This window comes from Kitasatospora sp. NPDC008050, assembly GCF_042957465.1.
GTDB lineage: Bacteria > Actinomycetota > Actinomycetes > Streptomycetales > Streptomycetaceae > Kitasatospora.
The window spans coordinates 380,989-438,659 of sequence record NZ_JBIBIJ010000006.1 but is presented as its reverse complement, the minus strand read 5'-3'; the positions used below and the strand labels follow the sequence as shown (position 1 = coordinate 438,659).

Below are 57,671 nucleotides of genomic sequence, written 5' to 3'. Positions count from 1 at the left end.
TCCGGGCCGAGCGTGCGGCCTTGAGCGCCTCGAAGAGCCTGCGCACCGTGGCCCGCGCCGCGGCCTGGGCCCTGGGGTGGTGGTAGGCGTAGACGCCCAGCCGCTGCTCGAACTCCTGGGCCTTGTCGGCGTGCGTGGCGCTGTCGTAGAGCAGCTTCTTGTTGCCGAAGGCGGTCGCGTGCTCGTGCGGCCCGGTGATCGGGAACTCCTCGGTCGGCGCCGGCAGCTGCGGCTCGTCGGGGTGGGGCGCGAGCGGCGCCGCCTGCACCTCGTGCTCGCCCGCGGCCATCGTGAGCCGCTCCCACCCCCCGTCGTCGCCGGGCACGACCCGCACGACGCCGTTGTGGTCGACGCCGACGTTCGCGCTCACCACCAGGCGGCCCTGGTGGTCGCCCGCCGCCGCGTCCTGCGAGTGGAGCACCCAGACCGTCCCCTTGGGCACGTCGGCCTCAAGCGGCAGGTCGGGACGCAGCTTCCGGATCTCGCGCAGGACCTCGGCGGCGAAGGAGCGCGCGGAGTTCGTGCCCGCGTTGCAGGCCACGAACCGCAGCCGGCGACCGTCCCACACGTCCGGGTGGAGCCCCACCAGCGACTGCGCCACCTCCGCCGCGGTCAGCGGACGGCCGCGCCAGGTGGGCGCGCCGTCAGGCCTCGTGCTGTGGTAGGCGACGGTGAAGGCGTTGGGGTCGTCGGGCATGTGCCGGATCCCCTCCGCGGTCGCGTGCCAGCTGGGGCGGGACATCGAGGGCGATTCCAGCCAGTGGATCCCGGTCGGGCCCTGGGCCGTCCGCAGGGCCTCGGTCACCGCCGCGACGGTTCCCTCGGGCTCGGCCACCGGGACCGGCGGCCTCTCGGTCCCGCGGAACTCGATCTCGTGCCCCGCCGACATGGTGAGGAACTCGTCCTCGCCGAAGTACAGCGTCCCGAAGTCCTCGTGCAGTCGGCTCTGCAGGAACGTCCCGAACACCCGCTGAATCGGGACGTCCTGGACCGTCACCCAGTACGGGCCGCCATTGGCATCCTCGTCCGTCGGCTCCTTGAAGGGCGTCAGCAGACTGAACGACTCGGCCGGACCGCGCGGCAGGGTGATCGGCTCGGCGAACGCCGGCTCGCGGGTGTTCGTCTCCGTCCGGACGAACTCCCGGTTCTCCAGGCGCATCAGCCGGAGCGTTCCACTCTCGTGGTCGACGTTGGGCAGCCTGCTCGACGTCAGGAACTCGTAGGTGAAGACGTGTTGGGCGACCAGGCTGCGGATCCTCTGCTTGGTGTAGCCGACGAAGTGGTAGTCGTGCGCGCGGGCATCCACGCTCGTCCAGGTCCGGGCGTCCTTGAGCCGCAGGCTGAGCTCCGCCCGCCAGGAGTACTCGTGCTCCCCTTCCGGCTGGGGGCGTGAGTGGGCGTAGAACAGTTTCGCGATGGCTGAGAACGGCTTCCAGGAGCCGTAGCTCTGGTCCTGGGCCCAGGCACGGATGAATTCGGAGTCACCGCCCAGCGTGTCCAGCCAGTGGTAGAACCGGTTCGACGCACCGTCGGGTCCACGCAGCGTGCCGCCGTCGTACTGGGGCACCTCGACACCGTCGGACCTGGTCTCCGTGGGTGTCTCGTCCTCCACCAGCCGGGCGCCGGCGCCGTTCCCGCCGTCGTCCGCGGGCACCTGCCGGACAGTCAGCTCCCGGGGGAACATCTCGCCCACCGTCGTGCCGCGCAGGCGCATCTGCAGGTGCAGGAACTCCTCGATGTACATCGGTGACCAGTGGTCGCCGCTCAGCACCGCGTGGGTGCGCAGCAGCGTTGCGGCCGCCGTCGCCCCGGGGTTCGCCTCCAGCATCGCGCGGGCACCGGCGACGAGTTCGTCCAGTCGCACCTGTGCGTGCCCGAGGCGCTGCTCGAAGCGGCTGTTGAGGGTCAGCATGACGTCGAACTCGGCGTCACCCCAGGGACCTTCGTGCCGCGGCTCATCCGCCCCGGGCCAGTCGACCAGGATGCCGTTGAAGAGCCCGAACTCGGACAGGAGGCTCCGGTTCTCCGGCCAGAGGGCATCGGCGCCGAGGTCACGGTTCGTCACCGCGAAAGCGTCCTGCGGCCACGGCTCGAACACCGGCGGATCCGCCGGGAGGTGCAGCACGGGCGGCTCCGCCACCGGTGACTGGAGGACCTCCGCCTCCAACTGCTCGGCGGGGTGCTGCGGGGCCTCGTGCGACGGGGCGGGGTGCTGCTCCGACAGGGTGAGCGAGGTCTGCAGCGTATCGAGCACCGGCGGCGTGGGCTGTGTCAGGAGGGGCACCTGCCTCGCCGGCGGGTCCACGTACGTGTCCCAGTCGTCCTCGGAGCTCTCCTCCGAGTCCGAATACGCTTGCGTGCCGAACTTGACGGCGCCCTCCGGGCGCCCGTGCTGGGCCCGGGCCCCCTCCTCGGGCGTCGTGGTGCCGTAGTGGTCCGGCAGCTTCCTCGTACTTCCGTCGGACAGCAGATGGGCGTCCAGCCTCTCGACGACCGGGGGCTGCGAGGCGTCGTCCGGGCGGCTGACCTTCAGCCAGTGGTTGCCGGGGACCATCACGGGACGTCCGTCCGCGGTGAGGGCGATGTCCGCCGTCACCACCAGGTGGCCGGGCCCCTGGGTGTCCGCCTCGCCGTGCTCGGAGTACGACGGGCCGAACCAGACCGGACCGTCACCCACGAACGCCTCGACGGTGATACCGCGCTTGCGCAGCTCCGCGAGCACGGCGTCGACGTAGTCGACCGAGACGCGGCCCAGGTCACAGGCCACGAAGCACAGCGGCTTCTGCTCGTCCCAGTTTTTCCTCGGCACCTGTGCGATCAGGTCGTCGGCGAAGTCACCGGGCTCGATCGGCCTCCCCCCACGGGTCGGCCGGCCGTCGGCCGCGGTGTGCATGGCCACCGGCGTCCAGGCGGCGTCCCGCGGGAACCGGTCGAGCGCGGCCTGGGTCAGCGCGTGCTGGACCGGATCCGGATGCCGGTCGCCGATCCACGGCACCGGCGGCACCAGGTGGGCCGGCTCGGACTGCTCGGAGAGCCACCAGCCCTCGTGGTCGCCGATCGGGGCCGGCCCCTCGTCGTGCGGCTGGAGCAAGTGCTCGACGCTCGGCGGGAGTTCGACCACGGTGGTGGTTCCGTCGTTCTCCAGGCGGGTCCGGGTCACGCCCGTGACCAGCGCGCGCAGGTCCTCGCGCCCGGCCAGGTGGTGCAGCGCGGCATGCCAGACCTGCTCCGGCTGCGGGTGCTGCGCGATCACCTCGTGCACCTGGGTCAGGTGCAGGTCACCGTTGCGGTTGTACAGGTCGCGGACCAGGGTGTGCACCACCCGCTGGGTGAACTCCAGCGTCTCCTGGGCCGACCACTCCCGCGGCACCTCGGTGTGCTCGGGGTGCAGCCAGCTGCCGTCGGACTCCATGGTGATCTTCGTCTGGTCCAGCGCCGGCAGGTCGGAGGCGCTCTTGTAGCCGAGCTTCTTGGCCACCGGCGACACGCTCTCCGGGCCGGTCCGCAGCATCACCGAGTTCCGCCGGACCCTCAGCTCCGGGATCGTGTGGAAGTTCCGGTGCAGGAACTCGGGCACCTCGTGGTACAGCTCGGCCTGCGTCTTGCGGTAGTTCTCCCGGATCTCGTCCCGCAGCCCCAGGAGGTACGGGTGCCCCTTGGGCGCGACGAAGGCGGAGTTGCCGAAGGTGCCCACCTTGCCGCTCTCGCCGGCCTTGGCGTGCACAGCGAAACCGGCCTCGGTGCCCCCGACCTCGTACAGGTCGTCCAGCGAGAGGATCTGGTTGTCGCCGTCGCTGTAGAGACCGCCGAACTCCTCGCCGATCACCACCCGGAAGGCGTCGCTGGCCGCGGCCTTGCCCGGCCCGGTCTGCTTGGCCAGCTCGGTCAGCACCTCACTGTGCAGGCTCATCGGCCGCTCGCTGTGGAACACCTCGAACGGGTTGACCAGACGGATGCCGCGCTCGCCGGCCCACTGGAGCATCTTCCAGGCGTCGGCCAGCTGGGGGTCCTGCGGCGCCTCGGTCAGGTCGCGGACGGCGGCGAACCGCTCACGGGGCACGTCGGTCCACAGGACGAACGCGGCCTCGTCCTTGAAGTACCTCGCCGACTCCCCGTACCCGTTCCAGAAGTTGGCGGAGATCCCCTGCTCGCGGAACGGGCCGAACCAGATCGCGTGCACCACCAAGGGGATCTGCACCCGCGGGGAGTCCAGCTCGGGCGCGTCGGTACTCGGCGCCCACTGGGTGTTCTCCCGCTCGTGGACGGTGCTGAAGGTCCCGGGCTGCTTCTCCCACGTCGGCGCCGTCGGGTCCATCAGTGTGGGGTCGGCGTCATGGCGCATGTCCATCGCGTCCATGAAGTGCCACAGCTGATCCGCCGTCAGATCGTGGTAGTCGTAGGCCCTTCCGGTGGCCGGGTCGGTCATGAACTCCGGCGCCGGACGCGGCTGCAGGATCCCGAACAGGTCGGCACCGAACGGCCCCGGCTGCTGCTCCAGCTCCCGGAGGTCCGCCACCGTGCTGGTGTCGCCGAGGTCCTTCAGCAGTTCGTGCCCGCCCTGGTACGGCGCGGTGCGGTCCCGCTTGTCGCCGAAGACCATCGCGTCGGGGTGCTTGTCGGTGATCGGGTGATTCCTGGTCGCCACCAGCGGCATCGGCTGGTCGGGGTGGGGCGCGAGCGGTGTCACCAGCACGTCGTTGCTGTGCGCGGGGAGCACGATCTTCTGCCAGTGACCGTCGGCTGTGACCCGCATCCTGCCGGACGCGTCGATGCCGACCTTCGAACTCACCACCACGCGGCCCTGGTGGTCACCTGCCAGCGGGTCAGCCGACTTGACCACCCAGACCGGCCCGGTGGGCGCATGGGCCTCAAGCAGCACATCCGGACCGAGCAGCTTGCGCAGCTCCTTCAACACCTCGGCAGCGTAGGAGTCGGTCTTGCCCAGACCCGTCTCACAGGCCACGAACCGCAGCGGGCCGCCGTCCCACACGTGGTCGCGCCGAAGGATGAACAACGTCTGGGCCATCTCGGCGGCGGACAGCGGCCGCCCGTTCCAGGTCGGAGCGCCCTCGACCGCCGAATTGCTGTGGTAGGCGACGGTGAAAGCACCCGGGTCCTCGGGAAGGTGCTTCAGCACCTCCTCGGTCGCCAGCCGACGCGCGTCGTCCATCGAACGATCGGCGAGCAGGTGGACGCCGGTCCGCTCGTGGCTGCTCCGCATCGCCTGGACCAGCTCCGGGGCGAAGTGCGCGGGATCCGCCGACGGGATCGGCGGTGTCACCTTCTCCAGGAACGTGATGTCGCTGCCCGCCGACATGGCGACGAACTCGTCCTCACCGTAGAACAACGTCTCACGGTCGTTCGACTTCCGGGTCTGCAGATGCGTCCCGAACACCCGCTGGATGGGCATCTCCTGGACTGTCACCCAGTACGGGGACTCCTCCGGCGCCTTGGACTTCGGCCTGGCCGGCGCGTTGGCCGACTCCGAGTCGGAGTCCGGGCCTGAATCCGAGTCCGGGTCCGGGTCCGGGTCCTTGAACGGGTCCGGGTCCGGGTCCGGGTCCGGGTCCGTGTCCGGGTCCTTGAACGGATCATTGGCCTTGGCCAGCGCCCGAGCCTCGGCCGCGGCCTTCGCCTCAACCGTGGCCTGAGTCTTGGCCTCCGCCTGAGCCTCGGCCCTGGCCTCGGCCTTGGCCTCGGCCTGCTCGTGGGCCACGATCGGGGCCGGGTCCTTGAACGGGTTCAGCAGACTGAACGACTCCGCCGGACCGCGCGGCAACGTGATGCGCTGCCCGTCAACAGGATCCCGGTTCCCGTTCTCGGCCGTGATGAAGTGCTGGTTCTCCAGGCGCAGCAGCTTGATCGTCCCGTTCTCGGGATCGACGTTCGGCAGCTCGGTCGTCGTCAGGAACTCGTACGTGAACACGTGCTGAGCAACCAGCGAGCGGATCAGCGAGCTGTCGTAGCTGATGAGGTCGAATTCGACAGGGCCATCGTCATCCACGAGCCTTGCGCTTCCGGCCTTCTCCACCGGATTGCCGGACCCGAACCAGGAGTACTCCGTCATCGCCTCCTCGCCGGAACGGACGTGGGAGAAGAACAGCTTCACCCTGACCGAGGACTCGGTCCACGAACCGCCTCCCTGCTCGTCGCCCCAGGTTTCGATCTCCTGGGGATTGCCGTCCAGTGCCGCCAGCCACCTGTAGAAACGGCTCGACGCACCCTCCGGCCCGGCCATCGAGCCGCCCTCGACATCCACGGGCACCGGAACGCCGTCAAGCTGCCTCGGCGCCCAGAGCGTCTCATCGCCCTCCAGCAGGTAGCCGTACTTGTGGCTCTTGCCCACGGGCGTCTCACGCGCGACCAGCTTCCGCGGGAAGCTCTCCGGCACATCGCTGGCCCGCAGGCGCATCTGCAGGTGCAGGAACTCCGTGATGTACGCAGGCGACCACCTGTCCTCGCTCAGCACCCGGTGGGTGTCCAGCAGCTTCTCGGCCGCCTTCGCCCCAGGGTTCGCCACCAGGAACGCCTCGGTGCGTTCGACGAGCTCGGTCAGTCGCTGACCGGCCTGCTCGGCACGCGTGTCGTAGTCCGCACGGAGCCTGCCCAGCACTCCGTAGTCGTCATTGCTCAAGTGCGCGCCCCGCGTGCGGTCGGTCGCATGCCAGTCGAGCAGTGTGCAGGTTCCCATCGCCTGGGCGTCGTTGTGGCGGTTGGCGGCGTCATAGAGGATTCCGAACTCGGAAAGGCTTGACGCGCTGTCCGGCCAGAGCCTGTCGGCGGAGAGGTCACCCTCCACGGCCGTGAAGGCGTCCTCCCGCCACGGTGCGACCGGCAGCGGGTCCGCGTGGGCTTCGAGCGCGTGCAGCGGAGCTTCCTCGTGCTCGAACTCGAGCTCGTGCGGCGGAGTCTCCTCGACCGGCGACTGAGGCTGCTCCTCCTCGGCGGCGTCCACATGCCCCGCCCCCTGCGGCGGGGTGACGGTCGTTACGTGCGTGTTCTGCTGATCGGCCGTGTTCCCTCCGGTATCCCAGTCGTCCTCGTCGTCCACGTGCGTCGCGAACTTGGCGGCACGGTCGGCTCCGTCGTGGCCCGGCCGCTGCTGCGTCAGCTGCTCCTTCTCCGCGTGGCCGTACCCGGCGGGCAGCTCCTGCTTGACCACCCGCGGCTCGTGGGACGGGCCGTCGAACTCCAGCCAGTCACCACCCGGGGTGATCGCCGGCCTGCCGTCCGGACCGAACCCGATCTGGTCCGCCGAGACCAGATGCCCCTCGGCATCCGGCAGCGGCCTGCCCGCCTCGTCCAGCTTCGGCGCGAACCACACCGACTTGGTCGCCGCCCGCGCCTTCGCCTCGATTCCCAACTCCGCGAGCTTCTCCAACACCTTCGGGACATAGCTCCGCGCCTGCGTCAGACCAAGACCACAGGAGACGAACTCGATCCGATCAGTACCGTTCCACTCCTTGGAATCACGCCACTTCTTCAGCAGCCCGGCGAATTCCTCCGCACTGATCGGCCGCCCATCCCGAACCGGCAACCCCGTCCGCGGATCCGTGTGCACCGCAACCGTGAACACACCCTCCCGCACCGGCAGATGCTTCAACGCATGCAGCACCGCCGCATCCGCCGCGTCCGACCCGGTCGAGCTCCTGATCCACCGACCGTGCGCACCACTGCCGACGTCCGACAACGGCACACCCTCATGCGCGGACGCATCCATCCCACCCGGGACGTGCTGCTGCCCCGAGCCCTGGAGATCCGACACCTCGCCGCTGCCACCGTGGTCCGACGCGGCCACCTCCCGCTCCGGCACACCGAAGGAGACAGCCCCCAGAGCGGTCACGGGCATCCCCTTGCCCGCGGGCGACGCGGACGACTCGGCCGCCGCCGCGAGCTCCTTCTCCACCAAGAGGGTGTAGTGCTGCGTGTCGACCTCGCGCGGCCTCACCCCGCGGGCCACGAACCGCAGCGGGCGGCCCACCCAGTAGTCACTGCCATGCAGGCGAAGCAGCGCCGTAGCCGTCTCCGCCGCGGACAACGGCCGCCCGTTCCAGGTCGGAGCACCCTTGATCGCCGAGCTGCTGGAGTAGACGACGGTGAAGGCCTCAGGCTCCTCGGCAAGGCCATCGAGCGCCGTGTCGACAGCGAGTCGGCTCGCGTCGTCCGAGGCAGGATCGGTGAGCCGGTGGACACCTTGCTTCCCCGGGACGGACTGCATGGCATCGGCCACCACCGGGGCCACGCGCGCGGGGTCCACCGACGGGACCGGCGGAACCTTCTTCTCCCAGAACTCGATGTCGTGGCCCGCCGACATGACGAGGAGTTCGTCCTCGCCATGGAATATCGTCCTGCGATCCTCCGTCCACCGGGTCTGCACCCAGGTCCCGAACACCCGCTGGATGGGCAACTCCTGGACCGTCACCCAGTGCTGGTACAGGCGCCCTTCTTCCTTCACCTTCGGGTCCGGGTCCTGGAAGGGGCGGAGCAGGCTGAAGGACTCGGCCGCACCGCGCCGAATCGTGACGTTCTGCCTCGGTTCGGTGAGTTCGAAACGCGTCTCCTCGTTGCCCTTGTGATCCTTGACGATCTGCTGGTCCTCCAGGCGGAACAGCCTGATCGTCCCGTTCTTGGGATCGACGTTCGGCAGCTTGGTCCTGGTCAGGAACTCGTAGGTGAACACGTGCTGAGCGACGAGCGAGCGGATCAGCCGGCTGTCGTAGCGGACGAGGGTGTAGGAGAGCGTGTCGTCCTCATTGAACTTCCAGCCTCCGGCAACCTCTCCCGGAACGCCCTTGTGCCAGGCGTACTCCTTCATCGCCCCTTCCCCACCGGGGCGGAAGTGGGCGTAGAACAGCTTCGCCAGGACCGGAGTACCCGTCCACGAACCGGCTCCCTGGGAGTCGCCCCAGGCTTCGATGAAGTCAGGGCTTCCGCCCAGGTCCTCCAGCCACCGGTAGAACCGGCTCGACGCACCGTCCGGCCCGACCATCGAGCCGCCTTCGATCTCGGGTGCCGGGACAAGGTCCTCCGGCCTCGGGGTCCAGGGCGTCTCGTCGTCCACCAGTCGGCTGCCCCCCTCAGAGCTCACACTCTTGGGCACCTCACGCGCGATCAGCTCCTGTGGGAACTTCTCCGGCACGTTGCTGGCGCCCAGGCGCATCTGCAGGTGCAGGAACTCCTCGATGTACGCGGGCGACCAACCGTCGGTGTGCAGCGCCCTGTGGGTGTCCAGCAGCTTCTGAGCCGCCGCTGCCCCAGGGTGCTCCTGCAGGAACGTCTCGGTGCGCTCGACGAGGGTGGCCAACCGCCGCTCGGCCTGCTCGGCACGCGTTTTGAATGCCTCGCCGAGACTGTCCACAACACCGGAATCGCCCGAGTTCAGGTGACGTCCCTGAATGATGTCGGACGAACGCCAGTCGAGCAGTGTGGCGTTGCTGAAGAACTTCTCGCCGCCCGGCCCGCCGTCCTCTGCCGCGAACAGGTTGTCGTTGAAGATTCCGAACTCGGAGAGGCTCGACTCCCGGTCCGGCCAGAGCTGGTCGGCCGAGAGGTCGCCGTTCGTGCCCTCGAAGGCGCCCACCGGCCACTCTGCCACCGGCTGCGGTTCGGCGTGAACCTCAAGCGCCGGCGGTGCTTCCGCGACCGGCGACTGCGGCTCCTCCTCGTGCTCGTGCCCGTGCTCCGCTTCCTGCTGGTGCTGCTGCTCCTGCTGGTGCACCACCTGCTCGTGCTGCGGCGCGACATGGCTGGTCTGCAGGGAGAGCGAGGTCTGAAGCGTGGAGGTCACCGACAGCGTGTTGTGCGCCGGGGCAGGCGTGGAGCTCTCGGCCGGCTCCTCATCGTCCCAGTTGTCGCTGTCCTCCCCCTCGTCCGAGTCCGAGGCCTGCCTGCGGCGGATCGCGGCCAGAGCCCCCTCGTCCATGAACTTGGCGGCACCCTCGGGCAGTTCCGTCGAACCGTCGGCGAGCCGCCGCTTGGCCAGCTCCTCCTCACTCGCATGCCCGTACCCCTCAGGCAGCTTCTGCGCGACCACCCGCGGCTCGTGGGACGGACCGTCGAACTCCAGCCACTCACCACCCTCAGTGATCGCCGGCCTGCCGTCCGGACCGAACCCGATCTGGTCCGCCGAGACCAGATGCCCCTCGGCATCCGGCAGCGGCCGCCCCTCCTCGTCCAGCTTCGGCGCGAACCAGACCGACTTGGTCGCCGCCCGCGCCTTCGCCTCGATCCCCAACTCCGCGAGCTTCTCCAACACCTTCGGGACATAGCTCCGCGCCTGCGTCAGACCAAGACCACAGGAGACGAACTCGATCCGATCAGTACCGTTCCACTCCTTGGAATCCCGCCACTTCTTCAGCAGCCCGGCGAATTCCTCCGCACTGATCGGCCGCCCATCCCGAACCGGCAACCCCGTCCGCGGATCCGTGTGCACCGCAACCGTGAACACACCCTCCCGCACCGGCAGATGCTTCAACGCATGCAGCACCGCCGCATCCGCCGCGTCCGACCCGGTCGAGCTCCTGATCCACCGACCGTGCGCACCACCGCCGAAGTCCGACAACGGCACACCCTCATGCGCGGGAACCGGCGCGGTCGGGAGGTCCGCCGTCAGAAAGTGGTCGGCCGTCAGGGGGTGGTCGCGCAGCGGGGCGCCGTCCTCGCTGAGCGTTTCGATATCGGCCAGGTAGCGGTGCGGAACGGCCTGGGTGACGGGGTTGATGACATCCGCCATCAGCCCGGTCCTGTGGGACTTCGCCTCCGTGTTGCGGAACAGCGAATCCTCGTTCTCCTTCTCGTCCGTCAGACCCGCGTAGTGCAGCAGCTCGTGCAGCACCACCGCGTTCTTGTGCTGCAGATCCAGCTGCCACTGATCGGCACGCTCCAGACCGGTGCGCCTCGACACCGGAGTGTCGGTCAGCTTGATCGCCTCCGGATCCGCCGGATCGTGGCGGAAGTTCACCTCGAAGTGCAGCTGGTCCTTCGAACGCGGCAGCACATGCCCGACATTCAGGTACCGGTCGAGCAAGCCGGTGGCCCGCTGCTGGAAACCTTCCAACTGCCCGTGCGACATGCCCGTTCCGTACTTCACCGGCAGATCGAACGAGATCACCCGCACCCAACGACCGTCATTCGCCTGGATCCGACGCACCGAGTTACGGACATACACCATCCGACCCTTCATGGCGGGAGGAACCCTCCCACCATGCACAGGGTGCGGCTCGAACTCCTTGAGATCCTTGGCATCCGGCGCGAAACGCTCCGTACGACGCTCCACCCACGGCGCGGAATCACGACGCGCCCGCCACTGATCCACCGTGACCGGATTCTCCACCGGATGCGCCCATTCGGAACCCCGATGAGCCGCGACGATGTCGTGCAACGTACCCGACACCTTCTCCGGAAGGTACAGACCCTCGCTGTGCTCGGGCGCCTGCGCCGGCGGGTGCTCGCCCTGGACGGGCTCCGGGGTGGCGGTGACCTGAAGGAAGGGCAACCCGGTGGTGCGGGCTCTGGCGACCTCCCGCGTGGGCCCGGTGTCCTGGAGGGCACTGTCGGGCCCGTACACCGCGGAGGCGAGAGTATCAACGCCGGAACGGAAGTGGGTCACCCTCGCGGTGGCGTGCGACGGCAGCTCTTCGCCGGGCCGGCCGTGGATGGCGATGTCGACGCTCTCCGGTATCAGGAGCTCGCCGCGCTCGTTGAAGAGCGTCAGGGCCGTGGTGACCGAGCGCAGGGGATCACCGTGCTGGTCGAGGATCGTGAAGGTGGTCTGAGCCGTCGGGTAGAAAGGCTCGCCCTGAGTGGTCCAGAGCTTGGCCAGGTAAGGCGGATCCTGCATGGTGACCCCGGCGAGGGCCTCCTGCACGGTCCTGCCGTTCCTGCTGGACAGCTCGGACGGTTCTGCCGCATGGCTGTAGAGCGAGAGCACGCTGGCAGCCGGCCTGTACGGATCACCGACACGCTCGTACAGCGTGGTCGTGGTGCTGACCAACCGCAGGGGGCGGCCCAGGTGGTCGAGGAGCACGGGGGTGCTGTGCTCCCCCGGCACGGCGGTGGCCGCCAGCAGCGTCCTCCTGACCCGGGCCTCCTCCGCGTGCTGCAGCGTCTCCGTATAGAACTTCCTCCACTCATCCCGGAGTGTGACGAGTGGGATCGGCTTGTCATCATCGCCGAACGCCGGCTTCTGGTAGACGTGGCTCTCGGTGGTGCAGACGACCGCCTTCCCCATGGGATACCCGTTGACGGTGTTCCCCAGCTGCTCCACGTACCGGTGGCGCAGATTCTGGAGCGCCTCGTCGTACGACTCGCCGATCCGGTCCCACGTCTTGACGCCCGTGGAGTCCACCTTGACGCCCATGGAGTCCAACCAGGTTTCCGTGGGCACGGGACCTTCGGGATGCATCGACGGATCGAAGACCATCTCCGTGGTGGTCTCCTGGCCGTGGTCCTGCACGTGGACGACCACCGCGACGTGGTGCGTCCATACGAGCTCGCGAGGCTGCCCCGGAAGTGCGCCACGGGCGTTGCCGGACTCCACCTTGAGGAGCGGCATCCCGAAGTAGCCGACGCGGGTGACCCAGATCTTCTTGTTCGCGACGCCCTGGCCGTCCAGGTGCTGAGCCATCTGGTCGGCCCGGTTGTAACAGCCGTCCTCGACGAACTCGAACGGGATCGTCCACTGCGACCGGTCGATGGTGGCGATGTTGGCCCTGGTGAGCTCGGTGAACCTGCGATCCGTGATCTGCCGGAACAGCTCCCCGGCTCGTTCCGTCGTCACGGACTCCAGCGGGTGCTGGTCGTGCGAGGTGTCCGCCGGAAGCTGGTGCGGGGCCGCCGGGGCCTGCTCGTGTGGGGCGGCTGCGGGCTGGTCGGGCGCGTTCGCGAACTTGGCCTGGCCAGGCAGGCTCTTGGTCAGCTTCTCCTCCGTCGCATGCCCGTACCCCTCAGGCAGCTTCTGCGCGACCACCCGCGGCTCGTGGGACGGGCCGTCGAACTCCAGCCAGTCACCGCCCTCAGTGATCGCCGGCCTGCCGTCCGAACCGAACCCGATCCGCTCCGCCGAGACCAGATGCCCCTCCGCGTGCGGCAGCGGCCGCCCCTCCGCGTCCAACTTCGGCGCGAACCACACCGACTTGGTCGCCGCCCGCGCCTTCGCCTGGATCCCGTACTCCGCGAGCTTCTCCAGCACCTTCGGCACGTAACTGCGCGCCTGGGTCAGACCAAGCCCACAGGAGACGAACTCGATCCGGTCAGTCCCGTTCCACTCCTTGGAATCACGCCACTTCTTCAGCAGCCCCGCGAAGTCCTCCGCACTGATCGGCCGCCCATCCCGAACCGGCAACCCCGTCCGCGGATCCGTGTGCACCGCAACCGTGAACACACCCTCCCGCACCGGCAGATGCGCCAACGCACGAAGCACCGCCGCATCCGCCACGGCCGACCCGGTCGAGCTCCTGATCCACCGACCGTGCGCACCACTGCCGACATCCGACAACGGCACACCGTCATGCTCGGGAAGCGGCACGGTCGGGAGCAGCTGCTCCTCGCTGACCGTCAGCGGGTGGTCGCGCAGCGGGGCGCCGTCCTCGCTGAGCGACTCGATCTCGTGCAGGTAGCGGTGCGGGATGGCCCGGGTGACCGGACTGAGGACGTCCGCCATCAGACCGGTCTTCCACGACTTCGCCGCCGTGTCGCGGAACAGCGACTCGCTGCTCTTCTTCTCGTCGGTCAGGCCCGCGTAGTGCAGGAGCTCGTGCAGCACCACCGCGTTGTTGTGCTTGAGGTCCAGGTGGAGCTGGTCGGCACGCGCCGGACCGGCTCCCGCCGACACCTCCGTGTCGGTCAGCTCGATCGCCTCCGGATCCGCGGGATCGTGGCGGAAGTTCACCTCGAAGTGGACCTGGTCACGCGAACGCGGCAGCACATGCCCGACGTTCAGGTGGCGATCGAGCAGGTCACGCGTCCGCTGCTCGAAGCCCGGCAGCCGGTCGTGGGACATACCCGTGCCGTACCGCACCGGCAGATCGAACGAGATCACCCGCACCCAGCGCCCGTCATCCGCCTGGATCCGACGCACCGAATTGCGGACGTGGACCGTCCAACCCTCCAGCCGGTTCGGCGGAAACGCCTTGTACTCCTTGGCCTCGGGCACGAAACGCTCGGTCCGCCGCTCCACAACCGGCGCGAGGGCACGCCTGGCCTGCCACTGGTCCACGGTGACCGGACGCTCCACCGGATGCGCCCACTCGGTGGGCCGGTAGGCCGCCACGAGGTCGTGCAACGTGCCCGACGACTTGGCCGGAACGATCAGGTCCCCGGAGTGGTCGGGCGCCTGCACGGGACGGTACGGGGTCCCACCCACCGGGACGGGGTGCCGGGAGGTGAGGACTCCCACGTTTGTCCGCGCACTGTCGCTACTGGTGGTGATGATCGGCCACATGGTCTTGCGCCCGGCCTGAGCGTTCACCTCCTCAGTTGCTGTCAGCCGGAGTCGGCCACCGTCCTCGTACACCGCGGTGGCGACCGGCTTGACCGGCTGGCTGCCGTGGTGGTGCACGTCCGCGGTGGCGTGCGACGGCAGAGCGCCGTCGGGCCACTTGTGCACGTGGGTGCCGACGAAGCCCGCCGGCCGGATCGGCTCGCCGCGGTCGTTGAAGAGCGTCAAGGCCGTGGTGAGCGTGCTCAGGCGCTGACCGCGATGGTCGAAGAGCGTGCTGGTGGTGAGGGTCGTCGCGTGGAAGGGCTGGCCGTCGGTACGCCAGAGCCTGGACATGGCGGAAGGCACCTGCTGGCCGGGGACGCTGGAACTACTGCCGCTGGCGGCTTCCGGCAGCGGTGCCCCGTTGCTGTCGTGCAGCCCCTGGAACGGTTGCGCACCGTGGTCGTAGAGCGCGAGCACGCTGGCGGCCGGCCAGCTGGGGTCGGTCGGCCGCTTGGGATCGGTGTCGTAGCGCTGGTACAGCGCGGTCGTGGTGGTGAACGGCCGCAGAGGGCGGTGCAGGTGGTCGAAGAGCGGGAGGTGGCTGTTCGGCCCCGGCACGGCGATGGCGGATCGCAGCCTCCTTCGGGTCCTGGCCTCGGCCGTCTGCTGATCGAGCTCCTCGTTGTAGAGATCCCGGTCACGCTGGGCGTTGGGCTCGTGGAGCTTGACCGGTGGGTTCGGCCGGCCGTGAGTATCGAGGGTCGGCCTGAAGTAGACGTCGAGCTCGGTGCTGCAGACCACCGCCCTGTTGTGGGGGTACCCGAAGCTGGTGATGCCATCCGGGTGGTAGCGGTAGCGGAGCTGGAGATTCTGAATCGCCTGGTCGTAGGACTCGCCGATCCGGTCGTAGTCGTTCGCACCCACGCCCATGGCCCCGAGCCACTCGTCCGTGCGTACGGGGCCTCCGGGGAACATCGACGGGTCGAAGACCATCTCCGTGGTGCGTGCCACGCTTGGGTCCCACACGTGGACGACCACCGCGACGTGGTATCCCCAGTCGACCGCGCCGGGCCGTCCCGGCAGTGCCGCCCGGGCGTTGTCGGACTGCACTGCGAGACCCGCACGCCCGCCGGCGATATGCGTGACCCAGATCTTCTTGCTCTCGATCCCTTCGTTCTGGAGGTGCGCGGCCATCTGGTTCGCCCGGTTGTAACAGCCGTCCTCGGGGTGGTCGAACGGGATCGTCTCGCCCAGGGTGATCTTGCGGGCCGCGATCCGATCGAACACGACACGGGCGGTGTCCCATGACACAGATGCCAGCGGATCCTGGTCGTGCCAGGTGTCCACCTGATGCGGGGGGACCGCGGGCTGCCCGTGCGGTCCGGCGCCGGGCGCGTACATGAACTTGGCCCGGCCCGGGAGGTCGGTCAGCTCCTGCGCCTCCTCCTCCGTCGCGTACCGGTACCCCGCCGGCAGCTCCTGCGCGACCTCGGTCGGCGGCTTCGACGGGTCACCGTCGAACTCCAGCCAGTGCCCGTCCGCGGTGATCGCCGGCTTGCCGTCCGGCCCGAAACCGACCTTGCCCACCAGCCCGGCGGACACCAGATGCCCCTCGGCATCGAGCAGCGGCCTGCCCGCCTCGTCCACCTTCGGCGCGAACCAGGCCGGCTTGTTCGCCGCCCGCACCTTGACGTTGATCCCGTGCTCGGCCAACACCGCCCGCATGCGCGGCACATACTTCCGCGCATCGGCCAGACCGAGACCACACGCCACCAGGTCCAGCTCGCCCTTGCCGCTCCACACCCGGTCGTCCCGCAGCTTGACCAGGAACCTGGCGAACGCCTCGGGCTCCATCGGCTGCCCGTCGTGCACCGGGAAACCCGTCTTCGGGTCGGTGTGCGCCGCGACCGTGAACACGCCCTTGCGCACCGGCATATGCGCCAGCGCGTGACTCACCGCCGCATCGGCCTCCCGCGACCCGGTGGAGCTGCGGATCCACCACCCGTGCACCTCGCCACCGGCATCCGACAACGCGTGCCCCGCGTACACCGGCTCGGCCGAGCCACCGGACTCGTGCTGCTGGTGCCCGTTCAGAGACTCCGTCACATGCGTCGACGCCGGGGTCGGACGGGCCTCCAGGTGCTGGGTGCCGTCCTCGTGCGTGATCTCGTGGTCCGCGTGGGACAGCTCGTTCTCGGTGTGGGACGACTCGTTGTCGGTGTGGGACGACTCGTTGTCCTCGTGCGACGACTGCGTCTGCACCGGCTGGACGTGCTCGGTCTGCGTGACGGTGCCCGGCTCCGGGTCGAGGTGCGTCTCGGCCTCCGGCGCCGGCTCCGGCTTCGCCGCCCAGTAGTACACGTGCCCGACCGTCTCGCTGGTCTCGCCGTACTGGCCGTTCTCGTCGCCCCTGCGCAGGGTGATCCTGACCGGCTGGCGGAGCAGCGACTGCGGGCCCGTGAGCGTGGCCTTGCCCGGCTCGACCTTGACCCTGCCCGGCTCGTCGACCGTCTTGCCGTGCGGAACCACGCCGACCGGGATCTCCCGGCTGGGGCTCCCCGGGGCGCGGGTGACCGGGGACTTGCTGTCGAGCGTCCGGGTTCCACCGAACCGGACGGTGTTGGCCGGGACGGTCACGATCGGATCGCCCGTGGTGCCGGTGAAGTCCAGCGGCGCCACGCTCCAGGTCCGGGTGCTGCTGGACGACGTGTCCAGCTCGCTCTCGGTCGAGCCGGTGAGCTCGTCCTCGCCGTTCTCGCGGACCCCGACCTCGGTGGCCTCGCCCATGGGCTCCATGCCCACGTGCAGCAGGGTCCTGCCGTCCGGGCCGAGCGGCACCGTCTGGTACTTCGTCTCCGAGAGCTGGTCGTTCGTCTCCGGAACCTTGAGACGGTGGAAGACCGCCTGCAGCGTCTGCGGCGAGAGGGCCTGGCGCAGCGCGATCTGCGAACCGAGCGGGAGCTGGTGCTCGGCCTGCAGCGCGGGGTCGCTGTTCAACCGGGAGTCGGCCAGGAACGAACCGACGGTCTCCTCGGCCATCCGCCGGACCGAGGCCGGGATGGTGGCCTCCACGATGCTGCGCGCGGTGCTGCTGACCAGACCGTGGAGCGGCTCGAAGACCTTGGAGGCACCCGCGCCCAGCTTGCCGAACACGCCGTCCCCCCACGGGCGGGGGGAGTTCAGCAACGCCACCGCGTGGTCCAGCAGGCCGTTCATCTGGTCGAAGCCGACCAGGTCGTGCCCCGAGGCGAGCGACTGCGCCCACTGCTCCCGCTCGGCGCTGCTCGGGGCGGGGAGCTGCGTCTGCTGCTCGGTGCCGTCGTGGACGACGATCTCCTGCAGCTCGTACTCGTCTGCTGCCGGGGTGACCGGGTTGTGCGCGGACTCGGTCGGCGGAGCCGGCGTGATCTGCTCCTGCTGCTGCCCGGTCGGTGCCTCGTGATCCGCCGTCTCGGTCATCGACTCGGGGACCCAGGCCTTGACCTGCCACGCCGGTGTGACGTCCACCGGGTCGGCCAGCTTCGTGTACCGCCCGCGCTCCTCCCGGGTGACCGTCACCTCGAACCGCATCCGGGAGGTGAAGGCGCGGCTGGTGCCGAACTTCGACGTCTTGTGGCCGACCTTGGTGGTGACCCCCGACTCGCTGCCGGTGCTGCCGCCGAGCTCGCCGCCCGCCGTGGCGGCGAAGGTCGCGGTGCCGAAGTGCTCGGCGGCCCGGGGCGCCCCGTAGGAGGGCTTGACGTTGCCGTCGAGTCCGCCGGTCCAGCTCTTGCCGGAGTTGCCCTTGACGGTCTGCGCCGCTCCCGTCTTGCGCGTGATCTCCATCGCGGACTGCTGCTGCTCGTCGTGCCAGCCGCCCTCCGGGATGCCGCGCACCAGGACCTTGGTGACGATCCGGGTCGTCGGGGTCTCCTGCACGTGGTAGTCGAGGATGCCCTTGTTGATCAGGTCGTCGAAGTTCGCCGACAGGTTGTGGGGGGAGAAGGTCTCCGCGAACGGCAGGGCCTCGGTGGGCGCCTCGTTCGCCCGCTCGGTGCCCCGGAGCTGGCGGTCGATCTCCCGCAGGATGTGGTCCGAGTCGTGGAACTCGGCGACGGCGCCGGCGGCGATCCCCGCTTCGAGCAGGTTGGCCCGCCGAGGCTCGGGCTGCGGCGGCGCGACCGGGGCGGCCGTCTCGATCGGAGCGGTCTCCGTGGAGGCCGTCTCGATGGAAGCCGTCTCCGTGAAAGCCGACTCCCTGAGCGCCCTCACATCGGCGTCGGAGAGCAGGACCAGCACGCTGTGCCCCTGGCTCTCCTGCGTCGCCCCGTAGCTGACCTTGCCATTGGAGTCGGTGACCCGGCCCTTGACAGTGATCGTCGCCTCGGCCTCGTAGACGTGCCAGCGTCCCTTCTGGGCCACCTTCCGGGTGGTGGACACCTTCTCCTTGACGGAGTCGCTGGTGTCACCCCCGTAGGAGCCCTTGCCCTTCACGCCGCCGCGGATCTGGTAGGTCGACGTGTTCAGGCCCTCGGGGGTCTGGGGGAACCTGCCGAAGTCGCCGGCGAGGGCACCCTTGGTGCTGCTGGACGTCTTGTCGGCCACCGCGGTCGACGTGCTGGACTTGACCTCCAGCGCCAGCTTCCCCTCGCCCGAAAGGGTCTCCCGGTACCGGAAGTTGCTCAGGTTCGTGCGCAGGGACAGGCCCACGGTGTCCCGCGCCATTCCCCAACCGACGTGCAGGTCACTGGTGTTGGACCAGGCGTTGTGCGAGGCGGAGACACCGCCGCGCAGTTGCTGCGCGCTGGTGAGGGTGTCCAGGGCCTCTTCGAAGTCCGGCACCGTGTCCTCGGCGGACTTGGCGCCGAAGGCGTCGCGCAGCGACTCCTTGGCCTGTTCACGGAAGTTCCCGGCGCTGACGTCACGCACGACGTGCAGCATGGGCAGCTGCTGCAGCGGCAGCGCCTGGTCCCCGAGGACGCTGTCGGGGAGCTCGGAGCGCTGCACGTCGACGGTGAGGTGCTCGTCCGTGGTGCGCCCCACGAGCGCCCCCTGGTCCGTGCCCAGCTGTCGGGTGGGGTTCTCCGGGTCCAGCACGCCGATGTGGGCCCGGTAGGTCACCGGGTAGGCGAACCTGTCGTCCGGGGTCTCAAGGCTGAACTCCCGCTTGATCTCGGTCTCGGCGCCGGTGGTGAGCTGGTGCGACTGCCCGTAGGACCGCTCGCCGTTGACCGTCACGAAGCCCCGGAGGGTGCCGGGCTCGTTCATCGCGCTGCGCATGGAACCGCTGGCGGTGCCGGCGTGCTTGCTGCTCTGCCCCACCGACTTGTCGACCGCCGTCGCGCGGGTGACCGTCTCCTTGGCGGTGGACGCGCCGGCGCCCCGGTGATCGCCGGGCGCGAGCTCGGCCCGGACCACGATCTCGTACGTCCGGTCGGGGAGCCCCGGCAGGTGGGGCTCGTTCAGCGTGATCCGGAAGGTGCCGTTGAGCAACGCCTCCGCGTTGGCGCGCAGTGCGGAGGGCGAGAGCTGCTCGTGCAGGCTGCGCAGGTTCTCGTGCGCCAGCGGGGTGACCGAGGACTCCTGGTCCGTCCCCCGTGGCGGCAACAGGCCCGGGATCTCGTGGAGTTGGCCGATGATGTGGTTCACCAGGTCGAGCGAGCCCGGGACGTGCACGTAGGCGGTGCGGGCGCCCATCAGCGGACCGGTCAGCTCCGTGGCGACCGGCGGCGCGGGGGTGGTGCTCTCGGTCGGGGTGCTCTCGGTCGGGGTGGGCTCCTGCTCCCGCTGGTGCGGACGGACGCGGACGACCTCGGCGGCGGTGCCAGGGTCCGGCGTCACGGGGATCTCACTGCTGGTGCTGTGCATCAACCCGTCGCTCTGCGGCGACAAGTGACTCTTGATCAGCTGAATGCTGAACGACACACCGGTCGACACCAGGTCGGCCCGGCCGGTGTTCTCGTGACTCTTCTCAACGGTGAAGGTGCTCTTGCCCTTGAGACCGTGCGTCGTCGAGCGGGAGTAGCCGTAACCGAGGTTGCCCGTCAGCCACTTGCTCTCCTCGTCGACCGGCGAGTGCCAGATCTGACCGGTGAGGCCGTGGTTGGTGCCCAGGCTCCGGGTGCTGCCCTCCGACCGGTTTCCGGCCTGCTCGGTCGACCACTTGCTGCCGAGGACGCTCTTCTTCTCCACCAGGTCCTGGACGACGGACTCGCGGGGCTCGATCTTCAGGCGCAGGAAGCCGGTACCCCCGTCCGTGAACGTCATGACGGGGGAATCCAGCCCCCAGGTCGACGCGTGCTCGAAGCCGTCGATCACGTTCTTCGGGGCGAGGAAGTCGACGATGGCCTGATGCGCCACGCCGCCCGGACGTCCCTCGTCCGGCAGCTCCCTGAACACCGCGTCCCGGACCGTGTGGAGGCCCCTGATCGTGAGCGGGTGGCCCGTGACCGGCACGGCGCCGCCCGGACCATGACCGATCGCGTCCTGCGGCTCCCAGCCGGGCCAGCTGGTCTGCTGTTCGTCGTCACGCGCGCTGCGCGGGATCTCGGCCGTCACCTGGCCCGTGATCTGGGCGTCCCGGTCGTCCGGGAGCGGGCGCGCGACACCCTGGTCGTCGACCACCCGGATCTCGTAGGTGAACTCCGACGCGTAGGTGTCGGTCCGGCCGGTCAGCGCGACCTTGTTCGCCGCCGTCTCGGTGACCTTGACCGAGGTCTCCGCGCCGTGGGAGGCCCCACCGAGGCTGCCGGACACCGTGTGGCTCGACTGCAGGAACTTGTTGACCGGGTGGGTGTAGCTCGGCGCCAGGTCCAGGCCCTGCTGGTTGGTGGCGAGCTGGACCTTGCGCGGATCGGACGCGTGACTGGACTCGGACGAGACCTCGAAGCCCTCCCCGGTGTTCCTCGCGTTCCTGTCACCCGCGGTGTGCAGCTGCCAGGGAGCGGCCGTCGCCTTGATCTCCACCTCGTGCGGCTTGCCGTCGACCCGGACCGTGAAGCGCCAGCCGCCGTTCACCATCAGGGCGTGCTTCGCCCGGAAGTTCGCGGGATCCAGGAGCCCGTCCAGCCGCTGCACGACCTGGCGCTCGGTGTGGCTCCCGCCGAGGAGGTCGTCGATGCGCGTGCGGACCGCGGCCGGGCCGGGCGCGTCCGTGATCTTGATGCCCTCCAGGTACTGGCGGTGCCGGCCGTCGAGCACCGCGGGGGGCGCCGGGTCGGGCTCGGGTTCCGGCTCGGCCAGAGGCTCGGGCTGGAGCTCGGGCTGGAGCTCGGGCTGGAGCTCGGGCTGGAGCTCGGAGACCTGCTCGTCGTGCTCGGAGAGGACAGGAGACTCGTGCGGGGACGCCTGCTCCTGCAACGGCGTCGAGACGGACTCCTGCTCCTGAACCTGCTCGTGCTGCTGCTCGACGACCTGCTGCTGGACCTCCTCGACGACCTCCTGGTGCGGCAGCTCGGCGACCGACTCCTGCTGCTCCTGAACGGCCTGCTCGTCCTCGTGCTCGACGACCTGCCGCTGCTCGCCCACCTCCTCGTGCTGCTGCTCCGACTCGTGCGCGGACGCGAGCCAGGGCTCCACGTCCGGCCGGGTCAGCGGATCCTCCACCGACAGGTCCGTGAGCGGCCGTGCCGGCTCCGGCCCGAATACCAGCTCGGACTCCGGCTCCGACTCGAACTCGACGTCCGACTCGTGTCCGGGTTCGAGCCAGGGCTCCACGTCCGGCCGGGTCAGCGGATCCTCCACCGACGGGTCGGTCAGCGGCCGCGCCGGCTCCGTCTCCTTCTTCGCGGAGCCGGTCCCGAACTTGACCGCGCCGGGCAGGTTCCCGGTGATCCTGTCCTCGGCCGCGGGCAGGTAGTTGTCCGGGCGCGGGCGCGAGCCGCCCTCCAGCGGCAGGTGGGCACCCAACGTCTCGGTGACCACCTCGGACGACCCGTCCTTCGGCCGGCTGAGCTTGATCCAGTGACCGCCCGGCACCAGCACCTGCCGACCGTCGGCGGTGAGGCCGATCCTCGCCGTGACCACCAGGTCGCCGTTCCCCAGGGGATCGGTCGCACCCCCGGCCGACGTCTTCGGGCCGAACCAGACCGGGCCGTCGCCCACGTAGGCGTCCGCGGTGGCACCGCGCTTCCACAGCTCGGCCATCACCTCGGCCGCATAGGCCGAGTCGACCTTTCCCAGGTCGCACGCGATGAACTGCAACGGCTTGGCGTGGTCCCAACCAGGCAGGCCCATCAGCTCGTTCGCCAGCTCGACCGGCGGGATCCGCACGCCGTCGCGGGTCGGCACACCGTCCGTGGTGTGCATCGCCACCGGCTGGAACCGGTCGTCCGCCGGGAACCGGGTGAACACCTCCTCCGTCAGCCGCAGCTGCTCCGGGTGCGCGTCCCCGATCCACGCGATGTCGGAACGGCTCGCCCGCGGGTCGGCGGCGGCGTTGTGCCCCGTGGCAACCGTCGTATCCGGGTGCCAGGCGGCCGCCACCTCCTGGCTCGTGACCCGGCGACCGGGCTGCTTGAGCCCGGCCACCGTCTCCACCAGCCGCTGCCGGTCCGCCGGGCTGACCCGGACATCGTCGGCGGAACCGTTCAACTTCCGGATGTAGCTGTCCAGATGATCCGTACCGACCTGGGCGTCGTGCTTGAGGCCCAGGTCCGCGCGGACCACGTCCGCCACCCGCCGCACCGCCGTCAACCGGTCGACGGTCACGAGGTCCACACCGCCGTGCAGATCGGCCGCCAGCCGGCCGGTCCACCAGGTCCGCAGACCCGCGTCACGGCGCGCCGACTCCGGCAGCAGCAGGTGCGTGACCTTCCCGGTGCCCGAAATCCCGTGCCCGGCCCCGATCTTCTCGGCCAGCGGCCACAGGTCCTCGCGGCGCTCCACCCGCGACACGCCCGCCAGGCCCGCCAGCGCGGAGGTCAGCTCGTGCGCGTCCGCCCGGTTCACGGCGGGGTTCCCGCTGGTCCCGGTCGGGAACTCCGGGTCGCGCTCCTTGGCGCTGACCACCTCGTAGGGCTTGGGGTTGAACGCCTGGTCCGTCTCGCCGGCCCGGCGCCCGGTCACCTTGAACGAGCTACCGGGCTCGACCAGCACCTCCTTCTCCGGAGGCATCACCGAGAACGCCGAGATGTCCCGCGCGGCCCCGGCGCCGCTCAACTCCACCTCCAGCAGCACCCGGTGCGCGGCGACGTGCGGCTTGGCACGCTGTGTGAAGTTCTTGCCGACGCTCTCCTCGCGGCTGGTGCTCATCAGGTCGCTGTTCTCCAGCGTCCTGGCGAGCGAACCCACCGCCGTACCACCGCGGTACACCGTGCCCTTGGCAGGCGGCAGCTGCTTCAGCGCCTCCTTCACCAGCTCGATGTGCTCGCGCATCTCCTTCTCGATGGCAGGCACCAACCGGCCGGCGATCTCGTCCATCCTGGCCAGACGCTCGGCCTTCTGCTGGTCCGTCAGCGTGTGCAGCTTCTGCCGCACCAGATCCCGAAGCTCCGGATGCTCCTTCAGCACCGCCGGGATGTCCTTGGGGAGCATCCTGAGCACGTCGTGGACCGCCTTGCCCAACACCGTCCGGCTCAGCTGGTCCGGGAACCTCATCAACGGGTTGATCAGCTTGAAAGCCGGACCGGTGTACACCGCCAGAGCCTCGAAGTGCGCCGGAGTCATCGTCCGCAACACCTCGGCCGCGGTCATCCCGTTGTCCGCCAGCCACCCGTCCAGCCGATCGATCAGCTCCTGCGTCTCCCGGTCATGACCGACCCGGTTGCCCTCCGCGATCGCCTGGAACGCCGCCCGACGGGCACGCACCTTCGCCAACGCAACCGAACCCGGCTCACCGAAACCGGACTCCGCCGGCGGCAACCCCGCCAACTCCTCCTTCAGCCGCCGCAGCTCCGCCTGCCGACCCTCGTCATGAGCGAGGGAAGCGTCGCGCTCGATGGTCCTGATGCTCTCCTCAAGAGCCCCCCGACTGACCTTGTCGTGGTACACGACCTCATGCGGGAGCATGCCGTCCACCCCGACATGGGCCCGCAACTGCTCCACCGTGATACCGGGCAGGTGCTGCAGCATCGTGACCGCGTCGTCCAACGAGCCCGACGGCAGGTCCAACCCCGCACTCGACAACTCGAGGCCCTTGAGGATCTCGTACACCGAGTGGTCCCCCGGCGTGAGCATCCACCCGAAGAGCGCCAGCGTCATGTCCTTCGGCGTGACGCCCTCGACGCCCAGCACCTTGAAGGCACTCATCATCTTGGCGGCGGTCGCCGAGACGCCGGCGACGACCGGCATGCCCTTCTCGTCATGCGTCTCCTGGAACCAGGGCGACTCCTCGTTCAGCTGGTGGAAGGCCCGGCCGGACAGCCAGCTGAGCGGTAGCTCCGGCCCCTGCTCGTCGCCCACCAGGTCGCCGAGCCGGCTGGTGCTGATCTCCTTCTGGCTCTCGAACACCTTGACGACGACCTCGGCGCCCTGCTCGTCGGTGCCGAGGTGGACCTCCAGGACACCGGGCTGCGCCCGCAGCGCCGCCAGGTCCGGCCGGCCCTCGGCATCCAGCGGGACGCTGTCCAGCGGGAGATGCTCGACATCGAAACCGAGCACCTCGCGGGCGACATGGTTCTCCGTCAGGAAGGCCAGTTCGCGCGGACTGAGCGAAGCCCCCAGCCGGGCGTACTCGGCCGGGGTCCGGGCGATCGGGCCCGAGAGCTGCTCGTCCAGCGGGCGCGGCTTCCGGGCGCTGAGGCTCGACAGGTAGGAGGCCCCGTCCTTGAACCACTTCTCGGACTGCGCCAGGATGTTGCCGGTTCCGAAGACGTCGTTCTCGAACATGGTCGCCCTGCCCGGCGCGACCTTGAGCAGTGCCCCGTGGAGCATCTGGCGCAGGCTGCCGTTCAGGAACTCCGCCTGCGCGCGCAGCGACGCCACGTCCAGGCCCAGCTCCGTGGCCCTGGCCTCGTCCTTGGAGCGGATGATGTCGTTGATGACCGACTTGAGGTTGAGGTCCGAGCGCTTGAAGTAGGCGGCGTTGAAGAAGGCCGTCATCAACTCGCGGGTGTTGCCCTCGTCGAGCATGTGCAGGAACTCGTCCAGCGGCAGTTCCTCGCCGACCTGGCCGGCCGACTCCGGATCGTCCTTGAGGAAGAGCTTCGCGATCTCCTCGGGGGCCACGTCGGGGTGGGCGTCCGACAGCACCTGGAAGAGCCGGGACACGCTCCCGCGTGCCGCGCTCGTGGCCTGCGGGAGGGCGTGGCTGTACGCGCCGAGCCGGGTCTCGAAATCCCGGGCCCGGTCGTGGTAGCCGCTGTCGGTGTAGAGCGGGTGGCGCGAGCCGAACGCCACGGCGCCCTGGATCGGTGTCAGGAGCGGGACGGCGTCCCCGCGCAGGGCGGCCATCGTCACCGGCTTTCCGGCCCGCTCCAACTCGCCGACCTGCCGGACCAGGTCGGCCCGCATGTCGGTCGGGTCGAGCTTGCCGGACAGCGCCTGGATCGTCCGGTCCAGGTGGACGAGTGTCACCTCCGTGCCGGGAGTGAGGCCGAGATGCTCGCGGACCAGGTCGGCGGTGGCCCGCACCGCCGTGAGGCGCGCGATGGTCAGCGCAGGGTCGGTGGGGTGGATGTCCCTGGCCAGGTCGGCCAGGTGCCAGAGCCGCAGGCCGTCGCGCCGGGCGGCGGCCTCGGTGGACGAGTCGGAGCTGAACCAGCGGCTGAGCTTGCCCGACACGGTCTCCCGGGTTTGCACGCCGATGCGCTTGGCCAGCGCGGCCAGGTCCTGCGGTTCGTCGATGTGGTCGCTGCCGCTCAACCGGGCCAGGCTCGCACGCAGCTCCTGGTGCCGTTGCTGGGTCTCCGCGCTGGTCCCCTGCTCGAAGCGCGGCAGCTCCGGCAGCGCCTCGTGCGCGATCACCTGGGTGAAGCCCTCCGAATGGGGCTTCCGTTCGGTGATGGTGAACCGGGCTCCGGGGAGGAAGAGCACTTCCCGCTCCGACGGGACCATCGAGAAGACCGAGATGTCCCGGCCCCTGTTCCCGGTGGCGATCGCGTCCACCCGCACGGGGTGGCTCCAGCTCGTCCCCGGGTGGTGGGGCTTCCAGAAGACCTCGGTCTCGGACTCGGCCCGGCTGAAGCTGGCGAACTTGCCGTAGACCTCCTGGTCGCCGCCGTACCTCGTCGACACGCGCCGGGTGAGTGCGGACTCAAGGTCGCCACCGATCGACCGGTCGCCGCGGAAGACCGGTCCGAGCGCGGGCGGCAACTGCCGCAGGGCGTCGAGGATCAAGTGGCCGTGCGCCGTCATCTCGCGCTCCAGGTCCGGCAGCAGCCGCTCCAGCGCGATGTGGATCTCCGATATACGGGCCTTCGCCTCCGCGCTGCCGGGCTTCGCCTCGGGGAGGCGCGTGAGGACCGCCTCGATCTCCGGCGCGTCCTTGAGCGAGGTGGGCAGCACCTTGGGCTTGAGGGTGAAGTGGGTGCCGAGCAGCCTCCTGGCCTGGAGCCGCAGCTTGATCCGGCCGCCCACCGCGCCGTACTCCATCAGGGAGTTGATCAGCGGGTACGCCGGGCCGGAGTAGACGGCCAGCGCCACGAAATGCGTCCAGCTCAACCGGTCCAGGACCTCATCGGCGGTGACCCCGCCCTCCGCGAGCCACTCGCGGACGTGCTTCGTCTGTCCGGTCAGATCGCCGTTCTTGGCCAACTGGAAGTCGCCGCGCCGCGCCAGGCCCCACTGCTGCGCTTGGGTGTCCGCGTCGGCGAGGCCGCCGTTGTCCTGCGGCTCGAAGAGGCGGGCCTGGTAGGTCTTCTCGTGCGGGGTCAGCAGCAGACCGCCGGTGGTCCGCAGCTTGGCCAGGGCGATGCCGGGGATGTGCCGGTACAGCTCGCTGCCCTCGGCGTAGTGGCGGTCGGGCTGCGCCGGGAACACGCCGGACATCCGTACGGAGGTGGCGAGTTCGTACAGCGTGTGCTCCCGCGTGGGCAGCAGCCAGCCGTAGACGCCCTCGACGAACTTCTCGGGCATGGTGCCGTCCATCAGCCGGAAGGCCCGCATCGTCTTCGCCGCGACGGCCGAGATCCCGCCGGCGGTCGGCACCCCACGGGCCGCCAGGTCCTTGGCCCAACGCGAGTTCGGGTCGACCTCCGAGCTCTCCGGATGCGTGTGCCAGCTCAGCGGGCTGTCCGGCTTCATCAGGCCGTTGGCCTGGAAGAGCTCCTCGCGCGCGCTGAGCGGCACACCGAGGTCTTCCAGGTGCTGCTTGGTGTACGGGTCCTGCGACCGGGGCTGACGGGTGCGCAGGCTCTTGGCGTACTCGGTGACGTGCCGTTCCCAGCCGGGATCGTTCGGGGAGACGAGGTCGTGGCCGGCGGCCAGGTCCGGTCGCGACTTGCCGGACGCGCCCTTGTCCAGCGCCCGGTTCAGCCGCTCGTCGAACTCCTTGCGGCTGAGCTGGGCCTCCTCCTTCAGCGCCTCGACGTTCATGCCGAGCTTCCGGGCCCGCTCCCAGTCCTTGCTCTCGACGATGGAGTCGACCAGCTTGGACAGGGCGAGCGGCGAATCGCCGTAACTGGCGTTGTGGAACGCCGCCATCAGCTCGCGGACGTTTCCGTGCTCGATCAGGTGGTCCAGGTCGTCCCGCGAGGTGATCTGACCGATCTGGCCGGGGAGGCTGCGGTCCTCACCGCCGAACAACGCGGCCAACTGTTCGTTCGTGGCGTCCGGGTGGGCCTTCCTCAGCAGGTCCCACAGGCCGTTCACGGCACCGTAGGCCACCGTGTCCCGCGCGTCGGACGTGAACGCCATCACGCCGAGCCGCTTCTCGAACTCGCGGGCGTGCTCGAAGTACTGGTCGCTGGTGTAGAGGGCGTGCTCGACCGCCTCCGCACCGAGGTGCGCGGCTCCGTCGATGGCCGCCTCGTCGGTCGGCCCGGGGCCCGGTACGGACAGCGCGTTGTAGCCCTCGGGCAACTGCTGGGAGTGCGGGGTCAGGCTGTTGTCCCCACCGACGGGCAGGTGGGCGTCGAGCAGCTCCAGGTGCGGCTCGGTCTCGTGCGGTGCCATCGACAGCTTCAGCCAGTGGCCACCCGGGACGATGGTCGGGACACCACTGCCGTCGTAGCCCAGGCTCTCACTCACCACGAGGTGACCCGGGCCGGACGGCTCGGCGACGAACGGGCCCTTCGGCTTCGGCCCGAACCAGAGCATCCCGTCCGGGGCGTACGCCTCCAACGGCACCTTCGGCAGCTGGCGGCGCAGCTCGCGCATCACCTCGGCGGCATACGAGTCCTCGTGCCCGGTGCCGAAGTCACAGACCGCGAACTGCAGCGGCTTCTCGTCGGCCCACACGCGCTGCCGGTGCAGGGTGGCCAGGACGGACGCCATGTCCTTGGGGCTCACCGGCTTGCCGTGCCAGCTGGGCGCGCCGTCCGGGCGCGCCGAGTGGAACACCATCGTGAAGAACCGGGGGTCGTTCGGGAAGCGGGCGATGGCCGCTTCCACCTCCTGGCGCTCCTTCACGTCACTGGCCGGGTCGACGAACGAGTGGACTCCGGACACCTCATGGGCCTGCGTCAGCGCGTGCGCGATCTCGCTGACCCGTTGGACACTGTCCTCGTCGCCCTGGTCGTGGCCGAACTTGACCGCGTGCGGGATCGAGGTGAGCGTCTCGTGGTCCTTCGCGGGCACGAAGTTGTCCGGGCGCGGGCGTGAGCCGCCCTCCAGCGGCAGGTGGGCACCCAACGTCTCGGTGACCACCCCGGTCGAACCGTCCTTGGGCCGGCTGAGCTTGATCCAGTGACCGCCGGGCACCGCCGCCGGGCGTCCGTCCGGATTGAAACCGAGGTTGGCGGTGACGACCAGGTGCCCCTGACCGCCGTCCTCGGCCGCACCCGCGGTCGAGACCTTGGGCGCGAACCAGACCGGGCCGTCGCCCACGTAGGCGTCGGCGGTGGCGCCGCGCTTCCACAGCTCGGCCATCACCTCGGCCGCATAGGTCGAGTCGACCTTTCCCAGGTCGCACGCGATGAACTGCAACGGCTTGGCGTGGTCCCAACCAGGCAGGTCCATCAGCTCGTTCGCCAGCTCGACCGGCGGGATCCGCACGCCGTCGCGGGTCGGGACGCCGTCCGTGGTGTGCATCGCCACCGGCTGGAACCGGTCGTCCGCCGGGAACCGGGTGAACACCTCCTCCACCAGCCGCAGCTGCTCGGGGTGTGCGTCCCCGATCCACGCCACCTGCGGGCGCGGCCCCGGCCCTGCGGCGGCGTCGTGCGCCGAGTGAACCGTGCTCCCGCCGCCCCAGGCGGCCGCCACCTCCTGGCTCGTGACCCGGCGTCCCGGCTGCTTGAGCCCGGCCACCGTCTCCACCAGCCGCTGCCGGTCCGCCGGGCTGACCCGGACATCGTCGGCGGAACCGTTCAACTTCCGGATGTAGCTGTCCAGATGATCCGTACCGACCTGGGCGTCGTGCTTGAGGCCGAGGTCCGCGCGGACCACGTCCGCCACCCGTCGCACCGCCGTCAACCGGTCGACGGTCAGGAGGTCCACACCGCCGTGCAGATCGGCCGCCAGCCGCGCTGTCCACCAGGTCCGCAGACCCGCGTCACGACGCGCCGACTCCGGCAGCAGCAGGTGCGTGACCTTCCCGGTGCCCGAAATCCCGTGCCCGGCCCCGATCTTCTCGGCCAGCGGCCACAGGTCCTCGCGGCGCTCCACCCGCGACACGCCCGCCAGGCCCGCCAGCGCGGAGGTCAGCTCGTGCGCGTCCGCCCGGTTCACCGCCGGATTGGGGCCGTCCTCGGCCGGGAACTCGGGGGTCTGCTCCTTGGCGCTGATCACCTCGTAGGGCTTGGGGTTGAACGCCTCGTCCGTCTCACCGGCCCGGCGCCCGGTCACCTCGAACGAGCTACCGGGCTCGACCAGCACCTCCTTCTCCGGAGGCATCATCGAGAACGCCGAGATGTCACGCCCGGCCCCGGCACCGCTCAACTCCACCTCCAGCAGCACCCGGTGCGCGGCGACGTGCGGCTTCGCGGTTTGCGTGAAGTTCTTGCCGACCTTCTCGTCACGGCTGGTGCTCATCAGGTCGCTGTTGTCCAGCGACCGCGCCATCGAGCCGACGGCGGTGCCCCCGCGGTACACCGTGCCCTTGGCAGGCGGCAGCTGCTTCAGCGCCTCCTTCACCAGCTCGATGTGCTCGCGCATCTCCTTCTCGATGGCGGGCACCAGCCGGTCGGCGATCTCGTCCATCCTGGCCAGACGCTCGGCCTTCTGCTGGTCCGTCAGCGTGTGCAGCTTCTGCCGCACCAGATCCCGAAGCTCCGGATGCTCCTTCAGCACCGCCGGGATGTCCTTGGGGAGCATCCTGAGCACGTCGTGGACCGCCTTGCCCAACACCGTCCGGCTCAGCTGGTCCGGGAACCTCATCAACGGGTTGATCAGCTTGAAGGCCGGACCGGTGTACACCGCCAGAGCCTCGAAGTGCGCCGGAGTCATCGTCCGCAACACCTCGGCCGCGGTCATCCCGTTGTCCGCCAGCCACCCGTCCAGCCGATCGATCAGCTCCTGCGTCTCCCGGTCATGACCGACCCGGTTGCCCTCCGCGATCGCCTGGAACGCCGCCTGACGGGCACGCACCTTCGCCAAACCGACCGAACCCGGCTCACCGAAACCGGACTCCGCCGGCGGCAACCCCGCCAACTCCTGCTTCAGCTGTCGCAGCTCCGCCTGCCGGCCCTCATCCTGAGCGGAGGACGCATCAGTCTCGATCGCCTCGATCCCCGCCTCAAGAGCGCTCCGGCGCTCCCGCAGATTGACCTTGTCGTGGTACACGACCTCATGCGGGAGCATGCCGTTCTCACCCACGTGGGCCCGCAACTGCTCCAGCGTGATGCCGGGCAGGTGCTGCAGCATCGTGGCCGCGTCCTCCAGCGAGCCCGACGGCAGGTCGAGCTTCTCACCCGACAGCTCGATGCCCTTGAGGATCTCGTACACCGAGTGGTCCCCCGGCGTGAGCATCCACCCGAAGAGCGCCAGCGTCATGTCCTTCGGCGCGACATCCTCGACGCCCAGCACCTTGTAGGCGCTCATCATCTTGGCGGCGGTCGCCGAGAGGCCGGCGATGGTCGCCAGGCCCTTGTCGGCGGTCTGCTTGGTCCAGGAGTTGTCCTTGAGCGCCAGCGCATCGCGGCCCGCGTGCCAGGTGAGCGCGCGCTGCGGCCCTTGCGGGCCCTGCGGGTCCGGCTGCCGGTTCTGGAACTCGGTCTCGCGCGGGCTGAGCGAGGCGCCGAGCAGGTCGTAGTCCGACGGCAGGTGATTGAGGGTCCGCTGCTCGAAGGGGATCGGCTTCCGCGCCGAGTTGCTCGTGAGGTACTCCACGGCCTTGCCCGAGCGGGCCATCGAGGCACCCGTGGCGAACGGGTCCTTCGCGAAGGTGTACTCACGCTTGCTGGTGAACTTGTTGACGGAAGCGTCCAGCAGCGAGCGGATGTTGCTGTTCAGGAAGTCGCTGTGGGCCTTCAACTCGGTCGTATTCAGGCCGAGTTGGCTGCCCCTCTCCAGGTCGCGGGGGCCCGCGACCTGGATGAGCAGGTTCTTGAGGTTGAGCTTGGAGTCGTTGACGTAGGCCGCGTTGTAGAAGGCCGTCATCAGCTCACGCGGATTGCCTTCGACAAGCATCGTGGTGAACTGATCGACCGTCAGATGCGTGCCGACCTGGCCGGCCGAGTTCGGCCCATCGCTGAGGAAGACCTTGTAGACCGCCTCCCCGGTCGGGTCGTCGTGGGCGGCCTTCAGCACCTCGAAGAGCCGGGTGACGACCCCGCGCGCCGCCTTCACCGTTTCGGGACGGCCGTAGGCGTAGCCGCCCAGCCGGGTCTCGAACTCCTTGGTCTTGGTGACGTACGCCGGGTCCTTGTAGAGGTCGCGGTTCGCACCGAACGCGACAACACCCTCGAACAGCGTGTCGATCTCGTCCTTGGTGGCCACCTCCCGGAAGCCCTCCGGCAGCCCGGAGCTCTCCTCGTGAGCCTTGGTCAGGCCGGAGCTGTACGTCTTGAACGTGCCGGCCCCGAACACCACCGGGAGCCCGTCGGCGTCGTAGCCGACCTTCGCCGCCACCACCAGATCGCCCGCGCCGCCGGTGCGCTTGGGAACGAACAGGACCGGCCCGTCCGCCGCCTTCGCGTCCATGCCCAGGTTGTACTTCGTGTGCATGGTGTCGACCACGGCATGCATGTACGCCTCGTGGTCGTGGGCCATCCCACAGGCCACGAAGCGCACCGGGATGTTGTTGTCCCAGCGGTCGTCGAGGTACGCCTGGTGGAGGTCCTCGACCACCTGGTCGACGGAGGCCAGGGGGCCGTCCTTGCCGACCTCCATGGCGATGACGAAGTGCTCGTCGTCGACCGGGAAGTCGTAGAGCGCCTCCTCCATCCGCCGGTTGTCGGGGTCGATGTAGGCGAGGTCGGGGAGCTGGCTGGTCCGCTCCGGCGTCTGCTGGCGCTCCGGCGTCTCCTGGCGCGTGAGCGCGCCGCCGTTCAGCACGTCCTCGATCGTGGCGCCGTGCCGCTCGCCCTCCGGGGCCTCGGCGTGCTCCTCGGTGTGCTCCTCGGGCTCCGGCTCGACCGGCCGCTCCTTGTGCTCGAAGGTGTCCTCGTTCGCGCTCTCGTGCGCGCGCCAGCGGGCGGTGTCCAGGTCTCCCGGGCCCCACAGCTCGTGGTACTTGTCGAAGAAGTCCGCGCCGTACGCGCGCTTGAGGTCGGCGATCGCCGCCTCGGTGGCGCTGTGGCCGGCGGCCTTCGCCTCCTCGCTCCTGCTGTGCTCCGCGGCGAGGTCCTCGAAGCCCTCGGCCGCGTCCTTCAGCGCGGGCAGGACCTCGGTCTCGAAGAGGACGTGCGACTCCAACCGCGCGTCGAGGCGCTCCTGTTCGGCGTTCCAGCCGTTCTTGCCCTCGGGGGCGCTGGAGTCGCCCGACTGCCGGGTCAACTCCTCGTAGGCGTCGACGACCCGGCGAACGCGGCCCTTGCTGAGGTCTTCCGGCCGCCGGAACATCTTCTCGAAGGACTCGGTGACCCGGCGGACGTGGTCCTGCTCGACCCGCTCACGGCTCTCGTCGGAGAGCCCGCCGCGCGCGGCGGCCACCTTGGCGGTGACCTCCGCGCTCCTCGCGATGGCCTGACGGGCCGCCTGGAGGTTCAGCCGGTCGTACAGGCGCTGGGGGTCGGTGAGTTCGGCGATCTTCTTGGCGAGATCGGCCTCGGCGGAGGCGCGGGCCCTGCCTTCGCTGCCGGGCTCGGCGGTGGCCTCGTCGGGCTCGGCGGAAGCCGTGCTCCGGTCGCGGACGTCGAGTTCGACGACCTCCTCGTCAGGCTCGACGGACACTGTCTTCCGGTCGCCCCTGAGCAGGCTCAGGTGGACGGTGACCTGCTCGTCCAGCTCCTTCGCCAGCTCGCGGGTGACCGTGCCGCGCGCCTGCTCGATCTGCTGCTCGGTCAGTCCGAGCTTCTTGGCCAGCTCCGGGACGAGGCGGTCCTGGCCGCCGTCCTTGGCCCAGGTCGAGGCAGCCTTCTCGGTGGCGTCGACGGCCCGTCGGATCGCCGCCTCCCGCGTCGCCTGGACGGCGAACTCGTGCGGCAGCCCGTCGGCGTGGACGGCCAGCGACCGTGCGAAGTGGCCGGCGACCGGGCGGGTCGAGCCGGCGACCTCCTCGAAGTCGGCGGAGAGCTTGTCGCGCAGCGACTCCTTGATCAGCTCCAGGCTCTCGTCGGAGAGCCCGGCCTTCTCCGGCAGCTCGACGGAGGCCAGCATTTCGCTGTCCGTCTCGTCGACGCGGGAACGCCAGGACCCGGCGGTCTGCGTCGTCAGGCGCTCGACCTGGCCCAGCGCCGTCTCGTAGTCGGCCCGCAGGTCGAGGTCGTGGCTCAGCTGGGTGAGCATCCCCGCCAGCTCCCGCTGGGCCCGGGCGTTGCCCGCCCCGGTGACGTCCTCCGGCTTGGCGTACAGCTCGGTGACGGTGTCCTCGGCCTTGCCGCGGAACCGGCTGGACATGTCGCGGCGGATCTTGGCCAGGGTCTCCCGCGGGATGTCCCCACGGCCCCTGCCGGCCGGCGCCTCCTCCTCGCCACCGTTGCCCAGGCGGCGTGACGGGGTGTGCCACAGCGTCACCGCGTGGTCGAAGCGCTCCATCGCCACCCGCAGCGCCGCCTCGCGCACGCCGGCGAGCCGGGTCAGCCCGTCCAGTTCGGCGAGGACCTCCTCGCGCTCCTCCGGACGAGCCTTCAGCTGCTCGTACATCAGGCCCCTGGCCCGTTGCCAGACCGCCTCGGAGAGCTGCGGGTCGACGCCCTCGGGCAGGCTGCCGTCGACGGACTCGCGCAGCTTCGCCTCGGCCTCCGCGTCCGCCGGGGCCACCGGGGCTGCCGGGAGCTCGCCCTCCTCGGGGCTCGGCGACGGGTTCTTGAGCGCCTCGCGGAGCTTGGCGTCGTACGCGTCCTGCAGGTCGCGCTGGGCCTGCTGCCACTGCTCGGTGCGCTCCTTGAGCTCCGCGAACTCCTTGGGCTCGTCCTCCCGCACGCTCTTGGTGTACTCGGGCGCGGGGGTGTAGTGGTACGGGCGGGTGGGCCCGGACTGCTGGCTCTGCGGGTCGTGCGAGCCCTGCGGGTCGTGGTCACCGGGCACCGGCGGCACCGGGCCCTGGTGCTGCTGCTGCGGATCCGTGTGCCCGGACCGGTCGGGTTGATGGGGCTGGTCCGGCTGGTCGGGCTGGTGGGTCTGTTCGGGCTGCCGGGGCTGTCGGGGCTGGTCGGGCTCGTGGGTCTGATACGTCTGCTGGGGCTGGCGGGGCTGGCCGATCTGCTCGGTCACCACCGTCTCGCGGGGCCCGGACGGCACGATGGGCGGGTCGCTGCGGTGGGGCCCGCGAGGCGGCGTGGGCAGCTCGGCCGAGTTCGGCTGCTGCTCGTGGTCCGCCGAGGTCTGCGGCCGCTCGGACGCCTTGGGCGGCGCCGGCACCGTGGGCGGCTCGGCGGCCTTCGGCTGCTCCGACGCCTTGGGCTCCGGCGCCGGCTCGCGGCGGGTGGTCGAGTGCGGCGGCGCGGGCGCGGGCACCGGCGCGGGCGACTCGGACGAGGTCATCCGCGGCCGCGCCGGGGCGGGGATCTCGCTCCCGGCGGTGGCCGTCTTCGGCTCGTTGGCCGGCGGCGTCTCGGTCTGCTCGTGCTGCTGCTCCTGCCCGCCGCCCGGCGAGACCGTCGAGCGCTTCTGCGGCGCCTCCACCGGCCCCTCGCCGGAGGAGTGCGTCGAACCGGACGACTGCGTCGGGCCCTCGGAGTACGTCGGCGGCGCCTCGACGGGGGTGTACGCCGGCGGCCGCTCGGGGGAGTACGCCGGCAGCTCCTCCTCGGAGCCCGCGGACACCGTCCTCGGCCGGTCGGGCGTCGACGCCGACTTGTTCGGCGACGTCTCGCCGTCGCCCTCCTGGGTCCTCCTGGGCCGCGGCACCGGGAACGGCGCCGAGTGCCCGGTCAGGTTGCCCAGCAGCGAGATCAGGGTGAGCGGGTGCAGCGGTCCGTAGAACTTGTCCGTGGAACCCTCGTTCTCCTTCTCCAGATAGGCCTTCGCCCACGCCACGTACTTCTTGCCGAACGTGTGATCGGCCACCACGTGCGCCCCGTGCCCGAGGGCGCCCATGCCGATGCCGGACACGAAGGTCTGCCAGGTGAGCGAGAAGGTGTGGTCGTCGCCGAAGGTGAGGTTGTAGAAGCCCTCGGTCAGGCTGTTGTGCACCCCGCTCTTCAGGTAGTCGCCGAGGGTGCTGCCCAGCTTGTAGAGCAGGGTGTCGCCGCCGACCTTGTCGAGCAGGCCGGGCACCTGCTTGACCAGCGTGTCGATCGCACCGCCGTGCATCCCCGCGCTCTTGAGGACATCCCGCATCCCGCCGTCCAGGGTGCCGAGCCCCTTGGCCTCGGCGTCCCTGGCCGTGGCCAGCACCTTGCCGAAGTCCTTGCCGAGCTGCTGGGCCTCCTCCTTGCCCAGCAGGGCGCCGAGGTGCTCCTGGAACACCTTGCCCATCTCGCCCTCGAACTTGGCGAGGGCCTCCTTGTCCAGCTTCTCGGCGGCGGCCATGAAGTGGTTGCCGAACTCGTGGGAGAAGCGGCCGATCGTCTGGCCCAGCTCACGGCCGAACTTCTGGGCGGCCTCCTTCTCCAGCCAGGCCTCGCCGTCCTTGGTCGCCCGCGACAGACCTTCGGCTATCACGTGCTCCACCGACGCAGCGGTCTTCTGCGCCTCGGCGATGGCGGCCTTCTCCGCCGCGGCGGTCTTCTCCGCCGTAGCCTCCGCGGTCTTCTCCGCCGTAGCCTCTGCGGTCTTCTCCGCGGACTGCTTGGCCTCCCGCGCCGCCGTCTGCTGGGCCTCCTTGGCCGCGCTGCTCTCGGCCGCCTTGGCGGCGTCCTCCTCGGCGGTCTTGGCGGCATCGTTGGAGACGGTCCTGATGCCGTCCTTCTCGGCGGTCTTGAGCAGGTCGTTCTCGATGGTCTTGAGCGCGTCCGAGGAGAGCGTCTTGAGCCCGTCCTTGGCGAGTCCGTTCGACAGGTCCTTGAACGCGGTTTCGAGCGCGTCCTTGCCCAGGCTCTTGCCGATCGTGTTCTTGAAGAGCTTGCCCAGCGCGCCGCCGAGCAGGTCGAGCGGTCCGCCGATGAGGCCGTTGAGTGCGCCGAACTCCAGTGCCTGGAGGGTGGACTTGGTGTCCCAGTCGCTCCAGCTCTTGTGCCCCTCGGCGATCTGCACCATCTGGATGATCGCGTCCAGGCCCACGCCGCCCACGATGCTCAGGAAGGTGTGCATGGCGATCTTGTCGAGTAGCCAGGCGAAGATCTTGCGGATGATCCCTTCCGCGATCAGCCTCTCGGCCACGATCTCGCCCAGGGAGGCGCCGCCGGTGAACGGCGCCCAGGCGATCGCCCAGGCGATCTCGGCCAGCAGCTGGATCAGCTGGGCGATCGTCATCCACTTCGCGTACTCGACCTGGTTGGCGGTGTCGTGCGCGGTCTTCGCCAGGTCGGCGGCCTGCTTGCCGGCCGCGCTGAGGTAGTCGTCGCCACCGCCGTTGCCGATCAGCTGGCCCATGGTCGAGACGAACGCGTCGGCCGCCTGGCCCTCGATCTGGGTGGTGCAGTAGTACACCAACTGGGCTATGTCGTCCCTCAGTTGGGGCATGTCCTGAGAGACGTCGTTGTAGTCGTCGCCCACGGTGCGCAGCTTGTCCTCGTCCGCCTGCGGCCACTGCATGCCGGTCAGGCCCGAAAAGAGCTTGGCGAGCCCGTCCGAGATCTCAATCGACATGCGGGTGGCACTCCTGGTGTGGCGGCAGGCGGCGGTGACGGCGGTGACGGCAGTCGCGTCGGTGGTGGCGGACGACGGCGGGTCAGGACCCCTTGACGTTGTCCGCCAGGTCCTGATCGGAGTTGTTGAAGAGGTCGGAGGTCGACTTGCCGCTCTGGCGGACCTTCTCGAGCGCGTCACTGACCTGGCCGAGCAGGTCGGTGAGGTCCGAGGTCGGCTGGTCGACCGTCTGGTGGTACTGCTTGCCGATGTCGTCGTTGCCGGCCGAGTCCTTGTTGTACTTGTTGATCTCGTCGACCTTCTTCTGCATCCGCTTGAGGATGTCCGAGGCGTCGCCGAACTTGCCGAATTCCTGCAGGTCCGAGAGGACGGAGAGCTTGTTAGCCACGGAACTCCTCCTGCCGTCCGTGCTGACGCTCCGCCTGGCCCCTCGCCACGCTGGGGCGCATCGCCTGGAGCGGGGCGAGCAGCTCGTCCAGCTCGGTCCCGCCGGTCATCGAGTTCCGCAGCATCTCGCCGAGGCCCTGGAAGGAGCGCATCGACTCGGTGACCTTCGCGCCCATGTCGGCGCGGGCCTCGTTGAGCACGTCGGTGAGGACCTTCGACAGCTCGGCCGGGGCCATCGAGCGGTAGGCGGTGGTGTGGAAGGTGAGCGAGACGACCTGGCCCTGCGCGCCCACCACGGCGGTGACCATCCGGTCCTTGGAGGTGATCGAGGCAGTGCTCGTCTGCAACTCCTTGGTGGCCTCGGCGATCTTGGCCTGCTGCTCGCGCAGGTTGGCCATGGTCTGCTCGATCTGCTCCGTGAACGGGGAAACCGCCATCTCGCACCTCTCGATTCGGCGACGCGCATCGGCCCCCGGTTTTCCCCGGGGGCCGATGCGCGTCGGCGCACAGCTCGTCATCTGGTACCTACGGCTGTGGCGCCGGGTACCGTTCAGCTCGCTACGGCTGTGGCGCCTGATGCCGTTCAGCGCCCGATCACACCGCCGATCGTCCCGCTGTCGGTACCCCAGACCTCTTCCTCCTCGGCCAGCCAGGTGGTCCGCTGCCGTTCCTTGTCGTTCTGGCCGGCTCCCGCCCCCGCGCCCGCCCCGCCCGGCGGCATCATCGGCGGCATTCCGGAGCCGCCGGTGGTGGCGACGGAGCGGCCCATCATCTGGGCCTCCTCGGCCTGCTCACTGGCCGCGGCCCGCTCGGCCTGCGCCTGCTGGGCGGCCTCCTGCGCCGCGATGTCCTTGGGCGAGAGCGTCGCGCCGGTGGCCAGCGCCCTGGGGCTCAGGGCCATGAAGCCCTCGCCGTTGCTGATGCTGCCGGCCGGCAGCGGCCGCGACGAAGTACCGGCGAGTCCGGCACCGAACTCGCCGCCGAGTCCACCACCGAGCCCGCTGATGCTCGGCGCGTACGAGTCCCCCGAGAATCCGCCGAGGCCCGAGCTGGGCGGCAAGCTGCTGAAGATCTCGTGCGGGGGCGGCAGGTAACCGAAGCCGCCGCCGCCGCCGAGGTTCGGGTTCAGCGGCGAGATGGAGTCACCCATCGCGTGTTCCTCGTCGGCCACCAGCTGGCTCTGGTCGTCGACCGGGTTGCCGTTGGGGTCGAGGATCTTGCCGTCCTTGTCGATCTTGGCGCCCTTGCCGGCGTACACGCGGTTGCCGTTGCGGTCCAGCACCGGCTTGCCGTCCGGGCCGATCACCATCCCGTTGTCGTCGACGTGCGACCCGGCCGGCACCATGTACGGGCCGCCGCCGAAGGACGAGGCGATCGGCGGACCGATGGTGCTGCCCTTCGGCACGATCTCCGGCTTGCCGTCCGGACCCAGCACCGGCTTGCCGTCCGGGCCGATCACATGGCCGTTGGCGTCGATGTGCGAGCCGGGCGGCGCCGTCATGCCCGGCAGCGGCTGGCCGTTCGGGCCGAGCAACTGCTGCCGCTGCCCGCCGCCGGGGCCGGGGCCGAGGTCGGTGACCGTGGGTGGTGGCGGCGGCATGTGCAGGTTCGGGTTGTTCCCACCGCCACCGCCCGCCCCGGGCCCGAGGTTCTTGACGTTGGGGGGCGGCGGCGCACCGCCGCCGCCGTCACCGCCACCGGCTCCACCACCGCCGCCACCCGCGCCGCCGTCGCCACCCGTGGGCGGCGTGATCGCGGTGCCCTGCGGGGCCCCCACCGAGAGCGGCTTGTCGACCGCGCTCTTGACGGCGTTGAACGCCGGGGCGACGACGCTCTCGAACGCCGTCGCCGCCTTGTCCAGGCCGTCCACCACCGAAGTGGTCCAGTAGGTCTTGCCGGACGCCTCGACCGCGGTGAAGAAGTCCTGGCTGTTGACGTCCTTGCCGTCGAACGACGTGATCGAGTAACTGGTCAGGCTGGTCAACTTGACTGTCGGCGCATGGCCCGCCCCCGTTCCGCAGATGGCGTCCCGAAGCGCGTTGGTCAGGTGGTAGATCGGGCTGGCGATGGGGTACCACGTGTTCCACGCGTCCTGCAGGGCGGAAACGCCCTTGGAGGTCGCGTTGACCGTTGCGTCCGTGCTGCTCCCCCAGAACACGGCCTTGGCGTTCGTGATCGCCGCGACCGGATCGCTGGGCCAGCCGATCTGGTGCTCGAGGTCCCCGAGGATCTGGACGAGGCTGTCGAGGTAGGACCTGAGCTCCCCGGCCGCACTGCCCTGGAAGTCGCTGTCCTCGCTGTCCACGTCCTTGGCCCAGTTCCCGACGTACGTCTGCTGGTCCCCGATCCACTTCGACAGCTTCGCGAAGATGCCGGCGGCCGCGTCGAAGCTCGACGCGTCCACGGTGTCCTTGTTCGCCCACGGGCTGCTGATCAGCTGGGGCAGGACCAGCTGCGAATAGTCGACGTACTTCGCCCACTTGCTGTTGTTGCTCATGCCGTTGTCGTTCCAGTTGGCGCTGCAGTGAGCCACCACGTAGTAGACCCCGGTGGAGGAGCCGGGCGGGACGTAGTCGTCCCGGTGCGGATTGCCGCTGGCCCCGGTATGGGTCGTGACCTGGAAGGCATCGGAGTGCCAGCAGACGTCCCACGGGGGGTGTTTCGGGTCCCACGTGTCGGCGTCAACGATGGAGACTCCGTAACCCGTCACCCAGTCGCCGGCGGGGCCGCCGGCCACGTCCTTCCGGAGGACGCTGGCGCCGGCGGTGTTGGTGTCGGCGAGGCTGACCATGGTGTCTTCCCATGTCATGGTGCGTTCGACTCCAGAGCGGTGAAGGGTTGGACAGGGGCAGGGTCCGTCGCGTGGTTCCGGCTCCGGACAGGTCGCCAGGAGCCGGGACCACGCGACGGGGAGCGTGACTCAGGGCTTCGGGGGCGGCTGCGTCAGGGTCGAGCCGCCGAGGATCTCGAACATCTGGGCAGCGGTGATGGCGTCCCCCTCGGCGTTGTTGAGGGTCGTCTTCGCCTTGTTGAGGGAGATCTCGAGCTGGCTCATGTCATTCTTGAGCGTCGTGAACTGGGCAAGGATGCTCGCGGCGAGGGCCTTGAACTTGTCCTGCATGGCCTTCGCCTCGACGGAGGTTCCGCCCATCAGCAGGGTGTAGTTGCCCACGCTGTCCTTCCCGTGCGCGTCGCCGTTCGCGAAGTCGGTGAGGAGCAGGAACAGCTCCTTCCCGTCCGGGTCGTTGGCGCTGTTCCCGCTGAACCGGTTGAACAGCTCCGCGACATTGACGTTCGCGTACTTCGCCAGGATGTCATCCGTGACCGTGAGCGTGTCACCCATGCCGGCCTCCTCAGAAGCCCTGTGCGGCGGCCTGGTCCGCGTACTTCATGGTGTGGTTCATCTGGTCCAGGATCTGGGCGCCCTGGTGGATGTCCTCGTGCATCTGGCCCTCGTTCCCCTGCACCACCTTGAAGAACTCCTCGAACGCGGTACCGGCGGCACCCTGGAACTCCTCGCGGAGCGGGGTGAGCCGCTGGACCAGCTCGTTGAGGTTGCTCTCCATGGTGTGGGCCGCCTGGAGCAGATCTGTGTAGGCCTGGTCGATCGACTCGTGCTGAAGCTGGATGTCAGCCATGGGAATTGGTCCTCGCTGTCACTGGAAGGGAGAGGGGGGTGGTCGGCTGCCGGAGCAGCGGTCAGCCGTTCAGCGCGCTGTAGACGCCGTCCGAGGCGCCCCAGTTGCCGCCGATCACGTGGGCGTCCTCCTCGGCCTTGGTGAGCGTCTTGCTCGCGCCCTGGGTGCTGTCGGAGAGCTGCTGGAAGGCCTGCATGATCTTCTTGTAGCGCGTGACCCAGTCGTTGATCTTGCCCTGGAAGAGGGTGCTCGCGCCGGAGACGTAGTGGGCGGCGATCTCCTCGTTGATCCGCTCGACCGTCTGGCCGGAGCTGATCATCGCGGAGAGCTGACCCTCCAGGCTCATCAGCGCGTTCTGGATGGACTGGTCGCTCGTCTTCAACATGCTGCCACCGGGCGTGGTCATCGCGGGTCTCCTCTGTCGGGGAATCTGTCAGTGATGAGAACGGCCTTGCCGCGCAGGGCGGTTCAGCCGGAACAGCCGTTACCACCGGCCGCCGGGGAGACGATCTGACCCCCCGACAGCACGCTCGGGTCCAGGCTCGGCCCGCTGGGCAGCAGCGCCAGCAGCGCCTGCGGTACCGCCTGGGTCGACGCCGCCGAGTACCCCAGCTGCTTGGCCGCGGCGGCCGAGGGCAGCGGGTACTTCACGCCGTTGTCCGCCACCAGGTACTGGCTCGTCCCGGCCCCCGACCCCGACAGAGCGCGGACCAGCGCGCCCGCGCCGGGCCGCACCGCGATCCTGTCGGCGGCCGCGCAGCCGGGCGCCACGCCGGGCTCGCTGTCCGGCGCCTGGCCGCCGAGGGTGCCCGCGTCCAGCACGGCGAGGGAGGTGACCGGGTTGCCGTCGGTGCTCGGGTGCAGGTCGGCGCAGAGCGCCTGGTTCTGCCCCGGGTTGACCAGGGTGGGCGGCTCGGCGGGCAACCCGGTCGGCAGGCCGGCGCCGGCGGCCGTGTGCGCCGCCAGGTCCGCGGGGCCGATCGGCGCGGGGGTGCCGGGCGTGCCGCCGTAGGCCTGCTGCTGGGTGCGCGGGTCGCCGAGCAGCAGGTCGTACTGGAGCACGGTGAGCGGCACCAGGCCGGCCTGGGTCAGCACGTAGTGGCCGCCGGTCGGGTCGGCGAAGAGCTGGCCGACCTTGGTGGGCCGGCCCGCCAGCGCCGGGCCCGCCGTGCCGCGTCCGGGGACGTCGGGCGAGGTCAGGTCGGGGCCGGTCGGCAGCGTGCCGAGCATCGCGGCGGTGACCGGGAACGTCGTCGCGGTCGGGTAGCCGAGTGCCTGCAGCGCGCTGTTCTGCTTGTCGACCCGCAGCCGGCGGCCCTGCCAGAGCAGGTAGGTGCTGCCGTCCGGGGCGCTGACCAGCGCCCCCTGGCCGGGCGTCAGGGCGGTGCCCTGCTGCGCCGGGGCGACGCTGAGCACCAGCTGCGGCTTGCTCGCGCCCGCGGGGCCGCTCGCGGGGTTGGCCGCGGGCTGCTGGAGCCCGCAGGCCAGCCAGGCGCCCGGCTTCAGCTCGGCCGCCGTCGGCAGCGCGTCCGGCGCACCGACCAGGCCCACCGGGGCGCCGCGCTGGACGCCGCTCAGCGAGCCCTCGCTCACCTGCTGGAGCGCCATCTGGTCACCCGCCAGCAGCTTGGCGCTGGCCTGGTTGAGCACCGGGTGCAGCACCCCGCCCAGGTAGAGGTAGCGCGCGCCGGTCTCCTCGACCATCACCAGCGTGCCGGGCTTCTGCCAGGTGGTGCTGCCACCGGGCTTCATCACCCCGTAGACGGTCACCACCAGCGCGATCACGATGCCCAGCGCGAGGCCGGTGACGGCGCCGCGGGTGGTGCGTCCGGTGGGGGTGTCCGGTGTGTCGGGCTCGGCCCGCAGCATGCCGGAGGCGAGCCTGCTCATCACGAACAGGTGAGCCTGCACCTGGTCGCGTCGGGACTGCATCCTGCTTCTCCTCGGGTTCGGACCTGCTCAACGCCCACTCGGCCGGTACGACCGACCGGTACAACCAGCCGGTACGACCGGCCGGTACAACCAGCCGGTACGGCTCAGCCGTTCATCGCCCGCAGCGTGTGGTAGACCCCGCAGGCCAGCAGCGCCAGCGGCAGCAGTGCCACCGCGCTCAGCGTGTGCAGAATGTCCGCCAGCCGCCCCCAGTACGGCAGCAGTCGCCGCCCCGGCACCGTCCACGCCACCACCAGCAGCGCGGCGCTCAGCGCCAGCAGACCGCCCAGCAGCATCAGCCGCCCACTCGCCGGCTGACTCATCGCCAGCTTGACGCCCAGCACCACCACGCCGTACACGCCCGGCAGCAGCACGCTCAGCCGCTGCCGGATGCTGCCGATCGCCCGGCCGTGCAGCAGGAGCAGCACGCTCAGCGCGCCGGCCTGGGCCGGGCCCGCCCAACCGCTGGTGAAAGCGAGCAGCGTCAGGCTGACCGCGCAGACCACGCCGATCGCCGTGTACAGCGCCATCAGGTAGTCGTCGGCGATCAGGCTGCGGCTCAGCACCGCGGGGGCCGGGAACGGCTCGATGTTCTCCTGCAGCTCCTCGGCGTTGCGCGGCAGCATCGGCAGCCGCAGGCCGGAGAGCCGGAAGGAGATCGACGGGACGAACGAGCCGACCAGCACGGCGACCACCGCGACGACCGACATCAGCTGGTCGAGCGTCATCCCGGCCAGCACCAGTGCGCCGGCCACCACGCCGAGCAGTGCCACCAGCACCAGCCCCAGGAAGAGCGGTGCGGAGCCGCCGACCGCCGCCAGCGCGAGCACCGAGGCGCCGGCCGCGCCCGAGGCGGCCGCCAGCACCCGGGCGCCCAGCAGCACGTCGCCGGTGGGCCCGCTGGGCAGCAGCAGTGCGGCCAGCGTCAGGTAGGGGACGGCGGCGGCGCCCAGCGCGGTGCCCGCGCCCGGGTCGGCCATCGCCCGCGCGGCGCTGGTGGCGCCGAGCAGGAGCAGTACCGCCGTGGCGGCGGCCACCGCCTCGCGCGGCCCGCTGGCGCCCGGCAGCGCGAGCAGCAGCCAGCCGCCGGCCAGCGCCAGCATGGTCACCGCGAGCGCCAGCCGGTGGGTCAGCGCGGGCCGCCAGCTGTCGCCGCGCTCGTTCATGCCGGTGGCGACGCCGTCGACGAGGTCGTCGAAGTGCACCGGCGGCAGCGCCTCGCGACGCGGGCGCAGGTAGAGCGCGTCGCCGTCGTGCAGCTTGAGCGCCTCGGCGCTCTGCTCCTCGTCCAACGGCTCCTCGCCGAGGCGCTGGAGCACCCAGCCGCCGTGGTCCAGGCCGGCCTCGGCCAGCTCCGGTCCTGCGTGGCCGAGCACGGCCGGCAGCAGGTCGGCCAACGGCACGTCAGCGGGGACGGCGAGTTCGAAGGCCGTCCCCGGTGCGTGGAACCTCAACCGGCACAGCCCGGCGACGGCACTGCTGTTCACGCCACTCTCCCACTCCACGAAAGGCCCACTCCTCCCAGCTGTACGGGCCGGATGCCGCGACGCGTTCAGCCAAGTTCAAACGTGGTGAACCCGCCCCGCCCCACCGCCCGTCCCCCCTGAGGACGGTTGCGCGAGTGAGGGAGCCCTTAGGTGAGTGTGGTCCTGGTCAACCGAACGCCTCGGCGTCCGGGGCCCGAGATGCCGGACGGCGAGATCCAGCTGCAGGAGCCGCCGGTGCTGCCGGAGAAGCAGAGCGGCATGTCCAGCATCATCAGCATGGCGCCGATGGCGCTCGGCTCGCTCTCCATGGTCTTCATGTTCCTGCGCCCGGGCGGTGAGGGCGGCGGCGCCATGAGCTACCTGGGGATGGGCATGATGGCGCTCTCCGCCATCGGCATGCTGGTCACCCAGCTGATCCGCGGCTCCAGCGACCGCAAGCAGCAACTGCGCGGCGAGCGCCGCGACTACCTGCGTTACCTCTCGCAGATCCGCCGCCAGGTGCGCAAGTCGATCACCGCGCAGCAGCAGGCGCTGGCCTGGCGGCATCCGGAGCCGCGCGAGCTCTCCTCGCTGGTGGACACCTCCCGGCTGTGGGAGCGGCGCGCCGCCCACCCGGACTTCAGCGACGTGCGGATCGGTACCGGGCCGCAGCGCCTGGCCACCCCGCTCGCCCCGCTCTCCACCAAGCCGGTGGAGGACCTGGAGCCGCTCTGCGCGCACGCGCTGCGCCGCTTCATCCACGCCTACGGCACGCTGGAGGACCAGCCGATCGCGATCCACCTGCGCGGCTTCGCCCAGGTGCTGCTGCGCGCCGACGATCCGTCCACCGCCCGGGCGATGGTGCGCGCGATCCTGGCCCAGCTCACCGTGGTGCACGGCCCGGACGAGCTGCGGATCGCCATCGTGGCGGCCCCGGAGAACCGCGCGCAGTGGGAGTGGGCCAAGTGGCTGCCGCACGCGCTGCACCCGAGCGAGAGCGACGGCGCCGGGCCGCTGCGCCTGGTGGCGGCCAGTCTGGGCGAGGCCGAGCAGCTGCTCGGCGAGGAGTTCACCGGCCGCCCGGGCTACGAGCCGGACGCCGCGCCCAGCCGCGACGAGCCGTTCACCGTCCTGGTGCTGGACGGCGCGGGGGCGCACGCGAGCAGCCGGGCCGTGCTGACCGGCTACCGCAACACCGTGCTGCTCGACCTCACCGACAGCCTGGAGTGGAAGCCGGCCCGCACCACGCTGCGGCTGCGGATCGCCGACGGCAAGCTCGCGATGGTCGGCGCGGACCGCAACCGCAAGGACACCGTCACCGAGCTCGGCCGCCCGGATCTGCTGACGGTCCGCCAGGCGACCCACCTGGCCACCCGGCTGGCCCGCTACCGGATCGGCGACACGGTGGAGGCCGCCGAGCCGCTGGCCACCGACTTCGACCTGACCGCGCTGCTCGGCATCGCGGACCTGCACAAGCTGGACGTCGAGGCGCTCTGGGCCCAGCGCGGCATCCCGCAGCGACTGCGGGTGCCGCTGGGCCTGGGCCCGGACGGCCGCCCGGTGGACCTGGACCTCAAGGAGTCCGCGCAGGGCGGCATGGGCCCGCACGGCATGCTGATCGGCGCCACCGGCTCCGGCAAGTCCGAGCTGCTGCGCACCCTGGTGCTGGCGCTGGCCGTGACGCACTCCTCCGAGGTGCTCAACTTCGTCCTGGTCGACTTCAAGGGTGGCGCGACCTTCCTCGGCCTGGACGCGCTGCCGCACACCTCCGCCGTGATCACCAACCTGGCCGACGAGGCCTCGCTGGTGGACCGGATGCGCGACGCGCTGCACGGCGAGATGGTCCGCCGCCAGGAGTGGCTGCGGGCCGCCGGCAACTACGCCTCGCTGCTGGAGTACGAGACCGCCCGGGCCAACGGCACCCCGCTGCAGCCGATGCCCGTGCTCTTCGTGGTGGTCGACGAGTTCAGCGAACTGCTCGCCGCGCACCGCGACTTCATGGAGCTGTTCATCATGATCGGCCGGCTCGGCCGCTCGCTCGGCGTGCACCTGCTGCTGGCCTCGCAGCGCCTGGACGAGGGCCGGATGAACGCACTGGAGTCCCACCTGTCCTACCGGATCGGTCTGCGCACCTTCTCCGCGATGGAGAGCCGCGGCGTGCTCGGCGTGCCGGACGCCTACCAGCTGCCCTCGGCACCCGGCAACGGCTTCCTGCGCAGCGACATCTCCACCCTGACCCGCTTCAAGGCGGCCTACGTCTCGGGCCCCTACAAGCCCAAGCGCCGGGCGGCCCAGCAGGCGGTGCTCGAAGGCCAGGTGGTCGCGTACGGCACCAACTACGTGGCGCCCCAACAGCTGCCCGTGGTGGCCGAGGAGCCGGTCGAGGAAGAGGCGGCGGGCTCGCTGCTGGAGATCGCGGCCGCCAAGCTCTACGACGTCGGCCCGCCCGCCTACCGGGTCTGGCTGCCGCCGCTGGACGTGCCGCCCACCCTGGACGAGCTGCTGCCGCCGCTCACCGCGCACCCCGAGCGCGGCCTGACCACCGAGGCGGCCCAGACGCACGGCGCGCTCAGCGTTCCGGTCGGCGTGATCGACCGCCCGTTCCACCAGCTGCGCGACCTGATGACCGCCGACCTGTCCGGGGCCGGCGGCCACGTCGGCATCGCCGGCGCCCCGCAGAGCGGCAAGAGCACCCTGCTGCGGACCCTGATCACCGGCCTCGCGCTCACCCACACCCCGCGCGAAGTCCAGTTCTACTGCCTGGACTTCGGCGGTGGCACGCTCTCCACCCTGCGCGGCCTGCCGCACCTGGGCGGGGTGACGGGCCGGCACGACGGCGAGCGGGTGCTGCGCACCGTCGCCGAGGTGAACGGGGTCATCACCCGCCGCGAGAAGTACTTCGCCGAGCTGGGCATCGACTCGATCAGCAACTTCCGCCGCCGCAAGGCCGCCGGCCAGCTGGCCGAGGACCCGCACGGTGACGTCTTCCTGGTGATCGACGGCTGGAACACGCTGCGCCAGGAGTTCAACGACCTGGCCCAGGTGCTCACCCTGATCGCCCAGCGCGGCATCAACTACGGCGTCCACCTGATGGTCGCCACCACCCGCTGGGGCGAGGTCACCGCCGGCCTGCGCGACCTGCTGCAGACCCGGTTCGAGCTGCGGCTGGGCGACTCGGTCGACTCCGTGATCAACATGCGCGCGGCGGCCAAGGTGCCCAAGAGCCCCGGTCGCGGCCTGACCGAGGAGCAGCTGCACTTCCTCGCCGCACTGCCCCGGATCGACGGCACCGGCACCACCGACGACCTCGGCGAGGGCATCGCCGACCTGGTGGACGCCATCGCCGCGCACTGGACCGGGCCGCGCGCCCCCGAGGTGCGGATGCTGCCGCTCACCCTGGACGCCGCCGACCTGCCCGCGCCCGAGGGGCGCCTGCGGGTGCCGATCGGCCTGGAGGACGCCGAGGTCGCGCCGCTCTGGCACGACTTCGAGGAGAACCCGCACCTGCTGGTGATCGGCGACACCGAGTCCGGCAAGACCAACCTGCTGAAGCTGATGGCCCAGTCCATCACCCGTGCCTACACGCCCGCCGAGGCCCGGATCATGGTGGTCGACTACCGGCGCGGCCTGTACGACGTGGTACCCAAGGAGTACCAGCTCGGCTACGCGGTCTCGGTCGACATGCTGCGCCAGATCGTCGACGGCGCGGCACGCGCGATGAAGAACCGGATCCCCGCCGACGACATCAGCCCGGCCCGGCTCAAGCTGCGCGACTGGTGGGAGGGCCCGGAGCTGTTCATCCTGGTCGACGACTACGACCTGGTGGGCGCGGGCTCCGGCAGCCACCCCTTCGCCGCGGTGCTCGACAACCTGGCCCAGGGTGCGGAGATCGGCCTGCACCTGATCGTGGCGCGCGGCGCCAACGGCATCGGCCGGGCGATGAGCGACCCGCTGCTGCGCAAGCTGCAGGAGGTCAACTCGCCCTCCCTGCTGATGTCCTGCCCGCCCTCGGAGGGCTACCTGTTCGGCAACATCAAGCCGAAGCAGCTCACCACCGGCCGCGGCCTCTACATCACCCGCCGGCGCACCGTGCAGGTACAGACCGGCCACCTGGACAAGGACGGGTGAACCGGCGGGGGTAGCGGGTCCGTAGTCCCGGCTGGGGCTCACTCAGCAGAACGGAGGCCAGGCCATGGACTCGGCATCATCCCAGGTCACCGAACGGTCCACGTTGCGCGCGGTGGGTCCGCACTTCGTGATCGCGCCGCCGGGCGCCGAGCAGGTCGGCCTGGCGGCGGCCCTGGCCCCGGTGCGCGCCGACCCCCGGGCCCTGGTGCTGCTCGCCGCCGCACCGGACGCCGCCCCGGTGCTGCGCGAGTCGCTGGGCGAGCTGACCCGCAACGCGGGCGCCCGGGGGGCCGACACCCTGGTGCTGGCCGCCTCCGGGCTCGGCGCGAGCGGCCCCGACGGCCGACGCCCCGCCGAACTGCTCGCCCAGCGCACCGGGTTGACGGTGGTGGCGCCGGACGCCCTGGTCTCCATCGAGGCCGACGGAACGCTGCTGGTGGCGGGCGGCTCCTGGTGGCGCTGCCGGCCGGCGAGCGAGCCGGAGGCACTGGGCGAGCGCTGGCCGGGCGACGCGGCGGTCAACCCGCTGCGCAGCGGCGGCGTCTGGGTCACCCACACGGCACCCGCCTTCGCCCCGACCATCCTTGACTTCGCGTCGGCCCCGCCCGGCACCCTGCTCCTGGTGCTCGGCGAGCCCAGCGCCCAACTGCCCACCGGCGTGCAGCTCGCCTCGGTGGCCGCCTCGTTGCTCGCCACCGCCGGGGAGCTGCGGCTGCTGCTCAGCGCCCCCTGGGCCGACCCCATCGCGCTGGTCGAACTCTCCGCGCTCCTGGCCGCCTCGCTCAACCGCGAGGTGCACGCCGCCATCGGCCTGCCGCTGCTCACCGCGAGCGGCTACTCCAGCGTGCACCTCGCCCCCGACGGCACGCCCGGCTGGGAGCCCTACCTGACCGAGCTGACCGCCTGCCCCGTCCGGCGCAGCGTCACCGCCGTCGCCTGGCGCGGCCACCCCGCCTGGGCGCCCGCCGGGCCCGCGCGCTACCACGCCTTCCCCGGCTGGGAGTTGGAGGCGATATCGGCCGGCCTCTGGCTGCGCCCGGCGATCGGCACCGTCGACCGCGCACCGCGGCTGCGCCGGCCCGACCCGGCGCAGCCGGTGCTGGTGATCGGCGCGGCCGGGTTCCCGGTCACCCAGGAGGTCTGGGAGCACCTGGGCACGCTGCTGCCGAGCTTCCCGCCGATCGGCGCCGGGCCGACCGGGCCGCTGGGGCTGGCGGTCACGGTGGCGGGGTCGATGGACGCCGAGTCGGAGACGGTGGGGCGGTTCAGCGCGCGGATCCACAAGCTCACCTGGCTGGGCCCGGAGGGCGGGGCGCGGAGGGCGGCGCCTGCGGCCCTTGCGGCTCCGACCCCAGCTCCGACCCCAGCTCCGATCCCGGTTTCGGCCCCGGTTTCGGCTCCGACGCCGGTCCAGGCGGCGGCGCCCGTCGCGACCGAGCCGGAGCTCCCCGACCTCCCCAGCCCGATCCCCACGGCCTCCGAGCCCGCGGCCATTCCCATTCCGACCGCCTCGGAGATGGCGGGCCTCGCCATTCCCATCCCCACGGCGGCGGACCGCCCCACCATGATGCTGAGCACCGCCAACCCGGACGACGTCCCCACCCTCTCGATGGCCCCGGTCCGCACCCCGGCCCCCGAGCCCGAGCCGACGCCTGCGCCCGAGCCCGAGCCGACGCCCGCCCCTGCGCCCGAGCCCGAAGCGGCCCCGGAGCCCGAGCCGACACCCGAACCCGAGCCGACGCCTGCGCTCGAACCCGAGCCGACGCCCGCCTCTGCGCCCGAACCCGACCCCATCCCGGAGCCCACGCCCGAGCCCGAACCGGCCCCCGAGCCCGAGCCGACGCCTGCCCCGGAGCCCGAGCCCGAACCCGAACCCGAGCCCCAGCCGACCCCCGCCCCCCTTCCGGAGCCCGACCCGGCCCCGGAACCCATCCCCACTCCCGAGCCTGCCCCCACCCCGCCGGCCCCACCGACCACCCCCACCCCTCCCGCTCCCCTCACCCCTCCCGCCCCCACGACCGCCTACGAGGACCGCGAGGCCCTGGTCGCCCTCCTCGGCCAGCCCTACATCCGCTGGGCCAGCCGCGCCGACCAGGTCGCCACCCGCCTCCCCGGCCTGCGCCCGGCCGCCGGCGAGGACCTCCGCCCCGAGCTGGTCGCCGTGCTGCTCCACCACACCGACGCCGAGCTCCCTGCCTCCCGCGCGGGGCTGGCCACCGCCGCCCGCTCCGGCAACCCCGGCACGCTGCTGCCCTACCTGCGCTGCCTCACCGCCGGCCTGCGCCGACTGCCCAGCCACCACGGCGCGGTGCTGGTCGCCGCCCCGCCGGGCCCGTTCGAGCTGGACCGCTACACCCCGGGCGCGGTGCTCACCGAGTCCGCGCCGATCAGCGGAGTCAGCGCCGTGGCAGCCGACCTCGGCGAGGGCGTCGAGGTCGAGTTCGCCGTCTGGTCCGCCACCGGCCGCCGCACCTCGGCCTTCGGCGAGCCCGGCGAGCAGCCCACCGTGGTCTTCGCCCCGGGCACGAGCTTCGAGGTACTGGACGTCGAACCGGCCGACCTCTCCATCAACCGCCCGACCCGCGTCCTCCTCCACGAGACCGCCGGCCCCCCCCCCTCCCCCGAGCGCCTGCGCGCCTGGCTCGCCCGCCGCGACGCCACCGCCCCCGACGCCCGGGTCCGCCCGCCCCACCCGTCCCACTTCCAACTCGACCTCGGCGCCGCCTGACCGACTTCAGCCGGCCGGTCACCAGCACCCGGTAACGTGGTGTCCGGGCCTACCTCTGGTTCCGCGCCCCGAGCAGACCCCGGACGCCCTCAGAGCCGCACTCGCCGTCATCGCACCTCAGCTGCTGGCCAGCATGGCGGCGGAGCAGACCAGGGCCATGACGGCGGCGATCGAGAAGAACAGCCTCAAGCCTCTGCTGCTCTTCGTCCGGCACTGGGCGGCCACAGTCGAGATCGAACGCTTCCCTGAGACCGCCCGAGAACTGCGCCGAGCCGAGTACCTCGCTCAAATCTCGACCACCCCCGACGAAGCCGGTCAGTACGTCAAGATCGCCGGAGACATCGTTCGAGCCGCTCATCAAGCAGTGGCCTCGTGACCTGGGCCTGGGAATATCACCCGAGTGAGGAATTCGTCACCGCAGGGGCGCCACCGGCGTTCTTGGCCCAGGTCGAGAAGACCGCCGAGTCCTCTCACCCCTTCCACACCCCTCACCCCCGCTCCCCCACCCGCACCAGCCCCAGCTCGTACGCCGTGATCACCAGCTGCACCCGGTCACGCGCCGCCAACTTGCTGAACAGCCGCGCCACATGGGCCTTCGCCGTCGCCACGCTGATGAACAGCTCGGCCGCGATCTCGCTGTTGGAGAGTCCCCGCCCCACCAGGGTCAGCACCTCGCGCTCGCGCCCGGTGATCCCCTCGACCACCGGCGGCCCGAGCGCGCCCCTCGGCTGCTCGGGCCGGCTGACGAACTCCTCGATCAGCCGGCGTGTGACGGCCGGGGCGATCAGCGCGTCCCCGGCGGCGACCACCCGGATGCCGCCGAGGATGTCCTCCAGCGCCATGTCCTTGACCAGGAACCCGCTCGCCCCGGCCCGCAGCGCGGCGTAGACGTAGTCGTCCTCGTCGAAGGTGGTCAGCATCAGCACCCGCACCGGATCACCGGCGGCGGTGATCGCCCGGGTCGCCTCGATCCCGTCCATGCCGGGCATCCGGATGTCCATCACCACCACATCCGGCTGCTCCTCCCGGGCGAGGCGCACTGCCTCGGTGCCGGTCCCCGCCTCGCCGACGATCACCAGGTCCTCCGTGTCCGCCGCGAGCACCCGCAGCCCGGCCCGCACCAGCGGCTGGTCATCGGCCAGCACCACCCGCACCGTCATCGGCCCGCCACCCCCGTCCCCGCGCCCATCCCCGCACCCAGCGGCAGCCGCGCCGCCACCCGGAACCCGCCCTCGGCCCGTGGCCCGGCGCTGAACTCGCCGTGCAGCAGCGCCACCCGCTCACGCATCCCGATCAACCCGAACCCGGCCCCACCAGATCCGTCACCACCACCAGCACCACCGCCACCCACCGCACCGCTCCCCCGATCCGTGATCTCGATGACCAACTCCTCCTCCCGACAGTCGATCAGCACCTGACACCACGTGACCCCGGCATGCCGCACCACATTCGTCAGCGCCTCCTGGATGATCCGGAAGCCGGACAGGTCGACTTCCGGTGCCAGCGCACGCCGTTCGCCGACCCATCGCACCGCCACCCGCACCCCTGCCTTCCCGGTCGTCTCGGCCAGCCGCTCGACGTCGCCGAGCCCGGGCGCCGGCTCCCGGGGCGAAGCCTGCGCTGTCTGACCCGCCACCGGCCGCCGCAGCGCGCCGAGGGTGCGCCGCAGCCCGGCCAGGGTCTCCCGGCTGGTCGCCTCGATCGCCCGCAGCGCGTTGCGGGCCTCCTCGGGTTGGGTGTCCATTACCCGGCTGCCCACCCCGGCCTGGATCGCGATGATGCCGATGCTGTGCGCGACCATGTCGTGCAACTCCCGGGCGATCTGCAGCCGTTCGGCCGTGGCCGCCTGAGCGGCGTGCCGGCTGCGCAGCGACTCGGTGTACGCGCGGTGCTGGTGCAGGTATCGGCCGACGAGCCAGGCGAGGCAGGTCGCCAGCAGGTAGAGGAGCGCCAACGGCACCCCCAGCGAGACGTCGACCACCCGGGCGCCGAAGCCGTTCACACCGAGCCAGTTGGGCACCGCGCCCGCCATCGCGACGCAGATCAGCGCCGCACCCCAGAGCGACTCCCGGCGCGGCCTGCTGAGGGCGATGTACACCAGCGCGAGGTCCGCGACCAGGCACTCGACCGCCCCGAACCACCACCACCAGAACGTCACGACCCCGAGGTACGCGGCACCCAGCATCAACGCCAGCCCGAGCAGCGGGCGGCGGCGTAGCAGCACCAGCGGCAGCAGCGTGGCGAGCACGGGCAGCACCGCCTGCGGACCCGCCTGCACCCCGGGGCGCACGGTCAACAGCAGCGCGACGGGCGAAGCCGGCACCACGCCCCAGACGAGGCCGGTCCACACCGTGGGAGGTATCCGCTTGAGCAAGGGCGCTTTCACCCCGCGATGGTAGCCGTCGGCCCGCTGACCAGGCATGGGCCCACGGGCGTACACCCCCGGGCCACCCCGCCCCCGCCGATGCGGCCCACGGCCCGATGCGCGGCGGCACCGCCGGGCGGCACGGTGGATCCCGTGATCGAAGTCAACGAACTGACGAAGCGTTACGGCCGTACCACCGCCGTCAACCAGCTGAGCTTCACGGTGCGCCCAGGGCACGTCACCGGGTTCCTCGGACCCAACGGCGCCGGCAAGAGCACCACCCTGCGCCTGCTGCTCGGGCTCAACTCCCCCACCAGCGGCACCGCCACCATCGACGGGCACCCGTTCCGGCACCATCCGCGCGGCCTGCGCCACGTCGGCGCGCTGCTCGACGCGAGTGACGTGCACGGCGGCCGCAGTGCCCGGGCCCACCTGACGGCGCTGGCCCGGAGCAACCGGATCCCGCGCGCCCGGGTCGAGGCGGTGCTGCGTGAGGTCGGCCTGGCCGGCGCGGCCGGACGCCGGATCGGCGACTTCTCCCTCGGCATGCGCCAACGCCTGGGCATCGCCACCGCGTTGCTCGGCGACCCGCCGGTGCTGCTCTTCGACGAGCCGTTCAACGGCCTCGACCCCGAGGGCGTGCTCTGGGTACGCGGGCTCTTCCGGCGGCTGGCCGCCGAGGGCCGGACCGTCTTCGTCTCCAGCCATCTGATGAGCGAGATGGAGAGCACGGCCGAGCAGCTGATCGTGATCGGCCGGGGCGAACTGCTCGCGGACGCCACCATCGCGGAGTTCGCGGCCCGCGCCACGGGGGCGAGCGTGACCGTCCGCACCCCGCAGGCCGCCGCGCTCACCGATCTGCTGCACGGTCACGGCGCCTCGGTCCGCCAGGCCGGGCCCGACCAGCTCACCGTGACCGGCCTGGACGCGGACCGGATCGGCGACCTCGCCTTCGAGCACCAGCTGCGGCTGAACGAACTGGCTACCCACAACGCCTCGTTGGAGCAGGCGTTCATGGAACTGACCGCCGACAGCGTCGAATACCTCGCCGGAGATCCCCGATGACCACCCGCTACGCCTCCGCCTCGATCTCGACTCCGGCCTCCCCGCAGGTCGTCGACGAGCCGCGCGCCCGGTTCCGCGACCTGCTCGCCTCCGAGTGGACCAAACTCTGGTCCCTGCGCTCGATCCGCTGGGCGCTGTTGACCACCGTGCTCGCGATCCTCGCCATGAGCGCCAACGCGGCCCGCTCCGACGTCAGCAACTGGCCCAACTACCCTGCGGATACCAAAGACCACTTCGTCCCGCTCTGGTCGATGGGCGACGCGTTTCCCAACAACTCCTCGTTCATCCTGGCCCTGGCCGCCGGCAGCATCGGCGCCATCGCGATCGTCGGCGAGTACAGCAGCGGCATGATCCGCACCACCTTCGCGGCCGTCCCGGCCCGCCGGGCCGTGCTGGGCGCCAAGGTGGTCGTACTCACGGCGCTGATGCTGGCAGCGGGCCTGGTGATGGCCTTCGGCTCGTTCTGGATCTCCCAGGCCATCCTGTCCAGCCAGCACATCGGCATCTCGATCGGCCAACCCAACGCCCTGCGCTGCATCCTCGCGGACGCGGTCTTCCCGGCGGTCTGCGCGCTGATCGGGCTCGGCCTAGGCGCCCTGATCCGGCACAGCGCGACCACCATGGTGATGGTCACCGTGGTGCTCCTGCTGCTGCCGACCCTCCTCAACAGCAACCTCCACCAGTGGGTCATCGACCTCCACAACGCCACGCCCGTCGCCGCCTGGCAACGGCTGGTCTTCGTCCTCGGCCCGGACATGCTGGGCGACCCCGGGTACCACCCGACGCTGACGGGCTCGGTCGTGGTCTTCCTGCTCTGGCCACTGGTCGCGGTGCTGCTCCCCGTCCTGACCGTCCGCCACCGCGATCACTGACCACTGACTACTCCAAACGAGTTCAGTTCCGCAGTTCCCCTTCCGCCTCGGACCGCCGCGCGTACGCTCACCAGCAAACAGACGTACGCGGGCGAGGCGGTGGTCACAGTGACCGTTCCTGAGGAGCAGCTCCCGGAGCAGCCAATCGAGTTGGACGAGGACGAAGGGCCCGACGAGGTAACCACGTTCTTCACCACCCTGGGCAAACAACTGAAGATCCTGCGCGAGAAGAAGGGCCTGACCCAGCGCGAACTGGCCGTCCAGCTGGGCTACAGCGAGGACTTGATCTCCTCGATCGAACGCGGCCGACGCAATGCGCAGGATGATCTACTTATCGCGGCTGACGACCTGCTGGATGCGGGCGGCCTACTGAAGGCCGGCGTCGAGGACGTGAAGAACACCAGGGGGAAATCGCGGGCGCGGCACCCGATCTTCTTCCGGGACTACCGACGGGTAGAGCGCGATGCCGTAGAGCTGAACTACTACAGCACCATGGCCATCCCCGGCTTGCTCCAGACCCCTGAGTACGCCCGCCACGTATTCTCCGCCGTCAGACCGCTGCTGAGCGAAGAGACGGTCGAGCAACGGCTGGCAGCACGGCTGGCCCGCCAGGAGATCCTGACCAAGAAGTGGCCACCGCCCATGGTGACCTGCCTCATCGAGGAGGCGGTTCTCCAACGACCGATCGGCGGCCGGGCAGTTCAGAAGAAACAACTCGAAAGCCTGCTGACGTTCAGTCGACTTCGCAATGGTGAGCTCCAGATCGTGCCAATGAACTGCGAGGATCACACCGGACTCGATGGCCCTTTCACCCTCGTGACCCCCAAGGGCGGTCCGCAAGTTGCCTATACGGAGGCCCAGCAGGTCGGGCGCCTGATCACGGACTACGAAGAGGTCCGCATCCTCGCCGCGATCTATGGGACGATCCGAGCGCAGGCTCTCACACCACGGGAGTCAATGGCCCTGATCGAGAAGATGCTGGGAGAACTATGAACGTCGAAGCGCCCCAACTCGCTTGGTTCAAGAGCAGCTACAGCGGCGGCCAGGGCGGCGAATGCATCGAAATCGCCGCCACCCCCAGCACCATCCACATCCGCGACTCCAAAGACCACACCGGCCCCCAGCTCACCATCACCCCCACCAGCTGGACCGCCTTCCTCACCCTCGCCACCACCCTCTGACCCGCGAGCCCTGGAGCGACATTGACCAGCACCGAACTCTCCTGGTTCAAGAGCAGCTACAGCGGTAACGAGGGCGGCGAGTGCATCGAAATCGCCGCCACCCCCAGCACCATCCACATCCGCGACTCCAAAGACCACACCGGCCCCCAGCTCACCATCACCCCCACCAGCTGGACC

The 57,671-nt window shown here is 70.6% G+C and carries 19 protein-coding genes (1 of these 19 running past the window's edge); 8 read left to right on the top strand and 11 right to left on the bottom strand.

The genetic code is table 11. The annotated features are described in order from the left end of the window. From ACFZB9_RS15650 to eccD, 9 genes are all read right to left on the bottom strand, one after another. Positions 1-37,732: the 5' portion of a protein-glutamine glutaminase family protein gene (locus tag ACFZB9_RS15650; RefSeq protein WP_391447334.1), read on the bottom strand. 7,451 nt of this gene lie to the left of the window's left edge; only the first 37,732 of its 45,183 coding nucleotides appear in the window; the start codon lies at positions 37,730-37,732; its stop codon lies off the left edge, out of view. An 82-nt stretch (positions 37,733-37,814) separates the two neighbouring features. Beyond that, the gene (locus ACFZB9_RS15645; protein ID WP_391447333.1) at positions 37,815-38,120 is read right to left on the bottom strand and encodes a hypothetical protein; all 306 of its coding nucleotides are present in this window, start codon (positions 38,118-38,120) and stop codon (positions 37,815-37,817) included. Next, positions 38,113-38,556: a YbaB/EbfC family nucleoid-associated protein gene (locus tag ACFZB9_RS15640; protein WP_391447331.1), complete on the bottom strand. Its 444-nt coding sequence runs from the start codon at positions 38,554-38,556 to the stop codon at positions 38,113-38,115. The genes ACFZB9_RS15645 and ACFZB9_RS15640 overlap by 8 nt, the downstream gene beginning before the upstream one ends. Positions 38,557-38,702: 146 nt before the next feature. Then, on the bottom strand, positions 38,703-40,928 hold the full coding sequence (locus tag ACFZB9_RS15635; RefSeq protein ID WP_391447329.1) for a hypothetical protein: 2,226 nt from the start codon (positions 40,926-40,928) through the stop codon (positions 38,703-38,705). Between the two features lie 111 nt (positions 40,929-41,039). Continuing rightward, on the bottom strand, positions 41,040-41,462 hold the full coding sequence (locus ACFZB9_RS15630; protein WP_391447327.1) for a hypothetical protein: 423 nt from the start codon (positions 41,460-41,462) through the stop codon (positions 41,040-41,042). 10 nt (positions 41,463-41,472) lie between these two features. Further along, positions 41,473-41,757, bottom strand: a complete 285-nt coding sequence (locus tag ACFZB9_RS15625) for a WXG100 family type VII secretion target (protein WP_327066514.1) — start codon at positions 41,755-41,757, stop codon at positions 41,473-41,475. Between the two features lie 61 nt (positions 41,758-41,818). Then, the gene (locus tag ACFZB9_RS15620) at positions 41,819-42,163 is read right to left on the bottom strand and encodes a hypothetical protein (RefSeq protein ID WP_391447324.1); all 345 of its coding nucleotides are present in this window, start codon (positions 42,161-42,163) and stop codon (positions 41,819-41,821) included. Between the two features lie 62 nt (positions 42,164-42,225). Next, positions 42,226-43,689, bottom strand: a complete 1,464-nt coding sequence (eccB, locus tag ACFZB9_RS15615) for a type VII secretion protein EccB (protein ID WP_391447322.1) — start codon at positions 43,687-43,689, stop codon at positions 42,226-42,228. A gap of 104 nt (positions 43,690-43,793) precedes the next feature. Next, positions 43,794-45,176 carry a type VII secretion integral membrane protein EccD gene (eccD, locus tag ACFZB9_RS15610; RefSeq protein ID WP_391447320.1) on the bottom strand — a complete coding sequence of 461 codons (1,383 nt, stop codon included), beginning with the start codon at positions 45,174-45,176 and terminating at the stop codon, positions 43,794-43,796. 150 nt (positions 45,177-45,326) lie between these two features. Between eccD and eccCa the strand changes: the two genes are divergently transcribed. The 3 genes from eccCa to ACFZB9_RS15595 all read left to right on the top strand — a co-directional run bounded on the left by eccCa (position 45,327) and on the right by ACFZB9_RS15595 (position 52,387). Continuing rightward, the gene (gene eccCa / locus ACFZB9_RS15605) at positions 45,327-49,283 is read left to right on the top strand and encodes a type VII secretion protein EccCa (protein ID WP_391447318.1); all 3,957 of its coding nucleotides are present in this window, start codon (positions 45,327-45,329) and stop codon (positions 49,281-49,283) included. 64 nt (positions 49,284-49,347) lie between these two features. After that, positions 49,348-52,011: a hypothetical protein gene (locus tag ACFZB9_RS15600; protein ID WP_391447316.1), complete on the top strand. Its 2,664-nt coding sequence runs from the start codon at positions 49,348-49,350 to the stop codon at positions 52,009-52,011. Positions 52,012-52,144: 133 nt separating this feature from the next. Beyond that, entirely contained in the window at positions 52,145-52,387 is a 243-nt protein-coding gene (locus tag ACFZB9_RS15595) for a hypothetical protein (protein WP_391447314.1), read from the top strand. A 112-nt stretch (positions 52,388-52,499) separates the two neighbouring features. On the opposite strand, the gene ACFZB9_RS15590 is transcribed toward ACFZB9_RS15595, so the two are convergent. Further along, complete coding sequence (locus ACFZB9_RS15590) at positions 52,500-53,171, bottom strand: response regulator (RefSeq protein WP_391447313.1); 672 nt, start codon at positions 53,169-53,171, stop codon at positions 52,500-52,502. Next, positions 53,168-54,397: a sensor histidine kinase gene (locus ACFZB9_RS15585; RefSeq protein ID WP_391447311.1), complete on the bottom strand. Its 1,230-nt coding sequence runs from the start codon at positions 54,395-54,397 to the stop codon at positions 53,168-53,170. The genes ACFZB9_RS15590 and ACFZB9_RS15585 overlap by 4 nt, the downstream gene beginning before the upstream one ends. A 132-nt stretch (positions 54,398-54,529) precedes the next feature. On the opposite strand from ACFZB9_RS15585, the gene ACFZB9_RS15580 reads away from it, so the two are divergent. The 5 genes from ACFZB9_RS15580 to ACFZB9_RS15560 form a co-directional block, all read left to right on the top strand. Next, positions 54,530-55,441 carry an ABC transporter ATP-binding protein gene (locus tag ACFZB9_RS15580; RefSeq protein ID WP_391447309.1) on the top strand — a complete coding sequence of 304 codons (912 nt, stop codon included), beginning with the start codon at positions 54,530-54,532 and terminating at the stop codon, positions 55,439-55,441. Then, positions 55,438-56,313 carry an ABC transporter permease subunit gene (locus ACFZB9_RS15575; RefSeq protein ID WP_391447308.1) on the top strand — a complete coding sequence of 292 codons (876 nt, stop codon included), beginning with the start codon at positions 55,438-55,440 and terminating at the stop codon, positions 56,311-56,313. The genes ACFZB9_RS15580 and ACFZB9_RS15575 overlap by 4 nt, the downstream gene beginning before the upstream one ends. 108 nt (positions 56,314-56,421) lie before the next feature. Beyond that, positions 56,422-57,306 (top strand): Scr1 family TA system antitoxin-like transcriptional regulator, encoded by an 885-nt coding sequence (locus ACFZB9_RS15570; RefSeq protein ID WP_391447306.1) that lies wholly within the window; start codon positions 56,422-56,424, stop codon positions 57,304-57,306. Then, positions 57,303-57,494, top strand: coding sequence for a DUF397 domain-containing protein (locus tag ACFZB9_RS15565; protein ID WP_391447304.1), 192 nt, complete (start codon positions 57,303-57,305; stop codon positions 57,492-57,494). The genes ACFZB9_RS15570 and ACFZB9_RS15565 overlap by 4 nt, the downstream gene beginning before the upstream one ends. A 21-nt stretch (positions 57,495-57,515) precedes the next feature. Further along, a partial coding sequence (locus ACFZB9_RS15560) for a DUF397 domain-containing protein (RefSeq protein ID WP_391447408.1) occupies positions 57,516-57,671 on the top strand: 156 nt, incomplete at its 3' end.

Bases quoted from the DNA above. Each gene is read 5' to 3' on its own strand.
- ACFZB9_RS15640 (WP_391447331.1), bottom strand. From the start codon at position 38,556: ATGGCGGTTTCCCCGTTCACGGAGCAGATCGAGCAGACCATGGCCAAC.
- ACFZB9_RS15635 (WP_391447329.1), bottom strand. From the start codon at position 40,928: ATGACATGGGAAGACACCATGGTCAGCCTCGCCGACACCAACACCGCC.
- ACFZB9_RS15630 (WP_391447327.1), bottom strand. From the start codon at position 41,462: ATGGGTGACACGCTCACGGTCACGGATGACATCCTGGCGAAGTACGCG.
- ACFZB9_RS15625 (WP_327066514.1), bottom strand. From the start codon at position 41,757: ATGGCTGACATCCAGCTTCAGCACGAGTCGATCGACCAGGCCTACACA.
- ACFZB9_RS15620 (WP_391447324.1), bottom strand. From the start codon at position 42,163: ATGACCACGCCCGGTGGCAGCATGTTGAAGACGAGCGACCAGTCCATC.
- eccB (WP_391447322.1), bottom strand. From the start codon at position 43,689: ATGCAGTCCCGACGCGACCAGGTGCAGGCTCACCTGTTCGTGATGAGC.
- ACFZB9_RS15600 (WP_391447316.1), top strand. From the start codon at position 49,348: ATGGACTCGGCATCATCCCAGGTCACCGAACGGTCCACGTTGCGCGCG.
- ACFZB9_RS15595 (WP_391447314.1), top strand. From the start codon at position 52,145: ATGGCGGCGGAGCAGACCAGGGCCATGACGGCGGCGATCGAGAAGAAC.
- ACFZB9_RS15590 (WP_391447313.1), bottom strand. From the start codon at position 53,171: ATGACGGTGCGGGTGGTGCTGGCCGATGACCAGCCGCTGGTGCGGGCC.
- ACFZB9_RS15575 (WP_391447308.1), top strand. From the start codon at position 55,438: ATGACCACCCGCTACGCCTCCGCCTCGATCTCGACTCCGGCCTCCCCG.
- ACFZB9_RS15565 (WP_391447304.1), top strand. From the start codon at position 57,303: ATGAACGTCGAAGCGCCCCAACTCGCTTGGTTCAAGAGCAGCTACAGC.